Source organism: Psychrobacter frigidicola, assembly GCF_007997305.1.
Lineage (GTDB): Bacteria > Pseudomonadota > Gammaproteobacteria > Pseudomonadales > Moraxellaceae > Psychrobacter > Psychrobacter frigidicola.
This window is the reverse complement of the sequence record NZ_VORZ01000001.1, coordinates 807,400-865,070: the sequence shown is the minus strand read 5'-3', so window position 1 is coordinate 865,070 and position 57,671 is coordinate 807,400. Positions and strand designations below refer to the sequence as shown.

Annotated in this window: 53 protein-coding genes and 1 pseudogene (1 of these 54 running past the window's edge); 32 read left to right on the top strand and 22 right to left on the bottom strand. The window is 41.7% G+C overall.

What is annotated here, in order from left to right; all coding sequences use genetic code 11:
• Positions 1–50: 50 nt before the first annotated feature.
• From ES754_RS03545 to ES754_RS03515, 7 genes are all read left to right on the top strand, one after another.
• Positions 51–1,301 carry a carboxynorspermidine decarboxylase gene (locus ES754_RS03545; RefSeq protein WP_147222109.1) on the top strand — a complete coding sequence of 417 codons (1,251 nt, stop codon included), beginning with the start codon at positions 51–53 and terminating at the stop codon, positions 1,299–1,301.
• A 263-nt stretch (positions 1,302–1,564) separates the two neighbouring features.
• Complete coding sequence (locus ES754_RS03540; protein WP_147222107.1) at positions 1,565–2,839, top strand: saccharopine dehydrogenase family protein; 1,275 nt, start codon at positions 1,565–1,567, stop codon at positions 2,837–2,839.
• A 114-nt stretch (positions 2,840–2,953) separates the two neighbouring features.
• Positions 2,954–3,613, top strand: a complete 660-nt coding sequence (locus tag ES754_RS03535; RefSeq protein WP_147222105.1) for a hypothetical protein — start codon at positions 2,954–2,956, stop codon at positions 3,611–3,613.
• A 21-nt stretch (positions 3,614–3,634) separates the two neighbouring features.
• Complete coding sequence (locus tag ES754_RS03530; protein ID WP_147222103.1) at positions 3,635–4,435, top strand: hypothetical protein; 801 nt, start codon at positions 3,635–3,637, stop codon at positions 4,433–4,435.
• A 237-nt stretch (positions 4,436–4,672) separates the two neighbouring features.
• Positions 4,673–6,946 carry a choline BCCT transporter BetT gene (betT, locus tag ES754_RS03525; RefSeq protein WP_147222101.1) on the top strand — a complete coding sequence of 758 codons (2,274 nt, stop codon included), beginning with the start codon at positions 4,673–4,675 and terminating at the stop codon, positions 6,944–6,946.
• A gap of 371 nt (positions 6,947–7,317) precedes the next feature.
• On the top strand, positions 7,318–7,908 hold the full coding sequence (locus ES754_RS03520; protein WP_147222099.1) for a hypothetical protein: 591 nt from the start codon (positions 7,318–7,320) through the stop codon (positions 7,906–7,908).
• Positions 7,895–8,971: a GmrSD restriction endonuclease domain-containing protein gene (locus ES754_RS03515; RefSeq protein WP_147222097.1), complete on the top strand. Its 1,077-nt coding sequence runs from the start codon at positions 7,895–7,897 to the stop codon at positions 8,969–8,971. Before ES754_RS03520 ends, ES754_RS03515 begins: the two co-directional genes overlap by 14 nt.
• A gap of 59 nt (positions 8,972–9,030) precedes the next feature.
• Here ES754_RS03515 and ES754_RS03510 read toward each other — a convergent pair whose 3' ends face one another.
• Together ES754_RS03510 and ES754_RS03505 are read right to left on the bottom strand one after the other, a co-directional pair.
• Entirely contained in the window at positions 9,031–9,495 is a 465-nt protein-coding gene (locus tag ES754_RS03510; protein ID WP_170231072.1) for a DMT family transporter, read from the bottom strand.
• 13 nt (positions 9,496–9,508) lie between these two features.
• Positions 9,509–9,940, bottom strand: coding sequence for a DMT family transporter (locus ES754_RS03505; RefSeq protein WP_147222093.1), 432 nt, complete (start codon positions 9,938–9,940; stop codon positions 9,509–9,511).
• 261 nt (positions 9,941–10,201) lie between these two features.
• Between ES754_RS03505 and ES754_RS03500 the strand changes: the two genes are divergently transcribed.
• The 3 genes from ES754_RS03500 to ES754_RS03490 all read left to right on the top strand — a co-directional run bounded on the left by ES754_RS03500 (position 10,202) and on the right by ES754_RS03490 (position 11,872).
• Positions 10,202–10,624 (top strand): cysteine peptidase family C39 domain-containing protein, encoded by a 423-nt coding sequence (locus ES754_RS03500; protein WP_228267756.1) that lies wholly within the window; start codon positions 10,202–10,204, stop codon positions 10,622–10,624.
• Between the two features lie 124 nt (positions 10,625–10,748).
• Positions 10,749–11,333, top strand: a complete 585-nt coding sequence (locus ES754_RS03495; protein ID WP_227677717.1) for an HD domain-containing protein — start codon at positions 10,749–10,751, stop codon at positions 11,331–11,333.
• A gap of 230 nt (positions 11,334–11,563) precedes the next feature.
• Positions 11,564–11,872 (top strand): tetratricopeptide repeat protein, encoded by a 309-nt coding sequence (locus ES754_RS03490; protein ID WP_147222090.1) that lies wholly within the window; start codon positions 11,564–11,566, stop codon positions 11,870–11,872.
• A gap of 256 nt (positions 11,873–12,128) precedes the next feature.
• On the opposite strand, the gene ES754_RS03485 is transcribed toward ES754_RS03490, so the two are convergent.
• The 5 genes from ES754_RS03485 to ES754_RS03465 form a co-directional block, all read right to left on the bottom strand.
• Positions 12,129–13,523: a serpin family protein gene (locus ES754_RS03485; protein ID WP_147222088.1), complete on the bottom strand. Its 1,395-nt coding sequence runs from the start codon at positions 13,521–13,523 to the stop codon at positions 12,129–12,131.
• Positions 13,524–13,997: 474 nt separating this feature from the next.
• Positions 13,998–15,119 carry a leucine-rich repeat domain-containing protein gene (locus tag ES754_RS03480; protein WP_147222086.1) on the bottom strand — a complete coding sequence of 374 codons (1,122 nt, stop codon included), beginning with the start codon at positions 15,117–15,119 and terminating at the stop codon, positions 13,998–14,000.
• A gap of 11 nt (positions 15,120–15,130) precedes the next feature.
• Positions 15,131–15,841, bottom strand: a complete 711-nt coding sequence (locus tag ES754_RS03475; RefSeq protein WP_147222084.1) for a succinate dehydrogenase iron-sulfur subunit — start codon at positions 15,839–15,841, stop codon at positions 15,131–15,133.
• 48 nt (positions 15,842–15,889) lie between these two features.
• Entirely contained in the window at positions 15,890–17,413 is a 1,524-nt protein-coding gene (nirK, locus tag ES754_RS03470; protein WP_147222082.1) for a copper-containing nitrite reductase, read from the bottom strand.
• Positions 17,414–17,746: 333 nt separating this feature from the next.
• Entirely contained in the window at positions 17,747–20,272 is a 2,526-nt protein-coding gene (locus ES754_RS03465; RefSeq protein WP_147222080.1) for a penicillin acylase family protein, read from the bottom strand.
• Between the two features lie 402 nt (positions 20,273–20,674).
• On the opposite strand from ES754_RS03465, the gene ES754_RS03460 reads away from it, so the two are divergent.
• From ES754_RS03460 to ES754_RS03450, 3 genes and pseudogenes are all read left to right on the top strand, one after another.
• Positions 20,675–21,136 (top strand): methyltransferase family protein, encoded by a 462-nt coding sequence (locus ES754_RS03460; RefSeq protein WP_147222078.1) that lies wholly within the window; start codon positions 20,675–20,677, stop codon positions 21,134–21,136.
• A gap of 78 nt (positions 21,137–21,214) precedes the next feature.
• Positions 21,215–21,993, top strand: a pseudogene (locus ES754_RS03455) (PhzF family phenazine biosynthesis protein).
• Between the two features lie 71 nt (positions 21,994–22,064).
• Positions 22,065–22,397: a YnfA family protein gene (locus ES754_RS03450; RefSeq protein ID WP_147222076.1), complete on the top strand. Its 333-nt coding sequence runs from the start codon at positions 22,065–22,067 to the stop codon at positions 22,395–22,397.
• 118 nt (positions 22,398–22,515) lie between these two features.
• Here ES754_RS03450 and ES754_RS12325 read toward each other — a convergent pair whose 3' ends face one another.
• Complete coding sequence (locus ES754_RS12325; protein ID WP_265090706.1) at positions 22,516–22,638, bottom strand: hypothetical protein; 123 nt, start codon at positions 22,636–22,638, stop codon at positions 22,516–22,518.
• Between the two features lie 270 nt (positions 22,639–22,908).
• Here ES754_RS12325 and ES754_RS03445 point away from each other — a divergent pair, with 270 nt between their 5' ends.
• The 11 genes from ES754_RS03445 to radA all read left to right on the top strand — a co-directional run bounded on the left by ES754_RS03445 (position 22,909) and on the right by radA (position 33,961).
• Positions 22,909–23,523, top strand: a complete 615-nt coding sequence (locus ES754_RS03445; RefSeq protein WP_147222074.1) for a 6-pyruvoyl trahydropterin synthase family protein — start codon at positions 22,909–22,911, stop codon at positions 23,521–23,523.
• Complete coding sequence (gene tsaE / locus ES754_RS03440) at positions 23,523–24,083, top strand: tRNA (adenosine(37)-N6)-threonylcarbamoyltransferase complex ATPase subunit type 1 TsaE (protein ID WP_227677719.1); 561 nt, start codon at positions 23,523–23,525, stop codon at positions 24,081–24,083. The genes ES754_RS03445 and tsaE overlap by 1 nt, the downstream gene beginning before the upstream one ends.
• Positions 24,084–24,172: 89 nt before the next feature.
• The gene (gene mutL / locus ES754_RS03435; protein ID WP_147222072.1) at positions 24,173–25,897 is read left to right on the top strand and encodes a DNA mismatch repair endonuclease MutL; all 1,725 of its coding nucleotides are present in this window, start codon (positions 24,173–24,175) and stop codon (positions 25,895–25,897) included.
• 52 nt (positions 25,898–25,949) lie between these two features.
• Entirely contained in the window at positions 25,950–27,110 is a 1,161-nt protein-coding gene (gene miaA / locus ES754_RS03430) for a tRNA (adenosine(37)-N6)-dimethylallyltransferase MiaA (RefSeq protein WP_147222070.1), read from the top strand.
• A gap of 408 nt (positions 27,111–27,518) precedes the next feature.
• Complete coding sequence (hfq, locus tag ES754_RS03425) at positions 27,519–28,088, top strand: RNA chaperone Hfq (protein ID WP_147222068.1); 570 nt, start codon at positions 27,519–27,521, stop codon at positions 28,086–28,088.
• A 207-nt stretch (positions 28,089–28,295) separates the two neighbouring features.
• Positions 28,296–29,288, top strand: coding sequence for a KpsF/GutQ family sugar-phosphate isomerase (locus ES754_RS03420; RefSeq protein WP_147222066.1), 993 nt, complete (start codon positions 28,296–28,298; stop codon positions 29,286–29,288).
• Positions 29,289–29,373: 85 nt separating this feature from the next.
• Entirely contained in the window at positions 29,374–29,931 is a 558-nt protein-coding gene (locus ES754_RS03415) for a KdsC family phosphatase (protein WP_147222064.1), read from the top strand.
• Entirely contained in the window at positions 29,928–30,512 is a 585-nt protein-coding gene (gene lptC, locus ES754_RS03410; RefSeq protein ID WP_147222062.1) for an LPS export ABC transporter periplasmic protein LptC, read from the top strand. The genes ES754_RS03415 and lptC overlap by 4 nt, the downstream gene beginning before the upstream one ends.
• A 193-nt stretch (positions 30,513–30,705) precedes the next feature.
• Positions 30,706–31,275 carry a lipopolysaccharide transport periplasmic protein LptA gene (gene lptA, locus ES754_RS03405; RefSeq protein WP_147222060.1) on the top strand — a complete coding sequence of 190 codons (570 nt, stop codon included), beginning with the start codon at positions 30,706–30,708 and terminating at the stop codon, positions 31,273–31,275.
• Positions 31,276–31,504: 229 nt separating this feature from the next.
• Positions 31,505–32,215: an LPS export ABC transporter ATP-binding protein gene (lptB, locus tag ES754_RS03400; protein ID WP_147223250.1), complete on the top strand. Its 711-nt coding sequence runs from the start codon at positions 31,505–31,507 to the stop codon at positions 32,213–32,215.
• Positions 32,216–32,518: 303 nt separating this feature from the next.
• The gene (gene radA / locus ES754_RS03395) at positions 32,519–33,961 is read left to right on the top strand and encodes a DNA repair protein RadA (protein ID WP_147222058.1); all 1,443 of its coding nucleotides are present in this window, start codon (positions 32,519–32,521) and stop codon (positions 33,959–33,961) included.
• Between the two features lie 117 nt (positions 33,962–34,078).
• Here the strand turns inward: radA and ES754_RS03390 are convergent, their stop codons facing one another.
• On the bottom strand, positions 34,079–34,699 hold the full coding sequence (locus ES754_RS03390) for a septal ring lytic transglycosylase RlpA family protein (RefSeq protein ID WP_147222056.1): 621 nt from the start codon (positions 34,697–34,699) through the stop codon (positions 34,079–34,081).
• Between the two features lie 965 nt (positions 34,700–35,664).
• A complete protein-coding gene (rodA, locus tag ES754_RS03385) occupies positions 35,665–36,807 on the bottom strand; it encodes a rod shape-determining protein RodA (protein WP_147222054.1) in 1,143 nt (380 codons plus the stop codon).
• A 454-nt stretch (positions 36,808–37,261) separates the two neighbouring features.
• Between rodA and ES754_RS03380 the strand changes: the two genes are divergently transcribed.
• Positions 37,262–38,143: a D-Ala-D-Ala carboxypeptidase family metallohydrolase gene (locus ES754_RS03380; RefSeq protein WP_147222052.1), complete on the top strand. Its 882-nt coding sequence runs from the start codon at positions 37,262–37,264 to the stop codon at positions 38,141–38,143.
• Between the two features lie 421 nt (positions 38,144–38,564).
• On the top strand, positions 38,565–38,999 hold the full coding sequence (locus ES754_RS03375) for a hypothetical protein (RefSeq protein ID WP_147222050.1): 435 nt from the start codon (positions 38,565–38,567) through the stop codon (positions 38,997–38,999).
• Between the two features lie 88 nt (positions 39,000–39,087).
• Here ES754_RS03375 and ES754_RS03370 read toward each other — a convergent pair whose 3' ends face one another.
• From ES754_RS03370 to ES754_RS12080, 4 genes are all read right to left on the bottom strand, one after another.
• Positions 39,088–40,566: a M16 family metallopeptidase gene (locus ES754_RS03370; protein ID WP_227677721.1), complete on the bottom strand. Its 1,479-nt coding sequence runs from the start codon at positions 40,564–40,566 to the stop codon at positions 39,088–39,090.
• A gap of 201 nt (positions 40,567–40,767) precedes the next feature.
• The gene (locus ES754_RS03365) at positions 40,768–42,237 is read right to left on the bottom strand and encodes a M16 family metallopeptidase (protein ID WP_147222046.1); all 1,470 of its coding nucleotides are present in this window, start codon (positions 42,235–42,237) and stop codon (positions 40,768–40,770) included.
• 99 nt (positions 42,238–42,336) lie between these two features.
• Positions 42,337–42,576, bottom strand: a complete 240-nt coding sequence (locus tag ES754_RS03360) for a hypothetical protein (RefSeq protein ID WP_147222044.1) — start codon at positions 42,574–42,576, stop codon at positions 42,337–42,339.
• A 68-nt stretch (positions 42,577–42,644) separates the two neighbouring features.
• On the bottom strand, positions 42,645–42,797 hold the full coding sequence (locus ES754_RS12080; RefSeq protein ID WP_170231071.1) for a hypothetical protein: 153 nt from the start codon (positions 42,795–42,797) through the stop codon (positions 42,645–42,647).
• 344 nt (positions 42,798–43,141) lie between these two features.
• Here ES754_RS12080 and ftsY point away from each other — a divergent pair, with 344 nt between their 5' ends.
• From ftsY to bilR, 3 genes are all read left to right on the top strand, one after another.
• Positions 43,142–44,569 (top strand): signal recognition particle-docking protein FtsY, encoded by a 1,428-nt coding sequence (gene ftsY, locus ES754_RS12410; protein WP_338106134.1) that lies wholly within the window; start codon positions 43,142–43,144, stop codon positions 44,567–44,569.
• A gap of 21 nt (positions 44,570–44,590) precedes the next feature.
• Positions 44,591–45,205 carry a methylated-DNA--[protein]-cysteine S-methyltransferase gene (locus tag ES754_RS03350; protein WP_147222042.1) on the top strand — a complete coding sequence of 205 codons (615 nt, stop codon included), beginning with the start codon at positions 44,591–44,593 and terminating at the stop codon, positions 45,203–45,205.
• 111 nt (positions 45,206–45,316) lie between these two features.
• A complete protein-coding gene (gene bilR / locus ES754_RS03345) occupies positions 45,317–47,263 on the top strand; it encodes a bilirubin reductase, long form (protein ID WP_228267755.1) in 1,947 nt (648 codons plus the stop codon).
• Positions 47,264–47,417: 154 nt separating this feature from the next.
• Here bilR and ES754_RS03340 read toward each other — a convergent pair whose 3' ends face one another.
• The gene (locus tag ES754_RS03340; protein WP_147222040.1) at positions 47,418–48,167 is read right to left on the bottom strand and encodes a YebC/PmpR family DNA-binding transcriptional regulator; all 750 of its coding nucleotides are present in this window, start codon (positions 48,165–48,167) and stop codon (positions 47,418–47,420) included.
• A 322-nt stretch (positions 48,168–48,489) separates the two neighbouring features.
• On the opposite strand from ES754_RS03340, the gene ES754_RS03335 reads away from it, so the two are divergent.
• On the top strand, positions 48,490–49,320 hold the full coding sequence (locus ES754_RS03335; RefSeq protein WP_147222039.1) for an ion transporter: 831 nt from the start codon (positions 48,490–48,492) through the stop codon (positions 49,318–49,320).
• Positions 49,321–49,397: 77 nt separating this feature from the next.
• On the opposite strand, the gene ES754_RS03330 is transcribed toward ES754_RS03335, so the two are convergent.
• A complete protein-coding gene (locus ES754_RS03330) occupies positions 49,398–50,705 on the bottom strand; it encodes an ABC1 kinase family protein (protein ID WP_147222037.1) in 1,308 nt (435 codons plus the stop codon).
• A 210-nt stretch (positions 50,706–50,915) separates the two neighbouring features.
• Positions 50,916–51,452: a type II 3-dehydroquinate dehydratase gene (gene aroQ, locus ES754_RS03325; RefSeq protein WP_147222035.1), complete on the bottom strand. Its 537-nt coding sequence runs from the start codon at positions 51,450–51,452 to the stop codon at positions 50,916–50,918.
• A gap of 610 nt (positions 51,453–52,062) precedes the next feature.
• On the opposite strand from aroQ, the gene ES754_RS03320 reads away from it, so the two are divergent.
• Positions 52,063–52,278, top strand: coding sequence for a cold-shock protein (locus tag ES754_RS03320; protein ID WP_147222033.1), 216 nt, complete (start codon positions 52,063–52,065; stop codon positions 52,276–52,278).
• A gap of 195 nt (positions 52,279–52,473) precedes the next feature.
• On the top strand, positions 52,474–53,628 hold the full coding sequence (locus tag ES754_RS03315; protein WP_147222031.1) for a DEAD/DEAH box helicase: 1,155 nt from the start codon (positions 52,474–52,476) through the stop codon (positions 53,626–53,628).
• Between the two features lie 117 nt (positions 53,629–53,745).
• Here the strand turns inward: ES754_RS03315 and ES754_RS03310 are convergent, their stop codons facing one another.
• From ES754_RS03310 to ES754_RS03290, 5 genes are all read right to left on the bottom strand, one after another.
• The gene (locus ES754_RS03310; protein WP_147222029.1) at positions 53,746–54,612 is read right to left on the bottom strand and encodes a sulfite exporter TauE/SafE family protein; all 867 of its coding nucleotides are present in this window, start codon (positions 54,610–54,612) and stop codon (positions 53,746–53,748) included.
• Between the two features lie 55 nt (positions 54,613–54,667).
• The gene (gene ccoS / locus ES754_RS12195; protein WP_227677723.1) at positions 54,668–54,997 is read right to left on the bottom strand and encodes a cbb3-type cytochrome oxidase assembly protein CcoS; all 330 of its coding nucleotides are present in this window, start codon (positions 54,995–54,997) and stop codon (positions 54,668–54,670) included.
• 136 nt (positions 54,998–55,133) lie between these two features.
• Positions 55,134–55,904: a YdcF family protein gene (locus tag ES754_RS03300; protein WP_147222027.1), complete on the bottom strand. Its 771-nt coding sequence runs from the start codon at positions 55,902–55,904 to the stop codon at positions 55,134–55,136.
• Positions 55,894–57,018, bottom strand: coding sequence for a UDP-N-acetylmuramate dehydrogenase (murB, locus tag ES754_RS03295; protein ID WP_147223245.1), 1,125 nt, complete (start codon positions 57,016–57,018; stop codon positions 55,894–55,896). Before murB ends, ES754_RS03300 begins: the two co-directional genes overlap by 11 nt.
• A gap of 199 nt (positions 57,019–57,217) precedes the next feature.
• Positions 57,218–57,671, bottom strand: partial view of a low molecular weight protein-tyrosine-phosphatase gene (locus ES754_RS03290; RefSeq protein WP_147222025.1) — the 3' portion only. Its footprint extends 44 nt past the window's final position; only the last 454 of its 498 coding nucleotides appear in the window; its start codon lies off the right edge, out of view — the gene reads right to left on this strand; the stop codon is at positions 57,218–57,220.

Genomic DNA, 57,671 nt, shown 5'->3' with positions numbered 1-57,671 from the left:
TTATTACTCACAAACATCCCCTGCTATTAAACGCTATTAGGCGACCAATTATGAACTCATCAGCTACTTCACAACCAACACAACCCATAAACGTGCCAACCCCTTATTACTTGCTTGATGAGGCGTTAATCGTTGCCAATATGCAGATTATCGCGCGTCTATGTGAATTGTCCGGTGCTAAGGCTTTATTAGCGTTGAAATGCTTTGCAACGTGGGGCGTGTTTGATGCAATGGCACCTTATTTGCATGGTACGACCTCATCTTCACTCAATGAAGTGCGTTTGGGGTCTGAGACTTTTAACAAAGGTAAAAGCAGTGACAATAAAAAAGAAACGCATGGCTATAGCGTGGCATATAGCGCAGATGAGATTCCAGAAGTGCTTAAATATGCCGATAAAATCATCTTTAACTCGTTCTCGCAACTCAGCGCTTTTAAAGACCAAGCCCATGCGCAAAATATTCCAGTCGGCTTACGTCTCAATCCAAAAACCAGTAACTCATCCTTTATTATTGCTGATCCTGCCCGTCCGTTTAGTCGCTTAGGTGAGTATGATAAAGCACGTATTGCAGCGGTACTTGATGATATCACTGGGGTGATGATTCATAATAATTGTGAAAACGACAGTTTTGAGGCTTTTAGCGCAAGCTTGGCTGATATCGAAGTGCGGTTTGGTGATATCTTACAGCAGCTCGAGTGGGTCAGCTTAGGCGGTGGCATTCACTTTATCGCCCCTGATTATCCACTGGAAAAATTAGCCGAGCGCCTAAAAACCTTTAGTGAAAAATATGGCGTACAAGTTTATCTTGAGCCGGGTGAGGCGAGTATTCATGGCGCGGGCACGTTAGTCACCACCGTGTTAGATATCATGCACAACGAGAAAAACCTAGTCGTGGTCGACTCATCTATCGAAGCGCATATGCTCGACTTACTGATTTATCGTGAGTCAGCGCCGATAGCAGCTGTTAATGGTGAACTCCTTAATATTGCGCCTCTTGATACGGCGCTGAATAATGATACTGCTAATAGTGCACCAATAGCGGAAAATGTTGAATCAGCGGACAACACCATTATCTACGGTCGCTCTTGTTTAGCGGGTGATATCTTTGGTGAATACACTTTGCCACGCAATTTACAGATAGGCGATACGGTTACTTTTGGTAATGCAGCCGGTTATACCATGGTCAAAAAGAACTGGTTTAATGGGGTTAATATGCCCGCAATTGTTATTCGTCGCCTTGATGGTACGATTGATATTCAGCGTGAGTTTGATTACCAAGAATATAAGGCGAGCCTGTCTTAACATAGCGATTGCTATAAGTATCATTTGATGGACGTAATAAACAGATATGATGACCTTTTCGGTAATAATTACCAAAAATAATTATTACCGAAAAGGTCATGAAAATTGTTATAATCGTCACGGGCAAAATCAATCGTTTTGTCCATCGGGTGCGTGGGTTTTCCTCGGTCTTCCTTTTTAATTCACGCATATCATTCACTCGTTTCTGTTTTGCATAGCCATTATTAATGGCACTGACAGGGACACAAAGGAGGATTGTTGCCTTGAAACCAACTCCAAATACCAAACAAGCTAAAAAAGATGTACTCATTATCGGTGCTGGCGGCGTGGCACAAGTTGTCGCGCATAAATGTGCGATGCATAATGACGTGCTTGGCGAGCTTCATATCGCTTCACGTACCTTGGATAAATGTGATGCTATCGCCCAAAGCGTCATCGAAAAAGGCAGCTTTAAGCAGCCAGCAACCTTACATACGCATGAGCTTGACGCGCTTGATATTCCAGCAGTGATTGCCTTGATTAAAAAAACGGGCATCCAAATCGTCATTAATGTGGGCTCACCCTTCCTTAACATGAGCGTACTAGAAGCGTGTATTGAAACTGGTGTTGCTTATATTGATACCGCCATTCATGAAGATCCGCGCAAGATTTGTGAGACGCCGCCATGGTATGACAACTATGAATGGAAACGTAAACAACGCTGTGCCGATAACAACATCACCGCTATTTTAGGCGCAGGCTTCGATCCCGGAATGGTTAATGCCTATGCCAGACTTGGCTATGACATGATGGATAAAGGCTCGGTCACGGATATTGATATCATTGATATTAATGCTGGCAGCCATGGCAAATACTTTGCCACTAACTTCGACCCTGAGATTAACTTCCGTGAATTCACGGGTACGGTTTATTCATGGCAAGACAGTAAGTGGCAGTCGAATAAAATGTTTGAAGTAAAGCGTACTGATGACTTGCCAGTGGTTGGCGTACAAAACAGCTACCTAAGTGGTCATGACGAAATTCATTCGTTATCTGCCAATTTAGACGTGCCAAATATCCGTTTTTGGATGGGTTTTGGTGAGCATTACATCAACGTCTTTACCGTGCTCCAAAGCCTAGGTCTATTATCTGAGCAACCAGTAATAACCGCTGAAGGCTTAGAAGTTATTCCGCTAAAAGTAGTTAAAGCAGTACTGCCTGATCCAAGCTCGCTTGCGCCAAACTATACGGGTAAAACTTGTATTGGCGATAAAGTTAAAGGCAAAAAAGATGGCGTTGATAGCGAGGTATTTATCTATAATATCTCTGACCATAAAGAAGCTTTTGCGGCCATGGGTAGCCAAGGTATCTCTTATACCGCAGGCGTACCACCGGTTGCTGCTGCCATGCTTATCGCCACGGGTGAGTGGGATGCAGGCAAGATGGTCAACGTAGAAGAGCTCGATGCCAAGCCGTTTATCAATCTATTAAACGAGATTGGCTTACCGACTCGTATTAAAGATGCGGATGGTGACAGAGTGTTAGAGTTTGATATCTAAAGTATTTTGTTGAATATTTATTTTTAAATAAAAAGCACCCTATTGAGTGATAACTCGATAAGGTGCTTTTTTAATGATGCATTCTCATTATTAAATTACCATAAGGAAAAAAACGTGTCCCTAGATCAATATAAAGTATTCAACTTGATTGAAGACGTTAAAGAATTAAAGGTCTTACTCATTTTGGAATCCCCTCACATCAACGAATATATCCATCAGCATCCGGCAGCAGGGGAGTCTGCGCTTGAGTTGACCCAGTTTTTAAAGTCACAAGGATATTGTCATGATTTTGACAATCAGCTGCCTATAGGTTGCAATATTAAAACGCTGCACTATAAGTCGCTTGGTATTCTAAATTGCTCTACGTTACCGATGAATAAAGCGTTTTATCCTTGTGTCTTATCAGTTGATGACTTGTCGCAAGTGCATCATTTGACCAGTATTAAACAGGATTTAAATCAAAGCTTAAATCAACATTTAAATCAAAACCATCAGCAAAAACAATATATAAATTTAGCGGAAGAGGTGGTTTTTAAAGATTTTGCGAACCGATTAACCCAAGTGCTTGAGCAATCATCATCTGACATTATTATCGTACCTTGTGGCGACACGGCTACAGGTTTTATAACGACATTTAAAACTATTTATCATCAGCCGTTGATGATATTAGATAGTCTGCCGCATCCTACCGAGTCAGATTGGACTGATAAAATAAATACTATTAGGCTTAATAATACTCTTAACAATGCTATCCCAAAGCAAATGTTGCCTTAATGGGCTAAGTAAGAGCCTGCCATGACGAATGATGAGAAAAAAGCGACGGTGACTAGTGAGACTAAGATAAATATAGATACTATTAGAGAGTGGCTCATTCGAACCACTCGAATGTTTGCGCGGTTTGCCCTTATATTAGCCGTGTTAGGCACAGCTTTAGTCTCGAGCATACGCTTGCATTTACCATTTTATCTGTCTTATGCAATTGTGCTAATTATCTCTGCTGTTTTATTCATCATGTTGGTCATCATCTCTATTGAGAATATTGTCTATAAGTACCTTAAAAAAAGTATTTGGGGTCAAATCGTTATTTATTTATTAGTGGCTTTGATCAGTGCTCTGTCCTATCTATGGGCGATAGGTGAAATCAATAGAATTTTCTTAGTAGATGCTAGCAATCTAGCATTGACGTCAACGTTATTGACCGCCATTCAGTTTTTTAAGTATGCGGTAATGGCATTGTTAAGCAGTTATTTTATCGCTATTGGCTTGTATTTTTTCTATAGAAAATCTGACAGCAAAGTTATAAACAGTGCCTCTACAAGCGATAGTAAGCAACTAAATAAAAAGATAATTCCAGGCGTACTTTTTGTTGTGACTGTAGTAGCATGTTTGCTATCGGTAGGGAAAATCTCTAAATATAGCGACACTATGATTCAAGCATTTGCCCTAAAAGTTGATTTTTACAGTTATCACACTTGCACAGGAGCGGATTTTAAAGACATTGAAGGGGTTCTATTTTTATCGGCCAGTGATATCTTAGTAGCAAAAAAGGTTGAGCCTATGACGTGGGAGTTTAAAAAGGTTAAGTGTGAGCCTTGATTGTTAAATTTAAATTATCATCAAATACCAAGCCAGCTATTCTCCACGTGCTATCAACAAATGACTAATTTTCAAAGTAACTTTTGTGCCTTTAAGCCAGCAGTCTCATTATTGTTGCCTCAAACTTTTTAGCTCGCAAGTTATGCTACTATGCGCCCATCATTTTCCCAAAATTATTACAATACCTAATAAGCCTACTTACTTGTTAGGTGTCAGTAGCATGCAAGGAATGCACTCATGACCAACGACCCATCAGATAACAAATCGGCCGAAGCGCCTGAACAAGACTCCCATTTGCCAAATGAGCAGATTGAAAAAACGCAAACTCCATTTGAGCGCAGTCAATTTGGTGGCACGCAACGTCAGCCTAAAAATAGTGATGATGAACCACCCATATCAAGTAGTGACCTGAAAAAAGGCGCACAAGAATTATCAAAAAATGCGGTCGCTCATATTAACTGGAGCGTGTTGATTATTTCATCGTTGGTGATTGTTGCCTTTTCCATTTGGGCAATCGTGATGCCTGCTGGTGCCAGCACGACCATGAAGACGCTCGTTGATTGGATTGCGACTAACCTCGGTTGGTATTACGTCATTACGATGGTGCTGGTCATTGGCTTTGTGCTTTGGGTGGCGTTATCTAAAGCGGGTAGCATCCGCCTTGGGCCTGATGAGTCGCGCCCGCAGTATAAGCTGGGGACTTGGGTGGCGATGTTATTCGCCGCGGGTGTCGGAATTGATTTGCTGTTTTTCTCGGTAACTGGGCCTGTGGTGCAGTATTTGACCCCGCCTTCAGGGGATGGTGCGAGCGCTGATGCCATGCAAAATGCGGTCGTTTGGACGATGTTTCACTATGGTATTGCAGGCTGGGCGGTATATGCGTTGCTGGGTATGGCCATGGGCTATTTTGCTTATCGCTGGGATATGCCATTATCCATTCGGGCGGCGCTTTATCCTCTATTTGGTAAACGCGTTAATGGCCCTATCGGTCATGGCATTAGCATCTTAGCGTTAGTCGGCACCGTTTTCGGCGTGGCAACCACGATGGGTATCGGGGTGGTCTTACTAAACGTGGGTTTCTCCAAGATTTTTGGTTTAGAGGAAGGGCTGACGTTACAGATTGCTTTGGTTATCGGTGCGGTCATCCTAACCATTGCCGCGACCACTTCAGGGGTTGACCGTGGTATTCGCTGGATATCTGAGCTGAATCTGTGGAGCGCAGTGGCGATGATGGCTTTTATTCTCATCGCTGGCGAGACCGCATTTTTATTAAATGCACTGGTCGAAAACTTAGGTCAGTTCTTTGTCACTTTGCCTGCCCGTATGTTTAAGACCTTTGCCTATGTGCCCGGTAGTAGCGAATGGATGGGCGGTTGGACGCTGTTCTTTTGGGCATTCTGGCTGGCATGGGGACCATTTGTTGGCGTCTTCCTTGCACGCATTTCTCGTGGACGCACGTTACGTGAGTTTGTTATCGCGGCGATTACTGTACCGGTTTTATGTGATTTTATTATTGTTTCTTTCTTTGGCAACTCAGCCCTTTATGAGGTTTTGCAAGGTAACACGGCCTTTGCCGAGCTTGCTATTGAAAGCCCAGAGCGTGGTTGGTATGCACTGCTTGAGATGTTCCCTGGAGCGACTTTTTTAGTTATCCTAGCAACTTTTTCAGGATTGCTATTTTATATCACCAGTGCCAATTCAGGTGCCATGGTGATGTCGAATTTCTCCGCCTCTATTCCTGATCCAAGCGAGGATGGCCCGAAGTGGCTGCGTATCTTTTGGGCAGTATTGACGGCAGTATTGACCATATCGATGCTGATAGCCGGTGGCGTTATCACTATGGAATATGCGACGCTTATCTTTGCGCTACCGGTGACCATTATCGTCTATCTGGTGATGTTCTCTTTTTATAAAGCCTTAAAGATAGAGCAGGCAGAGCGTGAAGGTACTGTATTGCGCCGTCCTTCAATTGCTCCCAGTGGCGGTTATATACCCGAGCGTTCATGGACGCAGCGCTTGGGGCAGATGCTTACTTATCCCTCCAAGCGTGAGTCGATCAAGTTCCTCGAGCGTACCGTACGCCCAGCGCTTGATGATGTTGCCACTGAGTTCCGCCGTCAAGGCTATGATGTTGAGCGTATTAATGCCGATCACGATAGCAATGCAGCTAGTGCGACTGCTTTCGTTGGGAATACGAATATCATCGCCGCCTCAGGGCCGTTACTACGGTTATCGACGGCTGCTATGAATGACTTTTATTATCAAGTCGCTATGGTCAAAACTCCAGCGCCTACTTTTAGTGGCAAAATGGCAGCTGATACTGATATTTATTATCGACTTGAGGTGACCACGCAAACAGGTTCAGGCGGTTATGATTTGACAGGATTAACCAAGCAGCAGGTGATTGACGATGTCCTTGAGCAATATCAAGCTTATCTGACTTTTTTGACTGCTCCTACGGAAACCGATACAGCGTTGACTACTGCAACGCCTATATTGGGCAGTGATTAATATAGTTGTGTAGGTGATGTGAGGATTATGCTAACCGCTACTGTTTGGGCTGAAGAGCAATATTGTATTGAGTGGGGGTTATTTTTGAATTTTTTCTCCGCAGATTCATATTTAAATTTTGCTATATTTATGTTACCCTTTGCGATACTCAACTAATATTGATTTTTTTTGTTAAAGACCTTGTAGTTTATATACAATAGTACGATGCTAATATTTTTTTGTTAGAGTTCTTATAAAAGAATAGTCAGTATCTAGTCAAGAGTCCATGTAATAGATTTATTACGAATATAAAAATCAATAATCCAATACAATAATATAAAATTTAAAACTATTAAAGGCTTACCTTTATAAAATATGAGTGTGAATTATTTATGGATAAACAGGAGATAATGGACTACATCATTAACAATGATGAAATTGATATTTACTATCAATACTTAATTGGTCAGAATGTTTGGTATTTTAAAAATTTTAGCGATGACTCAAGCACAGATTATGATGAATTTAAAAAATTTATTTCAAGAAATTTAGGTGTTCCTTTTAATAACATATCAATTGTTGGTAGTGCTAAGACCAAGTATAGTTTTTCTCCAAAGAAAAAATTTAAGACTTTTGACGATAATTCTGATTTTGATCTGATTATTGTATCAAACGAAATTTTTATGAATATATGGAAGGCTTATAGGCAAGTTGCGCAAGGTCAATACTTAACAGGACATAAGTCTAAATGTAGTAATATTTTTAATGGGTTTATCAGCTTAAATGACAGTGACCCTACGTATGGTAATAATGTTCTTGAAAATTGGCAAAGAAAAGTTTTAACTTTCAAAGCTGAGCTGCAATTAAGATTTAATATTCGTCATGAAGTGAACTATAGAATTTATTCTGATTGGGAATCAGTTCAAGATTACCATATGAAAGGAATAGAGAAACTAAAGGAAGATTTGAATGAAGTTGATTGAATATATAGATATACAACCTCAAAATACTAAATGGCTCTATGATTTACGTCAGAAAGGGTTACTGATAGTTGATAACTCATTTCAAAGAAATTATGTTTGGACACCTAGTATCCAAATAAAGTTAATAGAATCTATCTTAATTGGTTATCCTGTCCCTGAGATTTATTTATGGAATATTGGAACTGATGAGGATAATGGAGATACTAAATACTCTATTATCGATGGCCAACAGAGGTGTGGAGCAATTTTCGATTATATTTCTAACCTCTATATGTTGAAAGCTAATTCACTTGATATAAAAGGCTTAAAATTCGATGAAATAAAAAATAAATTTTTCAAAGACTTAAATACTGAAGATAAAAAAGCGATATGGTCATATATTTTTTCTATTCGACTTGTAAGAAATAATATTGAAAGACCTGATATTGTAAATATGTTTTTAAGATTGAATAGTAATAACCTAACTTTAAATCCTCAAGAGCTTAGGAATGCTGAGTTTCAGGGAGAGTTCATGAATGTGGCATCTCAATTATCAGAAATATCGTTTTGGGATAAGAATTCAATTTTTGGAGTAGCTGATAGAAGAAGAATGAAAGATATTACCTTTATCAGTATTCTATTAATTTTCTTAAAACAAGGTATTCAAGAAGATATTATAAATACAAATATTAATAAAATGTATGACCTCTATAATGAAGTTTATCCATCTAAATTAGACGACATCACGAAATTTGAATTAGTGATTTCATTTGTTGACTCTATAATAGATGGTAATGTTGAAAGAAGAAAGTTTCTAAAAAGTTCGGTACACTTTTATACATTATTTACTACTACTTTTGAATTAACAATGGATACTAAGTTACTTACCAACCAGCAAATAAATAACTATCGTACTTTCATAGATAACTATCACAGTGATGAAGAGTTAATAAGTTGTTTTTCAAACATTGATAGCGTTATATATAAGTATAAAGCTTTAGCAAAAGAAGGAACAAGTAAGAAGAACAACAGAATGGAGCGTCATAACGCCATTAAACAAGTAATGAATTATCCAATTTTGTAACATTTTATAAGGCTAGAAAGAAAAGTTAGATGTTTTACCTAGCTTTCTAGCTCTCAGATTTAATAAGTATAACCAATGCTGCCACGCACATTACTCAAATAAATCAAATACAACGCGCCAGCGAGTAGAGCGATAGCCGCCATGCGCTTATAGTCCAGCGTCAGTTGCGTATTACCAAACCAGCCAAAGTGATCAATCATCAATCCCATAAATAGCTGACCAGCTATGATAGCGACATTAGTCGCAGCAGTACCAATACGCGGCACGGCAAAGACAATAGTAATTAATGCAAAAGTACCAAAAAACGCACCTAATAGCTGCCATTTAGGGACAGTAAACATAGTAAATTCTTGCCGTGGTTCAAAGAAAAGAACCAGTAGCAAACCTACCGTAGCACCGATGATATTGGTGAGCCAAGCGCTGGTCAATACATCAGTTCGCGCACCTAACGCCCCATTAACTGAGGATTGAGCAGCGAGAGCGATACCGCCAAGTAATAACAGTGGAAATAATATCGATAACAATATCTTATCCTCCTTAATAAATAAGCCAAAGCGCGATTAAAATTAGCATTAGAGCGGAGACTCGGTAGATATCAATGGCGCGGCGTTCGCTCCCTAAGAGTCCGAAATGATCAATGAGTAAACTGGCGAATATCTGACCGCTAAGGATGCCCACTATCGTAATGCCAACCCCAACCAGCGGTGTGGCTATTGTCAGTACGATGACATAAGCAGGACCCAAAACACCGCCCATAAATAACCAGCGCGGCTGCTTTAATAACGTAGCAAAAGAGTTACGTTTAAGCACGATCAACGCCAGCGTAGATAACAAACTACCAATAAGAAATATAGAAAAGGTCGCAGAAAAGTGACCAATCTTTTCTCCCAATGGCCCTACGAACGCTGCTTCCATCGCCAAGCTCGTGCCAGCGACTACTACCAATAACAGCATCATGACTTGCTTCATAGCTATCCTTTCTGGTTTTCCCTTCCATTAAAGCCAACATTGTATGGCGATGCTTACGGGTAAGCAACTTGGTAGATTAATAAAGTATAAGCCTTACTTCAGCGCGTCCATATATCAACGAGCACAGTTTAGTGCGTAAGTATATTTAAGCCGCGGGTAATTCTATTTTCTATTAAATCGATGCTATGCTAAAAGCGGTGTGGCCAAGTACCACTATTGCGAATATGCTGAGACAGATGTGAATATACTGGGGATTTATCGGTGCTAAAAATTAAGTCAGTAATACAAGAAGAAGTGACTGGATGTGGCATTGCAGCAGTTGCCAATATTTTAGGCAAAACTTATCCGGAGATTCGAGCTATAGCAAATGCGATGGGCATTTATGCCGATGATACATCGCTGTGGGCAGATACTGAATACGTCAGAAAACTGCTATCGCGCGCTGGGATTACAGTGTCCAAATATGAGACACCTTTCACATCTTGGGATGAGCTACCAGATGTCGCTCTATTAGCTATTAAATATCATTGCGAGAAGGGTATGAACTATTGGCACTGGGTGGTATTTAAGCGTATCGAAGGTCAGTCTGTGGTTTTGGATTCTGTCAGCTATCTGTCCAGTAATATTCGTACAGACTTTGATGCGATGCAGCCCAAGTGGTTTATTGAAGTTAATCCTTGTTAATTCATAGACATGATTAGCAGCATCAAAAATGTATTAACCAAAGTATAAGATCATACAAAGAACTATGGTAGGATTCACAAAAATAATTCTAAAACCTAAATATTTTTATTATAAGGAGCTTACCTTGTCGAATGATTTAACAGCGATTACAGCGTATTTTCTTGAGCTTGATGCTTTAAAGCTGGTTAACCGTCGCACCTATATCGATGGTGGTGCTCGTCTTGAAAACTCTGCCGAACATTCGTGGCATTTGGCGATGGCTTGCTGGTCAATTTCAAGAAGTTTTAATCTTGATATTTCTGAAGAAAAGCTATTAAAACTGGCACTCATCCATGACTTAGGTGAAATCGATGCCGGCGATACTTTTCTTTATGCCAGCGATAGAAGTACCGCGCATACCGCTGAACGTGAAGGGGTCAAGCGTTTAAAAAATCATACAGGTAATGGCGTTGCTGAGCTCTCTGAGTTATGGGAAGAGCAAGAAACAGGCGCTAGCTTAGAAACTAAGTTATTAAAAGTAGTAGATAGAATGTTACCTTTTTTACATAATATTTCTAGCCAAGGTAAAACTTGGCGAGAGCTCGGCATAAAGAAATCTCAAGTATTAGCCGCACATGCATTTATCGCTGAAGACTTCCCTGAAATTCACTCATGGATGCTGGGTAATATTGAAGTGGCAGTAAGTGAGGGCTGGCTGCTTGATCCTTAATAGTTACATGAAACGAAGCTATGAAATGAGGCAATGCAAGGCAGAAGATAAAGTCAATAATGCTTGGCTGAAGTGTTTTTATTGCCAGCTAAAATGTTGTGTATCGAATAGCTACAGAAGAATAGTGTATACCTAATAAGACTATCTAATAATGTATTTAAGATCATCACGATAGGCATGAAAACTATAAATTGTAATGTTACCTTGATTAACTAACAGGACAAGCAGCTATGAAAAAAAGATTAACAACATTTTTAGTTACTGGCATTATGCTGACAGGGTGTACTAAAGCCATTGATACTCAGATGAATAGTATTCACAACAAAGTTCCAACCGTAAAATCAGCTGTTGAAAAAGAATTTGCAGACCTTACAGTACAAGCCAATCAAGGAGATACTAGATCTCAATATAACCTTGGTATGATGTACTTATTTAGCCACGGTATACGTCAAAATACAGTTATAGCGAAAAAGTATTTTATTAAAGCTTGTGACAATGGATATCAATTGGGCTGTAAAAACACAAATGTAACAGACTAGGTATCTAGGTACATAGCTGTCTGTTTAATTCCTAATGTATCGTCCACACTCAAAATACTCCCTAATAACTTATTCAAAGTATTACAAAGCTAAGCTTATCAAGTACACTCAGATGTACACTAATTAAATCCAATAGCCTATACCTATTGAAATCGCTTGGCTACAGCCGAATGTTCAAGTCCTCACTAGGGAACTATATCCTTAGACTTTGCTGAACCTGTTTTTTTTGGGTATGCCTTAGTGAGGTAGTTTCTAATTAAGGCTTATTAACCTGACCCAAAAACAATAACGTATCCGTTTTGTTGTCTTTAATCATAAAAATAAACGGATGATCGGCTTTAAACTCCACCGTCTGATCTATAGGAGCAGAAGCTTCTATTGCTACAATGGCTGTTGCTGCTGCCGCTTCTGTCCCCTTTTCATCGACAATAATTACCGCCTGATGATAAATATCATCAATTTTTATAGGCAGAGGCTGATCAAATAATTTAAAGATAGCTTTGTCTTGAAAGACGCTTGGCATGCCCATATCTGACAGCAAACCTTTCATATCGTAGCGCTCTGCAAGCTTAAATTTTGGTAAGGAAAGATTCACTTCTTGAGTGACTAAGTCTTTAGTCCATTGCTTAATCTTATCAGCACTCAAATCCTGCACCAGCTGTTGCGTCGCGGCTTTGCCTTTTGATTTGGGTAATATCACCAGCATGGATAAGTCATCGCCCTTGTAGGGCAATTGCACGACCTGTACTTGCTTGTCCTCTTTATAGCCGAAATCAGCTTGCATATTCATCATTTTAACATCAGAGGGTGTGCCCATAAGGGGGTGGAAAGGCTGCTTGGATGTACTATTAGCCTCAAAAGGCATTTTCCAATCGCCCTTAAAGTAAACCGCGTTGGTTAATACTGCGATAACACTAGATGGAATACTACCCTTTGGTAGCAACTCAGGAATCAGCTGATTGGTATGCTGAGCAATTTTTTTATTAATGATTAGGCGCGAGGGATCAGGACTGCCTTTAAAATTAAGGTTGGTTACTTGACCACCGTAATAACGTTGTACGGTGTCTACGTATGCCTTGTTAGGCGTTAGCCCTTGTTGCATCCATAAATCATTGACCGTGGCGAGCTTATAATCAGGATTGGGTTTATTAAATTGATTATATAGCGCGGCACTATTGGGGTTGAGAATATCCATTGAAGGATAGTAAAAAGTCTTCTGAATCTGCTGCTTTGTTTCCCCTTCCGCTGCGGCATAAAGCATTGCCATTGCCGTAGACAAACTATAAGGCGAGAAAAATACGTTGTTATCTGATTGATCAGGTTGACCATTTATCTGCTGATACATATCAACGGCGAACTGGTTGCTGGCAGTAGTGACTTTTTCGATGCCATCTGGGGTTGAAGCGGAATCATCAGCAGCAATAAAGCCGTCTTTACTAACGGCTTTATAATCGGAGTTATTTTTATTCTTATCTGACAAAGACGCATTGTTTGGGTTTGATGCGGTATTGGTTATCGTGTCAGTAGGCTTAGACTCTTTCATAGTGCTATCGCAGCCACTGACAATCAATAACAGGCTGCTGATCGCCAATGCACTCATAACACGGTTACCGTATACTTCTTTAAGATAACAATACTGATTATTCTTCATATTTGCTTCACTAATAATGTAGAGTTAAGATGATGCCATTCTAGTATCATCTCTATACAATCGTTTAGCCTAGTTTGGTAAGCGTACTATATTCTTAATGCTAATTAGTGAGTTTAACAGCCTACAGTTCGATGCCTGCATAGCGCACCGAACTTATTCAATGAGTTGATAATTGCTAAACTCATTGGATAAGTTCAATACCCTAGTAAGGATTTGAATATTAGGTTATACGCTATATACTAGTAAGTTGAGCTATTGAAATAATGACAGTGTACTTCGCAGTGTACACTAAGTGAGCTTTTCGAGAGGGATGCACTGTAAAAATAAGGATCATTTATATTGCGTCTTTAAAATAGCTCTTTCGTTAACTAACGCTGGTAATCTAGTATGAGCTGATAACGAGCAGAGAAACTTGCTTAAATGAGAAATGACTATCAGTCATTCGATAGTGATTCCTTATCATCAACGACATAACTATCTTCCCAAACCATATACTGTATTTATGGCAAGTAAATAATCTAGTATAGGCGTAGAAAGATTGTCGAGTGGGTTTCCGTTAAAATTAACCCATTCTAGAGTAGTGAGCTGTAAAAAACTCTCAGGTAGCTCTCTAAGTCCACAATCCGTAAAATTAAGCTTGGTTAGGCTAGTGAGCTGATGAATACTATCTGGAAAAGATTCGAGATGACAGTGAATAAGATTAAGCTCAGTAAGGTTGGTGAGTTGCCCAATGCTATCAGGTAGGCCTTTAAGGTTACAATTAATAAGATCCAGTTTATTTAGGTTTAAGAGCTGTCCAATGTTAGTAGGGAGCTGCTGAAGAGGGCAGTGACTAATAAAAAACTCAGTTAAATTATGAAGTTGCCCAATGCTATCAGGCAGATGTCTAAACGCACAGTGAATCAGATCGAGCTGAGTCAGGTTACTGAGTTGACCAATACTATCAGGCAGATTTTTAAACTTACCATTATTAAGAAAAAGCTTAGTAAGTTTAGTGAGTTGCCCAATGCTGTAAGGCAATGCTGTCAACTCACAGTCAATCAGATCAAGTTCCGTAAGATTAGAGAGCTGACCAAAGCTATCCGGTAAGCATCTAAGCTTGCACCGACTAATAAAAAGTTTATTAAGGTTAGTAAGTTGGCCGATACTATCAGGTAGCTTCTCAAGCTTACTTTCATCAATAAAGAGCTCAGTAAGGTTAGTGAGCTGTCCGATACTATCAGGTAATGCGACGAGGTTAGAGTGCCTAATAGACAGTTTGGTTAGGTTAGAGAGTACTCCTATATTTTGCGGTAAACGACTTGCTTTAATACCACTAATATTTATTTCTGTGAGATTTGTAAGATTAGTGAGTTCGTCAGGAATATAGTCCATTCTATAAACGTTTCTAGAATGTTGTTGATCCCCTTCAGGCTCTAGAATCTCTAGTTTTTTTATTGCTAGTAATGCCTCTTTATGACGAGGAACCTCAGAGTCGAGCAATTCAAATTCGTCTGCCCATGCCCATATTTTCTTAACCCAATTATCGTCAGTATCTAACGTTTTGTTAGCAGTATTAGAGATTTCCTGATGATAGTTAGTATTATCTTGAAACATAGCCTTGCTCCTTAGCCCGCTTGATTGATCAGCATGTTACGCAAATTACCAATGGCTTTAGTGGGGTTTAATCCCTTTGGGCAATACAACACGCAATTCATAATGCCTCGGCAACGGAATAAACTGAACGGATCTTCTAAACGTCGCAAACGTGCCCGAGTATCCGTATCTCGGCTATCAACAGCAAAGCGGTTAGCGTTTAATAGCGCTGCTGGACCTAAGAACTTATCAGGATTCCACCAAAATGATGGGCAAGCAGTTGAACAGCAAGCGCATAAAATGCACTCGTAGAGACCATTCAACTTTTCACGCTGCTCAGGTGATTGCAGACGCTCGGTTGGCGGTGGGGGCTGATCATTGATTAAGTAAGGATGAATCTTTTCATATTGCTCATAAAATTGGTTCATGTCGATGACCAAATCACGAACAACTGGTAGACCGGGCAGCGGACGAATAGTCACCTTCTCAGGCAAGTCATTCATGTTAGTTAAACATGCCAAGACGTTTTTACCATTGATGTTCATACCATCAGAGCCGCAAATGCCTTCACGGCAGGAACGACGAAAAGTGATGGTTTCGTCTTGTTGTTTAAGGCGTATTAATAAATCAAGCAACATACGATCTGAATCTAACAATTCAATCGTATAGCTCTGCATGCGCGGCGCTGTGTCCTTATCAGGGTCATAGCGATAGATTTCGATGGTGCGAGTACCTCGGCTCATAATGCTAAACTCCAGATGTAGGTGATGGTTTTATAGAAAACAATAGCTCTACTTACGAGCGGCTTTCACTTGCGTAGGCGTTACTTCACCACCATTATTTCCCCAAGTATTGAGGACATAAGTCACGACGTTCGCCACTCTTTCGTCATCCAACGCAACGGCTGGCATAACGCTATCATAAACTTCACCATTAACGGTAATCTTGCCATTGAGGCCATGTATGATCGCACTGATGGCACGGTTCGGGTCTTTGAGTAGGTAGTCAGAATTAGCCAATGGTGGAAAGGCTTTAGGGATACCTAGCCCTGTGGGCTGATGGCAGGCGGCGCAGTTATTATCATAAACCGATTTACCCATCTCAATTCGCTGCTGCTTGTTCGCAGCAACTTTTTGCGGGGCAGGCTTAGTATTAGCAATACTTTGCGTGGCGGCGCCTTCTGGCAGATAGACACGATATTTAGTTTTGCCTGAATAGATGCGCTTGTTCTCTTTACCTTCGACTTGCAAAATTCCTAAAGCGCCTTTGTTAAAGGCACGAAAGATAGAGTGGTCAACTAAGATGTACTCACCAGGTACGTCTGTCTTAAATTCAGTAATTGCGGCACCGCCTGACGGTATGAGTGTCGTCTGCACGTTATGATTCTCTGTCGTGCCCCCATTAACATACACTTTATCAAAAATTTCACCAATGACATGGAAAGATGACACTAGATTTGGCCCTCCGTTTCCAACGAATAAACGTACTGTTTCGCCCACATTAGCTTTGAGCGCATTATCACCGGTCAGCGCGCCTACTGAGCCATTAAATAAGACATAGTCTGGGTTCTCTGAGATTGCTTTATCCATATCAAAGGGCTGAAGACCTTGCTGACCGTAGCTACCTTTGGTATAAAAATCGCCCTGCATCACATAGTACTCGCGATCAACTTTTGACAAGCCCTCTTTGGGCTCAACCAATATTAGCCCATACATGCCATTGGCGATATGCATGCCAACGGGAGCCGTTGCGCAGTGATACACATAGAGTCCTGGATTTAACGCTTTAAAATTAAACTCTGAGGTATGACCTGGGGTGGTAAACGACGATGTTGCGCCGCCACCTGGTCCCGTCACCGCATGTAAATCAATATTGTGCGGCATTTTTGAATCAGGGTGATTGGATAAGTGGAATTCGACCTCATCCCCTTCACGAATGCGAATAAACTGACCGGGCACTTGGCCGCCAAACGTCCAAAACTCGTAATCCACCCCATCCGCCAAGCGCATAACGGTTTCTACCGTTTCCATCTTCACTCTGACTTTTGCGGAATAGTCACGATCAATAGGTGGCGGCACTTCAGGGGCATACGTCAATACCGCATCAATAATCGGCAACTCGCCTTCTTCGCTGTTATCTTTACTCGTAGTTTTATCGATAGACGGTTCGGCGGCATTGGTTGCCGTTGTGTCTGTATTGGTTTTATCACAGCCAGTGATGATGGCCAAAGTCCCCAACGCTAACAAGCAAGCCAAGGTTAACTTCGAATAATTAATAACCTTGCTGTGATTAGAAGGGTGGTTGAATAAAAGCATAATAAGTTCCTTTTATTATGTAAGATGAGTCAGACGCTTTTAGTAGTGCATATAAACATCAGTGAAATCATATCCTTGATAAGAGTAAGCTCTTTAATGTTTATCCTAAATGAAAGCTGTTACTTATGCGACTTATATATTCTAAATAAAGTATATATATCTACTTAACAAACAAACTTTCTATAAATTTAAACAATACCCATTGAATAGTTTTTTTAGGTATGCTGTAACCATATAATAGTATGAAAGAATATAGCATTTTCTCATAAGATAAAAAGAGACTCCAAGATTCACCTGAAGTCTCTTTTTAATACGATCTAATTCCCGCTAAATTCACTCTCTTAGTTGAATCTTGTTACCAACGGCTTGCTTGGAGATTTCACCAGTGCTAAATGGCAGACGGATCCAGTCTTTCGCAGAATAACGGCGCGTTTGGTCACGATGATAAGGCCTAGTAGTATCCGCTGATTGTGAGTAGGCTAGTAGAGCTTCTACTACAGGTCCTTGCTCATCAAAAGTGACTGACTGCATGTAAGTTGGGCCATTAATAATTGGACCGTAAGTACCATCGACGTTTACAGTGGTTATAGATTTAACGCCATCCCTAACAATATCCCTATTCCGCGACTGTGCAACATTGAAGACACCTTCACGACCTAATCCGCCATGCATAGAGATTTTCTCATTATTTTTGCCAGCATCGATCACATATTGCAAATCAGCTAATGAGGCATCAAGAGCTATGTCTTTATCTTGAAAAAACTTGATGGCATCGCCTAGAGCGGTACGCGTATTATCACTGATAATGAGACCACTAGGTGTATTGACTGGGTTATTCACATCAAACTTAACCTTAAATAGCTTATCTGTAGTTTCATCAAATTTAACATTACTCCAAAACTCTCTGAAAACATGAGCCCCTTTGCTATCCAAGTTGTTACGACGATCCCAACTACTTAAAATATTGCAAGCTTGAGTACCATTGATAGTATCAGTACTATCACTCAAGGGTAGGTCTGGCTCAGCTAGACAATTTACTAAAACATCGTCAAGTACCAACTCAGCGACATAACTGCGGTTACCATAAACCACTTCTTGCATATTATCTAAATTGAATGTGTTTCCGCCTAAATCGTCCTTATTGCTTAATCGATCGGCTATCTGAGTAAGTCCCATCCGCGAACGCATCAGTAACGGTACACCATCTACTGCATTAGGCCCTAGGAAAGGTACTAAGCGACGGCGTAGTAATGGAGAAAACTCAGTTAATGGTTGTTGAGGATTGCTTAGCCAATAGCTATCGTTGGAGTTGGCAACATAGTCATCACGGATCAAGGACGGTAAGTTGCTGCCTCCAAAAATACCAGCTTGTGGTGAGTCGGCATCATCGCCCCATTCACAGTCTGCTGTACTGCCATTAAGCGCTGGCAGATCTACTGCAATCAATGCGCCAAGGACTGGACCAGCGTTGGTACTACAAGCTTCTAACTTATCTTTAGTAACATGCGGTACGGTTGAGATGTCAGCATAGAGTGCTTTACCGTAACGGTCGGTCGCTATCGTATTAACAAAACCAAGCCCAAGCGTACTTTTCATTCTTGTAACCAAGTCTTCTACGTTTTTAGCCTTATTCATGCTACGCCATTGATTCAATGCACGTGGATTCTCTGAGGCGGCATCGCGGATAGTAAAAGCTAGATTGCTAGTGCCCCAAGCTGGCAAGGCACCATTAACCTTATCGACTGCTAGCATAGGACCATATTGCGATAGATAGATAGGTCGTACCAGTGTTTGATCATTTGGTAGTTTAATAGTAATAGGAACCGCTTCGATATCACGTTGCTCAAACACACCAGCGCTGTTTTTATAGTTATACTTCATTGGATTGCCATTCACCAGACTAAGCTGATAAAGGGTAAAGCGCTTAGCAGTCGATACGGTATGGCTCCAAGCAACGTCTTTGTTAAAGCCAATATTAATGAAGGGTTGACCTTGTTGCGCGGCACCCATCACATCAAGCTCACCTGGCATGGTCAAGTGAAACTCATAAAAACGTTGCACCCCCTCCCATGGCTCATGCGGGTTGCCATACATGACACCACTGTTTGTACCAGTTGCTTCGCTACCGAATGCATAAGCGTTACTACCACCATTCATAATGTTGATTGTGTTCATATCAAATGCAGGTGCTGAGTCTACTACGGGATCTGAAGCCTCAACACTACGCATTCTTGAACTGCCTATCACACTATTCTGTACAGGCGGCGCTGCTGCAACGATTGGACCGACGAAGTTAGAGAGTCCACCGCGCAAGTTGGCTTTGCCATAAACGATCAATAAATCATCAATGGTGATCTCACGTACCCACTCAGCATTAGCACAAGCAGGGTCAATATTGGCAACCCCTTTATCACGCAGATAACGGCTGTAGCCTGCGGCATAGCCTGTTATCGCATCAATCACTTCAGGGTCTTGTGCCGCCAGAAATTCAGCTCGCCTAGCTGGAGAGTTATACCAAGTATAGAAAACATCGCTAGCCATATTACCCTCAGTACCTAGATACAGCATACTCTCACCGCTGGCTACAACCAACTCACGAGCTAGCGAGCAGATATTATCCTCGGCAAAAGCATAACCCACACCGTAGCCCAGTCCTTTATAATCTCTTGCAGTGATATGTGGTATGCCGAACTCAGTACGTTGAATATCTGCTGAATAAGTTGTAGCGGTGTCAGTATCAGTAGGTGGAAAAAATGCGTCATTGTTGTCTCGGTCTGAACAACCGGACAATACAAGAGAGACCGCCACTGTCAGTAGCGTTAGTATTGGCACATGCCGATGAAGAATATTGGTGCTCATAAGCTTATCCATCCATGGTTAAGAGTTGTTATTTAAAGCCGCAATGCAAGATTATCCATCAGACCTTAAGCTATCAATAAATTCCTTTTTATTGCTAGTGATTTTGCTGCTTCATATTTGGGTTGATATTTTCAAAAACCCTTATGCCAGTGTTAGCAGGCGTAAGACATTCTGAATAAACCCACAGTATAACGAGATACATTGTAGAAACACTTGTCCATCATATAACACTTCCACTGGTAATAATATTGCTACTTATGGGCTAATATATAAACGACCAGGGTGTAATAGCTATGATGGCATAGTAATAGCTAGATTTAAAATCAGGGATAATATTATCTCTAAGTAATTATTAGCGTATAGTTTAGGTTCAATAGTGATAAATATTTATAGGGTGATGTTATGAATGCTCTAGAGCTAAAAGTTCCTACTGTGCTGCAAGTTCTGGCTACAGGCGCTGCGATGTATGGCGTATCCAAAACGTTGCCAGCGTTGCAGTTTTCTATTTCTGACTCAAAGTGGCTGGGCGGTGGTTTAGCTATCATAGGTTTGGGCATTGGCGTAATGGGTGTCACTGAATTTAAGAAAGCCCAAACCACGGTTAACCCGCACACGCCTGAAAGGTCTGAGCACTTAGTAACCAGCGGAATCTATCAATATAGTCGCAACCCCATGTATGTAGGCTTGGTATTTATTTTGCTAGGCTGGGCACTATATTTGTCTCACTTAATAGCGTTTGCTTTAATCATCATTTTTATCAAATATATGAGTCGCTTTCAGATTCAGGCAGAAGAGAAGATCATGACTGAAAAGTTTGGCGATAAGTATAAGGCTTATTTAGTGCGGGTACGGCGTTGGATTTAATGGTGAACAAGGCTATTTGGATATCAAAGTTGTTTAAATGTTGACTATTGTTAGAGAGTAAATATTAGAGGATAAAAGATGCAACTTGAAATCAACTTCATTGACGCTTTTACTGACACGCTTTTTAAAGGCAATTCAGCAGCCGTTATTATTACCGATAACTGGTTAAATGATGATTTAATGCAGTCTATTGCGCTGGAAAATAACCTATCTGAGACTGCTTTTTTAGTAGCTGATAAAGCAGATACGTTAGAGGAAAAAGATCAGTCCGATAAAATAGCCAGTTATCATATCCGCTGGTTCTCACCACTGACAGAAATTGATTTTTGTGGTCACGCAACTTTAGCTTCTGCCTTTGTTCTATTCAAAAAGCAGCCTAGTTTGATCACTATTAAGTTCTTGGCAAAAGCAGTGGGAATATTGACGGTTATACAGGCAGACTCTGGTAAAATTCAAATGGATTTTCCTAATAATAAACCTGAAAAGCTTGATAGCGATAGTATTCATGAGAGTTTATTAGCGGGTTTATCCATCGCGCCAGTAGAGGTCTATCGTAATGCGCAAGCTTATTTCGTCTAGATGTAGTGGTGACTTGCCAAGCCCAATCAGAGATTTTTGCTAAATACGATTTCATTTCTAGATACTTTTGGCCTGCGAATGGTAGCGGCGAAGACCCAGTGACTGGTTCCGCGCATACAGGGCTTGCGCCGCTTTGGGCAGAGCGTTTGGGTAGCAATAAATTAATGGCCTATCAAGCATCAAGTCGCGGCGGAATAATTGAGTGTGTGGTAGAAAAGGATAGAGTGCTTATCTCTGGTAATGCAGTGCACTATTTAACCGGATTTATTACGGTTTAAAATTATAAATACCTATTTTTTACGAATGGCGGTTATTTGTTATTAAAGCTTTACTGAAGGAGTGAGTTGTTTTGCCTGAATTAAAAACGGTCGGCCTTTTTATTCTCACAGCACTGGCGGAGATTGTTGGTTGTTACTTGCCATATCTGTGGCTGCGTGAGGGCAAAACCATTTGGCTTCTGGTTCCAGGTATATTTAGCTTAATTGCTTTTGTATGGTTGTTGACACTGCATCCTACTGCGGTAGGGAGAGTTTATGCGGCTTATGGCGGGGTATATATTGCGATGGCCATTCTCTGGTTATGGACGGTCAATGGCATTCGGCCAACCCTGTGGGATATAGTAGGGTCTGCGGTGGCGCTATTAGGCATGGCGATTATTATGTTTGCGCCGCGCAGTAGCTAGGTTATGGTGCTCAGCTTGTTAAGCCCAGCTCATTGCTCATTGCTCATTAGCTGAAAGCTACCAATTAAAAAAGGCCAATCGAACCATTAGGTTCGATTGGCCTTTTTTACACTTAATATTAATGCTTGCCTAAAATACTATTATTATCTTCTTTCTTCGATTGTTTAGCCGCTTTTTTCTCTTTTGCGGTTAATAACGGCTTCTTTTTTACATTCTTTTTACTATCTTGACCTTTACTCATGATGTTATCCTTTTGTATGAGAGGCTAATACCTATTAAAATCAGTATAGCCCTAAGGCTGAGCAATAGATAGCTACTGCTTGCTAAATTGACTACAGCGTTGATACAGCATACTTACCGATACACCGTTACGGCTAGGACAGCGATTTGCTATAATGAGCGCAATGAGCTGAACGCTATGTTTGGCTAGTACTATTATTCCTTGTAATCTCTTCCGCTATTCAGTGCCATATTGCACAATGATGCTCACTATCTTGGTTAATTAATTATTATGCGTATCCGTAAACTTTTTAAATTTGAAAACGCTCATATCGTCCGCAACTGCAGCTCTGAGCGCTGCAAACATTCTATTCATGGTCACAGCTATCAGATTGAGCTGATTCTTGAGGCACAGCGCCTCGACCATGGGCAGATGGTTTATGATTTTGGGCTGTTAAAATCTTCGATTAAAGACATTATTGACAGCTTTGATCATGCCATCTGCTTTTGGAATCAAGACGACCCCGAGTATATTGCCGCTTGTAAGAAATTCAGTGCACGCTGGATAAGCTTGCCAGTGTCACCCTCTGCTGAGCAATTTTCTCGAGTGATTTTCTTTTGGGCGCAAGAGATTCTACAGCAAACCAAAATGCAAAATGGCGAAGCTGATGTAAGTGTGTATTCAGTGATTGCGCATGAGACTGCTACCGGTTACGCGCAGTGCTTTGCTGAGGACGTAGCCAATGAGCAAATGGGCAAGCTAGAGCTTGATGCTTTTGAATTCAGTTCGCAAGTCAGTAGTGAGTGGACTGACCCCGAACTCTATACCAAGTTGATTCGCGGTGAGCGCTTTATCAATCCAACCGTAACCATGCAAGTGACTGCTAGTGATATAGGTACAGTCTAATGTCCAACTTCATGTCTAGTAGTGATAAGGTTCAGGTTGATGATGGAATACCTAGTGAGGTTTCCAAAGTTAACCAGCAGTCGGTGACAATAACACTGCATTCTGAAGCAGACACTCAAGCCTTAGCTGAGCGGTTGGCTAAGTTGCCGCTATCTGGTAGCGTGTGGCTGGCAGGTGACTTAGGTGCTGGTAAAACTACTTTAACCCGCTATTGGCTACAAGCGCTTGGTCATATTGGCGCGGTGAAGAGTCCGACTTATACTTTGGTTGAGCCTTATAGTATCCAGCAAAGTGATGGGACAGTTAAGCCCGTTTATCACGCGGACTTATACCGTTTGCAAGATCCAGAAGAGCTGTCTTTTATTGGCTTCGATGAATATTTGGATGAGCCTGATGCGCTGGTGATTATTGAATGGGCGAGTCGTGCTGACAGTTATTTACCGCCGCCAACCTTATTTATTGATATGACTCAAGGTAAAGATGAAGCAAGGCAAGTTGAGATACGACTATCAAAAGTAGGGCAAGCGCAAGGTTTAAACCTAGCAGCGTTAACGATTTAGGTTTTTGCTAGGTTTTATGACTAACTAGGTTCTATACCTAAAACTATCAGCTTCTTAAAATATATGACTCTATACCATGCCAGATAACCATGTTAGATAAAACTACCCATACTCGTATCACCAAACTATCACCGCTGCTAATCAATCAATTGGCAGCAGGTGAGGTGGTAACGCGTCCATCAGCTGTGGTAAAAGAGCTGCTGGAGAATGCCATTGATGCTGGCGCGACCAGTATTGAGGTGCATATTACCCAAGGCGGTATGGGTATGATTGAGGTGGTGGATAATGGGGTAGGCATTCATCCTGACGATATGGTGATGGCCATTACTCGTCATGCAACCAGTAAAGTGGCTGATATTGCTAATTTGCAAGGCATCAGTACTTTAGGGTTTCGCGGTGAAGCACTGGCAGCAACGGCAGCCGTGGCGCGTTTGACCCTTATTAGTAGTCAGGATGACAGTGGTATTGGTCGTCAGCTGCAAGTTGCTGGCATATTAGCCGATACGCCAAAGCTGACGCCTATTGTGCATAATCGCGGTACTACCGTTACGGTAAAAGACCTCTATTTTAACGTGCCTGCGCGTCGCGGTAATCTGAAGTCTATTGCCACCGAGTTTAATCATATTGAAACTATCGTCCGTGAAGTAGCACTTGCACGTGCCGATGTGACACTCGGTCTTTTTCATGATCGTAAAAGACGTTTATTATTATCAGCAATCTCAAATGAGAGCAGCTCAGCTAATAACAACAGCAGTCGCTTACCCTTATCACGGCTTGAACAAGCGCTTGGGTCATCATTGTCTGATAATGCTATTGAAATAACGGTGGATTTATCGAGTCTATTACAGCCATCAGCGATGACAGCGACGGCTGGCGGGAATGAAAATCTTGGTGAGCAAATAATAGATAAGCAGGCAAATATCAACGGTTGGTTGTGGCCTATATATAATGATCAGCAGCAAGCGTTGCCAAAGCTATTGTATGTTAATGGACGTCTGGTTAAAGAGCTTATAATTAGTAATCAGCTGCGGCAACTGGCAACCACTGCTCAGCTTAGTGGTTTTGGTTATGCGCTATATTTTGATTTGCCCAGTTCTTGGCTAAATATTAATGTCCATCCGACCAAACAGCGTATTAAAATTAGCCCGTTAAACAATATCATGGCGCATTTGAGTCATACTATTGCTCTTAAGCTGAAGAATGTATCTATTCCGAAAGCTCTGCTAGATAAAGAGCCCAATACCGACACACTGCTCAGAAACAATCCATCTGCACGCAGACCATTAATCACCCAAGCTACTAATACTTCACAGCAACAAGTACAATCAACGCGGCAGCAATATAAGTTATCAACATCACAACAGCCTTCACGAAAAATATCAGATTATAGTGTAAAAAGTACAGCGCAAAACCAGCAATTAGACTCACCTAATTTAACGGCTGCTTGTTTACCACAGTGCTTGGAAGTTATTAAACATTCATCCAAAATAATCACAGCTGTTACAAGTCCTAAGTTACCAGCACTACCATGGTTATTATTTTATTTTAAAAGTAATTACCTACTAATAAGTGCCCAAGCATACCAACAAGGCTTGCAAGATATTAATGATAACCAAGTGAGTATACCGTCTCTAATTGTAGATAAAGGGAATGCCAGTACTGCCTCCATCAATCAGAAATTAGTCATACTTAGCGCGCAGTTATCTGCATCAGACTCAGCAGAGTTTACACTGGCTTTTACTGAGATGTTAACTAAAGGTGCCTTTAGAATAATAACTACTGAGCAATTAATAACACTAATGCTGGCTTCTTAGCTCATAAGCGTCACTCCCCATATATTATTTATATCACTAGTAAGAGAAAATTATGTCCCTGTCGACCAACTCATTAACTGATAATAGTGTGGTGTGCTTGATGGCGCCAACCGCTAGTGGCAAAACTGCGCTGGCTTATGAGCTTTATGATACTGGGCGCTATGAGCTGATTTCGGTAGATTCAGCACTGATTTATCGCGATATGAATATTGGTACTGCTAAGCCAACGGCCACTGAGCTTGAGCGTTATCCGCATCATCTGGTCGATATTATTGACCCCACTCAAAGCTATAGCGTTGCTGAGTTTGTCTGTGATGTATCACCGCTTATCGATAGTTGCCATCAAAATGGCAAAATACCATTACTAGTTGGCGGCACTATGATGTATTACATGGCACTACTCGATGGTTTGTCGCCAGTACCTGATAGCAATGATAAAGTACGCTTGCAAGTTGAAGAATGGCGACTATCTGAGGGTATTAGTGCGCTGTATGATTATCTTGGCAAGGTAGACCCTATTGGCCATCAACGACTCAAGCCAACAGACCTCCAGCGCATTACCCGTGCGCTGGAGGTCTATATACAAACCGATAAGGCACTGAGTACTTGGCAGCGCGAACCTAAGCAAGCATTGGCACATAATCCAGCTCAGCGCTGGCATGCACTAGCCGTGATGCCGGATCGTCCATGGCTACACGAGCGTATTGCCCAGCGTTTGGATATTATGTGGAATGAGGGGCTGGTTACTGAAGTGCTTGACCTACTTACGCGTTATCCATTAACCCCCAATATGCCCGCTATGCGCTGCGTTGGCTATCGGCAAGTACTGGAATACTTAGTTCACATTCAGCATCCGATATTTGAGATGTCGCATTTGGATAAAGAATCATTTTATACCGTCTTTGCTCAATCTAGTGATACCAATACGTATCAAACCAGCCAAAATAATATGTCACAAAAGGCAGTATCTACATTTAAGCCTAACAGTAAGACCAACACCGAGCATCAGACACTTTCTTGTCATCAAATGCAAAATAAGGCATTATATGCCACAAGGCAGCTGGCAAAACGTCAATATACTTGGCTGCGTAAGCTGACTCAGTTATCAAGCGACCGGTCAGATAGCTCAATTGAGTTACCCAGCCATACGAACAATAAGACAACGCTACAGTCATTTACTACGATGGCGCAGGCAAGGGACTCTTTAGGCTAACAGTTCTTTAGTGCTAATGATGAGTAGTGCATTATTGGGTGGTTGTATAAAGGTTTTTTTATGTTTAAAGAAAATGCTCCTTTAGGGTAAGTAAAAAGTCAACTGACAATAAGTTTCAAAGCATAATTATGATAGCTGTTATAATAATATATTCACATAAGAGGTGACTCGAAGGCATTATGCGTTGTAATAAAACTGATAATCGTTGTTAAAAATAATTGTAGAAACAACTGTTTACTTAATAAATTACAATAATATTATAATAACGATAAAGTAGAACCACTTAAGAAGAGTTGATGCTTATTTAGATACGTTTTATTAATAAAAATTATTATTGTATCTGACTTTAATCATTATAATTGAATAAGCACTCATACTATAATTATTATATTAATTAGGAGAGATTTCATGTCAAAAGGACAAACCCTACAAGATCCGTTCTTGAACTCGCTGCGTAAAGATCGCATTCCTGTGTCTATTTTCTTAGTTAACGGTATTAAATTACAAGGTCAGATTGAATCTTTCGACCAGTACGTAGTATTACTCAAAAATACCGTCAGTCAGATGGTTTATAAACATGCCATCTCTACGGTTGTGCCAGCCCGTAATCCTCGTGCTAGTGGTACAACGGTGGCACCAGGCCAAACGACTCAAGGCGCTACGGGTACTTCAGGGTATCAAGGTGGAAGTGTCAGTGGTGGCTTTGAGCGTAGCAGTAGCAATCCTAGCAGTACGACAGGTAGTGGCTTTGAGGAGCGCGGCTTTGCCTCTAATCGTAGTAGTTTCAATCGCGGCGGTTTCGGTCAAGGTCAAGAACGTCCCTTTGAGCGTGGTAGTTTTGGTCAAAACCAGAGCCAAAATCAAGAACGCGGCTTTGAGCGTGGTGGCTTTGGTCAAGATCGTGGTTTTGAAACGCCGTCTGAGAATACAGATTATGAAGATAAGCCTAATGACGATACTGACAACAGTAACGAATAATTGTTCTAGGTAGTGTATATTGTTTAGGTGTTACCTACTAAAAGAGACCTGCTATGAGTAGGTCTTTTTTATGCAAATATACGTATAGTTATTGCCTACTGCCCCGATGCTATATTTTGAGTGCTCTATTATCAATATTAATCAAAATATAGTAAAATAAGCCTAACAAAATATCTCAGTCATTAATATTAAATATCGAGCGTGCCTATGAGTAATAACCCGCGTAGTCTAACCCATGAACAATTTATAATTAATGCTATTGATGCTATCAATACAGAAAAAGCAGCATTGGCATTATTGACTGAGCAGATAGATGATCGGTTTGCACAGGCTTGTGACGTTATTTTGGCATGTAAGGGTCGGGTTGTGGTAACGGGAATGGGCAAATCGGGTCTGATTGGACGTAAGATAGCGGCGACCTTTGCTTCTACAGGTACGCCAGCTTTTTTTATGCACCCAGGTGAGGCAGGCCATGGTGATTTAGGCATGGTCGTAAAAGGCGATGTACTGCTTGCGATTTCCAACTCTGGTGAGTCTGACGAGATAAAGACGCTGTTGCCCGTGGTCAAACGCTTAGGAATTCCGCTGATTAGTATTAGCCGTGATAAACGCGGGATGCTACCGCATGCTGCTGATATTGTACTAACGCTCGGTAAGTCCCAAGAAGCCTGTCCATTAAATCTTGCGCCAACATCGAGTACTACTGCCACTTTAGCATTAGGAGATGCGCTGGCTGTCGCTCTAGTGCATGCACGCAACTTTACGTCAGAAGACTTTGCCTTATCGCATCCGGCGGGCGCGCTTGGACGTCAGCTGTTGACACGGGTTGAAGATTTAATGCATACCGCATCGGAGAACCTACCACTGGTAAATCAGCAATCACCGCTACATAAAGCATTATTTACCATGTCCAATGGGCGTTTGGGTATGACTGTAGTCGTTGATGACGAACAAAAAGTAGTTGGCGTCTTTACCGATGGCGATTTGCGGCGTGGTTTAGAAAAAGGCATTGATCTGGCAACACCGATGGCTGAGGTTATGACCACCAGTCCGCGTCACGTTAGCAAAACCATGCGTGCCTCAGATGCGCTCAGCGTGATGAATGAAAACGCCATCAGTCAGCTGCTGGTGATGGATGAGAATGAACATTTGGAAGCTATTATTACGGTGCATGATTTATTAAAAGCAGGGGTTAAATAATCCTCTATATTTTCATCTAGTACTATTTTTAAACCCTAACAAAATCATATTCTAATACTTTATTATATTTAATAAGAGACACATAATGCAGGACTTAATAAAAAAAGCTGGTCAAGTACAGCTCCTAGTGTTGGATGTTGATGGTATTTTGTCCAACGGTCAGATTATTTATGATGCCAATGGTATTGAGACCAAAGCCTTTTCGGTACAAGACGGCGTGGGTATAAAATCACTGGCGCGTTATGGTATCTCAACCGCTATTATCACTGGTCGCAGTAGCCCTATGGTCAATAAACGTGCCGCTGAGATGGGTATTGATTATGTGATACAAGGCCGTGATGATAAGCTAATTGCATTGAATGAGCTGCTATCTACCCTTACGATTACTGCGGCTGATTGCGCTTATATGGGTGATGATTTGCCCGATATTAAAGCCATGCAGACGGTAGGTTTTGCTGCTACGGTACCCAATGCGCATTCAGAGGTTATTAATCGTAGCGATATGGTAACGACTCGGGCAGGCGGTTATGGCGCGGTGCGCGAAGTATGTGATCTTATTCTAAAAGGCCACGGTCATTATAAAGACTTTATTGCTCACTATACGTTAGACTCGCTAGATGATAATCAGGATGATTTGTCGTGAATACCCGTGTTTTAATCGTCTTAGCATTAATTATTGCCGCTATTGCTGGCTGGTTTTTTCAGCAGCAAGGCGAGATAGCGCCGCCTGTGAGTATAGGCGCATCAGACGTTGACTATGAAGCGACAGATATCAAGGCCGTTCAGACCAATGAGCAAGGGGATACTGAGTATGAGCTTAACGCCGAGTCGCTCACTCACAACCCAGTTACCAACCAAGATGAGATGTCAGGCATCACTATGAATTGGGAGCCATCAGATGAGCAGCGCTATAGAATTCAAGCTGGCAGTGCCGCTATCAATCAGCAAACGGGCGAGTTGCGTCTGTCAGGTGGCTTTACCTTAGCTAGTGAAGAGAAAACGGCTGCCACGGATATAGAACCGATTAAAGTGACTGGTCAAACGCTCAAAGGCAATACCAAGTCACGGCAAGTCTACAGTGATGAGCCGGTCAAAGTCGAACAAGGTATGAACCGCTTTCAAGCGTCCAGTATGAAAGCCAACTTAGAGACTGGCGAGTATGAGTTTGGGCAAGTGGCTGTTAGCTTTACACCTGCTGAGCGCAAAGATAAAGCATTATTTTAGTCGTTATGGTTTAAGGTACTATAAGTTAAATAACTGTGAATTAAATTGTCATAAGTTAATTTATAATAACTGTCGTTTTAAATTAATGTTTATATTCTGTGCTCATTAATAAGTCGTCACATTCACATTATATTTTGCCTAACCCTTTTGCTTAACCCCTATTATCTATTAATGATTAGAAGAGTAATTATTTATGAAATTCGACTTTTTGCCGGTTATGCACTTATCATTCACGCGTTGCATTCAAGTGCCGCATTATTTGCGTACTGTGTCGACGGTCATGCTGTTGGCGCTACCGTTATATAGCCATGCGCTGCCATCAGATGCCAATCAGCCTATAAAACTATTAGCAGACAAGGCGACCTATAGTGAGCGTACGGGCGTGACCAGCTATTCTGGTAGTGTCATTATTACCCAAGGCTCGCTAAAGATGACGGCTGATAATATAACCGTAAATCTGTCCCAAGGGCGTAGTATCAACTCTGCAGTCGCAACCGGTCGTCCAGCGACGATGCAACAGATTGTTACCCAAGAAAAAGGGGTAGCGAAAGGACAGGCCAACACTATCGATTATAACGCAGTGACCGGAATTATTACCTTAACGGGTAACGCTAGATTGGTACAAAACGGTGCAAGCTTTGCCGGTAACGTGATTCGTTATAGTCTAAAAGCTGGCGATGTGGAAGCCACTGCGGGCGGTAATCAGCGCGTTGAATTGGTATTCCCACCGAATAATAGTGGCAGTCAGCGCGGTATACGCTAGACAACGTCTTAATTTTATCAGCCCATTACGTTTTTCAATTGGGTTTTTAAGTCAAAATCAAATTTTGTAATAGTATGAGTATGGTATGAGCGATAAGAATCTCAATAATGTTAGTAGTAATAATTCTACCAATCATGACACTCAGCGGTCAGTGCAGGTCTCTAGCGAGTCGAGACATGTCACGTTTAAAAAGGAACCCGCTGCTGAGCCAGCAGTCGCTAAACTAATCATGCAAAATTTGGGTAAACGTTATGGTAAGCGTTGGGTTGTCAAAGACGTGTCTTTCTCTGTTGAGCAAGGACAAGTAGTTGGGTTATTAGGGCCTAACGGCGCTGGTAAAACCACTAGCTTCTATATGGTAGTAGGTTTAGTCAATATGGATAAAGGCCGTGTTACTTTAGGAAAAATGGACTTATCAAAGTATGCTATGCATGAACGCGCACGTGCGGGTATTGGCTATTTACCACAAGAAGCCTCTATTTTTCGTAAGTTAACTATTGAAGATAATATCTTAGCTATTCTGCAAACTCGTAAAGAATTATCTGCTAGCGAACAGCGCCAAGAGCTTGAAAAACTAATCAGTGAGTTCCATTTAGAACATGTACGCCAATCGCTAGGTATGAGTGTGTCAGGTGGTGAGCGGCGTCGTTGTGAGATTGCTCGTGCTTTAGCAGCTAACCCCAAGTTTATTTTATTAGACGAGCCCTTTGCTGGCGTTGATCCCATCTCTGTTGGCGATATTAAAGAGGTCATCTTAAACTTAAAAAATCGTGGTATTGGCGTGTTAATCACGGATCATAACGTTCGCGATACGTTAGCCATCTGCGAAAAAGCTTACATTGTCTCAGAAGGCGCTATTATCGCTGAAGGCACTCCTCAAGATATCTTAGATAACGAATTGGTGAAAAGTGTCTATCTTGGCAAGGATTTTCAGGTATAGAGTGTTAATCTGTTTTTAACGTCACTCTATTATTCTATACTTCCACAATGTTTATCTCTTTAATACTGCTAATTTATTATCTCTCGCTTAGCACCAGTGCACACAGCTCAACATATACGCTAGAGTGAGTTATCGTCTTTCATAATTGCAAAATCCCAAATCAAATCACAAGCTCAATTATTGTCTATAAGGCAGTGGTAGAAGTGTCTAAAAAATTCGTATTACTAAATACCTTATCGCTAATATTTCGTATTAATTATCATTAATCTTTTTGATCTATAACCTGAGTAAGGCTCGTATTTCATGGCAAAAAATAAAAGTAGCTATGTCTGTCAACATTGTGGCGCTCATTTTGGTAAGTGGGCAGGACAATGCACAGACTGTGGTGAATGGAACAGTTTAATTGAAGCGCCAAACGTCAGTATGCCACATCATAATAAGAGTGCTGCTAAACCTCATGCCAGTCGAGCCACACCGCGTAGTGCAGGTGGCGGCGCGCCAGCAGGAAACTATTCAGGGACGCACAGCGCAGTTATGCCGCTCAACGCGGTCAGTGTAACTTTAGATGCACGTATGCCAACTGGTATTGGTGAGTTTGACCGAGTATTAGGTGGCGGATTGGTTGCCGGTTCCGTGGTTTTAATTGGTGGTGATCCTGGTATTGGTAAATCAACTATTTTGCTACAAACCGCGACGAATATGGCGCGTGCTGACTCATTAGCTGGTAGTGCGCTGTATGTGACTGGTGAAGAGTCGCTTGCGCAGGTTGCTATGCGTGCTAGACGTTTAGATTTACCTACTGACCGTCTGCGAGTACTTGCGGAGACCAATGTTGAGACCATTTGTGCTGCATTGACGCAAGAGCAGCCTGCTATCGCTATTATTGACTCTATTCAAACCATTTATACCGATGCTATTAATTCTGCGCCGGGTGGCGTTAGTCAAATTCGTGAATCAGCGGCTATTTTGACGCGTTATGCTAAGCAAACAGGAACTGCGCTATTTTTGGTCGGTCATGTGACAAAAGAAGGTACGCTAGCAGGGCCACGTGTGCTTGAGCACATGGTTGATACGGTTCTATATTTTGAAGGCCAGTCTGATTCGCGTTTTCGGATGATTCGGGCAGTTAAAAATCGATTTGGCGCGGTCAATGAGCTGGGTATTTTTGGTATGACGGATATGGGGCTAAAAGAGGTAGCGAATCCATCCGCTATATTTTTAAGCCGCTATGATAAGCCAGTAGCAGGGTCAGTGGTGATGGTCAGCCGCGAAGGTACACGTCCTTTATTGGTTGAAGTGCAGGCATTAGTTGATGACTCGCAAGGGCAGCCAAGACGCATGGCACTCGGGCTTGATTTTCAGCGTTTATCTATGCTGCTTGCCGTCATGCATCGTCATGGTGGTATTCATACCAGCGGTCAGGACGTTTACGTCAACGTCGTTGGCGGTGTAAAAGTAATTGAGACAGGTTCAGATTTGGCCGTTTTATTGGCCTGCGCTTCTAGTATTAAAGAAAAGGCCCTCCCATCCTCGTTAGCCGTATTTGGCGAAGTGGGATTGTCAGGAGAGATTCGACCCGTACCTAACGGTCAAGAGCGTTTGAAAGAGGCTATGAAGCATGGATTCACGCATGCAATTGTGCCCAAATCTAATGCACCTACCACTAATAGTGCTCAATTTAAAGGTATTACCATTATTGCCGTAGAACGATTGGATGATGCAATCCAAAAAGCGTTTGAATTATAGTTGTTGGTTATACTGACTAAAAAGATTCGCAACAAAAAGCGCCTTACTAAATATTAGTAAGGCGCTTTTTTATATTCTTAGTTGATGGCTTTAAGAGGTTTTTAAGTCGAATAAGTTTTACGACTGCGGCCCTGCAACGCGCTCAATAGAGACTTTACCCACACCTTTATTAGTAATGTCTAGTCTTTTAGCAGCACCATAAGATAAATCTAATACCCGATTACCTGAGAAAGGACCACGATCATTCACCTTTACAACGACACTTTTGCCATTGGTATTATTAGTCACTCTAACATAGCAGTTCAAAGGTAGTGAACGATGCGCAGCAGTCAAACCGTTCATATCAAAGGTATCACCACTGGCAGTTTTACGACCGTGGAACTGACGACCGTACCAAGAAGCGAGACCCGTCTGTTTAAATTTGCTGACAGAGTTAGAGGCCACCGCAGTTAAGCGCTCTAGTACATCATCGTCGTTAGACAATTGGCTGGTATTACTGGCAAGTAATGAGCTGCTAAGCGCCAAAGACGTTGGCTGCCGCGCAGACTTAACTAAGCTTGGGGCGTTATCATGTTGACGAGTGAGCTCGCCGAGCACACGGTCAATATGGGAGGCGTTCTCTTGAGACAAAGGCGCAAAATTAGTTTTTGCAGCAGCTGCTTGTGCGCTAGTGGCTATTGTAGAGCCTGCAAACAAACACATTGACATTGTAAGTAGACCAGATAAACGCTTGTTCATAAATACCTCTATAACTTATACCTTAAAACCTAATCTTAAAAAATTACAGATTGAGCATAATGTTATTAGACCACTCTAACAACATTACAGACTCTAAAGCTTTCAATCTTACTTTGTTAGATAAACAGTAAGCAACATAAAAAGAAGCTTTAATAGGTTTTAAGGTATGAATAATTTTTTATTTCATTATGATGAATTTGTAGACAGGAATAAAAATCGCTACAACTTATAATATATTTCCGTAGCAGTTAATAATGTTTCTTTAAGCTTATTTATTGAGTAACCAGATAAGTATAGTCATATAAGCATAGTGTAGTGCTTTGTTCGTAAAACGTTAACTAAGTACTATCTTTGAAAATATAGTTGCTCACTATACTACTAAGCTATAACTCAAATATAATCAAATGCTAATTTTATTAGTAGCTGTGTACGGATTGTGTATCAAAAATGCATTAAAAAGAGAGTAACGCAATTTTTTGTAAAAAACAAGCTTTAAAATTGGTTAGAAAATATGAATAATACAAAGTTTAAGAGCATACGAATTCGTAAATATCTGACATAATATAGTAACATTAGTAAGATTTGCAGCAAAAAAAAATCAAAAATATATATATTATTATTAAGATATATTTAATAATGGGCTAGCAATCATAAGGTTTGATAAGTTATTTATTAGCCTAATAAAGTCTATTATATTTATAACTATTTTATATCTAGTGACCTGATAGAGTCAGAGATAGTACGGTTTATATCCATTTATTTTAAATAAATAAGAGGTTTTATAAGCTTTTTTATTTTGAGTTGTTTTATCTGTGTGTGGGTTTTACTTATTTCAAGACTTGGATACAATTAATATTGCAATAAAATTCAGTTTTACAATTGGCTGTTTTTATCTAAACGAAAAACTATACGTAATTACATAATAGGTTTTTTAAAGTCAAAAAGTTATTAATATCACATATAGATTATTGAGGTTTATGAGTATGAATAGACATCAGTAAGCCAAATCCGGCCATTAAAGTGACAATCGCAGTACCGCCATAACTGATAAAGGGAAGAGGGACGCCAACGATTGGCAAAATTCCACTGACCATCCCCACATTGACAAACACGTAAATGAAAAACGACATAGCAATAGCGCCAGCCAATAGACGGCTATAGATATCAGGATGAGTGAAGGCAATATATAGGGAGCGGCTTAATAAGCAGGTATAAATAACCAACAGTAATATCACACCTAGTAGACCAAACTCTTCAGAGAAAGCGGCAATAATAAAGTCAGTATGACCTTCTGGTAGAAAGTCTAGCTGTGATTGAGTACCCTCTAAATAGCCTTTACCTGTCAGACCGCCTGCACCAATAGCTGTTTGAGATTGAATAATATTCCAACCGGCGCCTTGAGCGTCAACGTCAGGATTGAATAACGTTAATACCCGCATACGCTGGTAGTTATGTAATAAGAAATACCATGTGAAAGCGGCAATGGGTATCGATAACGCTAGCGTGCTTACAATCATCCACCACGACAATCCTGCCAAAAACAGTACAAATAGGCCACTCGCTGCTACCAATAGAGAGGTACCAAGGTCAGGCTCTTTAGCAATTAGTAATACGGGCACAATAATCAGACCTAACGTGACTGTAATGCTGGACAGTGACGGTGGCAAGTTGCGCTTAGACAAAAACCAGGCACACATCATCGGCATAATAAGTTTCATAAACTCTGATGGCTGTACACTGCCAAATCCAGGCAAATCAATCCAGCGTTGGGCTCCCATCCGCACCTCACCGATGACTCCCACCAGTACGAGTAGTACCAACCCTAAAATGTATAATATAGGTGTAAAGGCACGATAAATGCTAGGCGGTATTTGCGCCATTACAACCATCACCACCAATGCAATCCCATAACTTATCAGCTGACGGATGATCATATCGCTGTCTTGACCTGAAGCGCTATATAAAATAGTCAAACCAATACAGCAAATGGTCAGCAGTAGTAGGGTTAACCACGGATCGATATGAATACGCTGCCATAGCGTAGGGTCATAACGTTGACTGGAATGTTGGCTTTGGCGTGAAAAGCGATACTGTGAGCTCGAAGACATAGGCTAAATTTGACTATAAAAGTGATTATAAAGGAAGAATAGATAAAAAAAGACAGACAATAAAACTAAGGTTTACTCTATTGCTCATCATCTGTCTTTTACAACTTGTCTTTAGAGCCAAATGAGATAAAGTAACATAATAGCAATTAAGTCACGTGATTATAAAAACCTATGAGGATAAGTGTTAACAACAAACGCCTAAGCACTGAATGAGGTGCGATAGTTTAGCTAGCCTAGCAGAAATTTGATAGTATCGTTAAAATGTTTTTAGTGGTAATTACCAGAAATGAACAAACTAAATAATTGTGCGAATGAACATGATGACACTTCTTTTAATAGTATTAAACATTCATACGCCTATCAAAGCAAATCAGAAAATATGACAGTCTTAACTTTTTTAACGTCTATTTCCGTCAAGTCGATGCTAACTTTACTTATTATCTGTACGAGTAGTATGAGTGTTCATGCCGCTATATTAAGTGACAGTAGTGAACGCCGTGTTCAAGTTCGGACAAATAGTAACAATGCATATGTCAATCGCGCCCCGATACCTATAGTAAATAACAGTACGGGTATTACTATTGTCAGAGGAGATAGATTTACTAGCGATAGCATGCAAGGACTTATTCAACAGAAGCAACGCGAATTTGATTTTGATGCTAAGCTGTCTATAGAAGAAAGCAAACGTGTCAATGTTAATAAAAGTCCGCCAGCCTATAATACTATCTACAATACTACTTATGATCCTGTCTACAGCACAGGTAATAACGGTTATGGTAGCGCGTCCAGTATGGATTTTAATAGCTGGTTGAACAGTAATCGATACCGGGCTCAACAGATTGCCAGCTATCAACGCTATTTAAGTGCTCAAGTGGGCGCTCAAAACGTCCCTCCAATGGAGCAACTGCTCACCACTGCTCGTAGCTGGGATAAATGTGGCTACGAGCCCTATCAGTTGCCTCCGCAAGAGTTGTGGTCAAATATTGTGCCCACTTTACGTCTCTATACTAACTTGAAAAGCCAAGGTATTTTGCCAGCAAGTGCTGAGATACGTTCGGTCTATCGTAGTCCAGGGTTGAATGACTGTGCAGGCGGTGCCAGTAGTAGCAAACATATGACTGCCGGCGCGATAGATATTTGGGTGCCTGAATATGAGAATAATCAGTGGCGGCTCAATAATATGCAAGACGGCTTGTGCCAGTTTTGGCAGTATCAAGGAGGAACTTATGACTTTGGGCTTGGACTTTATGCAACCGGAGCAATTCATTTAGACACCCAAGGGTTTCGTAAATGGGGCTTTAATAATGCCAGTAGCAGCTCATCATGTCGTTCTTAACTGAATATCTTAAGTAAACTATATCAATAAAAACCACTCAATAAAGCAATTATAGTTGACTAAAAACTCATAGAAAGCAAACTATTACATCATCTATGATACCGATAAACGGTCGAAATCGCAGACCAATAGACGCATAGGTCATAAAAATATGTCTAACTTTTCAAGAAGTATGGTTTAATAGCCACAAATTAATGTTCATTCTTATAACTGACAATCATTTCAACGCTATCACTCCAAAAATGCGCTCAACTTTAAGAAGGGGCAAAAAGGCGATGAATGGGTATAAGTGAGATTTATGAAAAATTTGTGGTCAATAATAACAAAGACGCAGTATTTTCATGTCAATCAATACGTAGTGATTACCTTAAATAAGGCCTACATACTTCTCTTTACAGCTGCTGCTTCAACGCTGTTGCTCATGAATGCATGCAGCCCAAAAGAGCCTATCGAAGGCGTAGCCGACGCAAAAGCTGCACTAAAACAACAAAATATTGCTAACATTGAGGAAAATATCAAGAATTCATATGCGCGGTTGGCCGCTAAACGTGCAGATGTTTGTCCAAAGTTGATCCAAAAGAATAGGCATGAAAATACCATTGAGCGCACCGCAGAAGTTATGGTTGATGAGCATTGTGACTATTTCTTATATCCGCATGCTGGTCAGCGTATTACAGTCAGCGTCAACAATGATCAAATTGAGGCGCTATTGATTGTGCCTATTTTGCATAATTTCGCTGATGGTCAGTATCCGGTTACCTCTTATGATAAGCATGTGATTCGCCTGTCTTATAATGGGGCAACCTATAGGCCTGAACGGCTAAATTATGATGTTGCTATTAGCATCAGTGATTAAATTCTTATCATGTAGCACTTAATTTTCAAGTACTACATGTCCAAGCCGTTGTTCTTTAATATCTTAATTTTCAAGTATTCTATAAAGACTAGCGGCTGCTTTTTTTAGGCTTAACCGTTTTGTTATCCCATGGATTGTCCTGTCCTACGGTCACGATCAAAAAATTATCTGGCTGTAAGGTATCACGCAAGGTTTGATTGACTGATGCAAGATTCACGTTATCGATACGGCTCATATAATCGGCAAGATAACTGTCAGGCAATTGATAGAAATTCATCATGCCTAGTAGACCATTAATTCCTGCATTACTGGCAAACCCCATCGGGAAACTATTCTTTAAATTATCCGTCGTTAATTGCATCTCAGCGTTAGTGATTCCTTTATCCAAAGTATTCTCTATTACTGTCACGCTAGCATCAATTGCTGCACGTGCTTTGTCATTACGGGTCGCAAAACCAATTTGATAAGGGCCACGCGCTAGCATCGGACTCATAGAGCCAGAAATACCATAGGTGTAGCCAAGATTCTGGCGAATCTCAGTCATTAACCGCGCATTAAAGTCACCGCCCGCTAATACATCATTACCGACTGCAAAGTTAGTTTGCTGCTGTTGGGCTTTTGGATCAGTGGCACGCTTCTCACCGAGTTGTCCCATTAATACGGTAGTTTGGGTGCTGGGGAAGGGGATATGAATATGCTCTCCTTTAGTTAGCGCTTTCGGCTCTGGTAGCACAGCCGCCGCTTTGCCGATTGCTAAATCAGCGGTAAGGTTATCTGCCAGTTTTTTTGCTTGAGTAAGCGTTAAGTTACCCGTCATTGCCAGCGAAGCATTAGCGGTCACTAAATAGCGTTTTTGGAAATTTGTTAGGTCTTTTTGCTCAATACTAGGTACGGTCTCAAGGGTACCAGAAGAAGGATGGGCGTAAGGGTGGCTACCATATAAGGCTTTACTAAAAGCTAAGCTTGCAAGGCTACCAGGGTCTTGTTTTTGCTGCTGCAATCCCACTAATAACCGTGCTTTATTACGCGCTAAAATTTGGGTGTCAAAGCTTGGTTCGATAAGCATTTGGGTCATCAAATCAACAGCGGGTAATAGATGCTCATCATCAGATAAACTACGCAGTGATATGATAAACATATCTTTATAAACATTGCTATTTAAATTAATACCTAAAGTTTCAACCGCTCGGGTAAAGTTATCTTCATCTAGTTTTTTAGTGCCTTGGGTAAGCATGGTCGCTGTCATATTAGCAATGCCAAAACCATTCGCACGTATATCGCCATCGCGCGCACTGCCCGCATTGAAGCGTAAGTCAATATCGACAATAGGCAAAGCTTCAGCCCGTACAAACGATACCGGTACCCCAGATTTGGTTTCAAAATGTTGGATATTTGGTACGGTGACTTGTAAGGGCTTGACGTTATCAAGGCTGCGCAGTGTCGAGAGCGCTTTGATGGGTGCATTGGCATCAATGCTGGCTGCCGACGCACGGTTTTCCGACATGCCGGCATCGGCGTAAGCAGGAACAGTCAATGTTACTAATCCTGTGGTCAATCCAATAGCCATACTCACGCTTAAATATAATAGCCGTATCGATTTAGGCTTGGTAGATTGTGTTAACTTTGTTGTGCTGACAGCTGAGTGTGTAGAGGTGATTGCTAAATTTGGTATAGAAATCTTATGCGTCATGATGGTCTTCTTAATAAAGGGTTACTTAATAAAATCGTTAAGTGCCAACTAGATAAAGTATTTAACTCATGCTTTTTTTTATTTATTCTGCTTCGGCGCTTTAGTTTTATTCGTTTTATCTGCAGGCGGTACGATATACATGACCGTTAAATTATCTTTAACCAGATATTTTTTGCTAGCAGCTTTTATGTCAGTAACGGTCACGCTGTCAAGTTTGGCAGGTAAGGTCGCAAGTAACCTATCATCAAGACCGATAGATTGTAGCGAGCCAATCATTTGCGCTTGTCCCTCCATGCTGTCTTGCGCATAGATGAGACTGGTGACGGTATTGGTCTTGGCACGACTGATTTCATCAGCGGCAATCGGGTCAGTAGCAAGCTTATCAATTTCAGTAATGATAGCTTGTTGTGCTTGCTCTAAGCTTACGCCCTCACGCGGTGTCGCTTGAATTAAAAACAGCCCATCGCCGCGATCTAATAAGTCATAAGAGGTGCCGACGGTGGTTAATAAACCTTGTTCACGAATCAACCTTTTTTCTAGACGGGCAGACAGGCCGCCATCTAATACATCTTGTGCTAATGATAAGGCGTAAGCTTGTTTTTCATCGTTCTTTGGGGACGTTAATAGACTAGGCACGTTATAACCCATCAATAATACCGGCACTTCTACGGCTTGCTCGGAGCTAACTTGTTTATAACCACGAAAACCTTGTTGACGGACGGCAGGACGGGTAGGCAGTTTGCTAGTCGGCAATTTGCCAAAGTAGCGTTTTACTTGCGCTAAGATGTCTTGCGGCTCAACGTCGCCGACGATGACTAAAGTGGCATTATTAGGCGCATACCAAGTGTTATACCAGTCTTTTAATTCCGGCAGGGTAATAGACTCAAGCTCGGTCATTGGCCCGATGACCGATTCACCTTTGGGGCTATCAGGTAGGGCTAGCAAACGAAACGACTCATAAGCCTTGGCCAGTGGGTTGTCATCGGTACGTTGACGGCGTTCCTCCATGACGACTTGATGCTCTTTAGCAAACTCTTTGGCATCAAATCGTAAGTTTTTCATCCGGTCTGCTTCTAACTCCAGCGCTAATGGCAAGCGATTGGCTGGGAACAGCTCGTAATAGCCAGTGTAGTCGTAGCTGGTAAAGGCATTATTGACCCCGCCGAACTTCGCAATCAAGCGCTCAAAGTCTGCACTTGAGACGTTAGACGTACCCTTAAACATCATGTGCTCAAGCAGGTGTGAGATACCACCTTTATCAAGCGGTTCGTCCGTTGAGCCTACCCGATACCAAATTTGGGTCATCACTACCGGTGCGCGGTGGTCTTCTTTAACGATAATTTTTAGACCATTATCCAGTTGATATTCATGGCGACCTGACAAATCTATTGCCAGTTCTGATGACTTATCAGTTGTTGTTTTATAAGCTTCTGTTAAAGATGGCAGAGGTTTTGCTACTTTTTGCTCAGCAGGACTGGTCTGACAAGCAGCAACAGTCGTGGCAAACGCTAAGAGACAGGCTGCGCGCAGCACTAGTGATGATGACATAGAGTTTTCTACTTATGAAAATGGCGACTAAATACAGTAATTTTAAAGATAAAAGTTATCTAAATATAAAAAAGCAGCTAAATAGAGTAATAGCTAAAGTTATATGACATTTTTTATATTAGAAATTAAAATTGCGGTTGGTTCAAGCGCTTGCAGCGTGTTACAACCTACGGCTGAAAAAGAGAAAGCCGCAATAATGAGTGTAAAGACTATCTTAGTAGCTTTTTCATGTTTGACTTTTCTATGCCAAGCTTTCTTATAATTGCCATTGCTTGATTGATGTTTGAGATTCAATAAATGCTGAGATTTTAAGCAGCGTGATTGTGTTGTGAAAGACATAATAGAGCCTACTTATATGAAATAATGAATGAATATATTGCTGTTAGTTCTTGCCATAAAAGTTAAGATTACAAAGATTTATGTGCGCCAACCATGACGCTAGCCGTCGGTTTAAACTCGTGAGTGGTACTACAGCCTGTAGCTGATATGGCCATTGTTGCCACCAAAATAGTCAAGGTGATGCTGGCGAGTTTTTTACTACAAGTAGAAATTGATAACATAGATTTTCCCAATAGAAAGTTACTGGACAAGGTTCAAATATTTTGAATAAAAGATATTTGAATAAGAATAAGCGAAGTTTAGCATGTTCGAGGTCATATATTTGTGTCTAAACCTTAAGCTAAGCTTTCTTCAGCTCTTGCTTCTTAGCGTTCATATGAACGCTAAGAAGGATTGTCATGCCTACCTATCAGGTAACTGAGTGGCCGTTAAATTATGTTAAACTAGGCTAAAAATGAGTGCCAAGACCGATGTCACTAGTTAGACGGTTATAGGTTGATATAAATGGCACCATCCTTATTTTACTTTCAGCTTTTACTTTCAGTGCTAACTTTTAGGCGAACTTATGAATAATCCAAATAATAGCAATCGCGTGGTCATCAATTTAGATGGTGGTCTTGATGATTTAGATGACGATGATATTACTTTACCCAGCATGCCGGCGCAATCGGTGCTTATTATTGACGAGCATGAAACTGAAGCGTCTGACCAACAAAAAGCTCCAGATAATAAAGAGGATAATACAACCAATAAAGAAGTGTCTAGCGCCAATGCTGCAGAGAGTATTGCTTTAGGTTCGCCGATTGTATCACCGGAAGTCAAAAGTGAGACTAAGAATACCCCGCCTAGTGACGGTCAATTACAGCACTCTTCAAACAGTTCATCCCATAGCCAGCCAAATACTGAGTCTGCGCATGCGACTATACCAATAATGCCTTTACAGGCGCAGTTGGGTGATAGCCCAAGCGTAAGCTCTAAAAGCCATGCTGCTGAGCCATCTTTAGCAGTAGAAAAAGAGCAAGCAGAACAGCAAGAAGTTGAAGATGAGGTGCAAGGTCGTCAAAAAGGCAGCTGGTTTAACCGCATGAAAACCGGATTAACCAAGTCGCGCAAGAATCTAGCAGAAGGTATGGTCAGTATTCTAATAGGTGGCAAAGAGATAGACGATGAGCTGTTAGAGGAAGTGGAAGACCAGCTGTTGGTTGCTGACATTGGCGTCAACGCCACTAATCGCATTATTAAAAGCTTAACTGAGCAGACCACGCGTGGCGATTTGATTTACGCTCATTCATTATACAAAGCGTTGCAAACTGAGCTGGTTGATATTTTGACCCCAAAGGTTGCCCCGCTTATCATTGATACTACTAAAAAGCCTTTCGTCATCTTAGTTGTTGGGGTCAACGGCGTGGGCAAAACCACGACTATCGGTAAACTTGCCAAGCGCTTACAAGGTGAAGGTAAGTCCGTAATGCTGGCTGCGGGTGACACTTTCCGTGCTGCTGCCACTGAACAGCTGCAAATTTGGGGCGAGCGTAATGATATTCCAGTTATCGCCCAAGGTCATGGCTCAGATAGTGCTTCGGTTATCTTTGATGCGATGCAATCTGCTAAAGCCAAAAATGTTGACGTGTTAATTGCCGATACTGCGGGGCGCTTGCAAAATAAAACCCATCTGATGGCGGAGCTTGAAAAAGTGGTGCGCGTGATGCGTAAAGCCGACCCCACAGCACCGCATGAAGGCATGATTGTACTCGATGCAGGCACTGGTCAAAATGCCATTAATCAAGTGGAGCTATTTAATAAAGTCGTCCCATTAACCGGTATTACCATTACTAAACTAGATGGTACCGCTAAAGGCGGGGTGGTATTTAATATTGCTGAAACTACCGATGTTCCTATCCGTTATATTGGTGTTGGCGAGTCAATTGACGACTTACGTGCCTTTAGTCCGAAGCAGTTTGTTGCCGCTTTATTTGAGACCGACGATAAGTAACACTGTAATTGAGACTATATTATGATTGTGACCAAAGTAGCGCTATCTGATATAACCAATGATAATCCTCCGTTATCGTCCGATGCGGCCTTGGTGCTGGCGAGTCATACTGTAGGGGGCACAGCAAAGCTTATTTGGTGCAACTGGCTGGCAGCAGATGAGTGCTGGCAAGATAAGATTAAACTGAAGGCTCTAGCGAAACATTATAAGCTTGATGAGCCGCTTGATAGTAGCGGTTTGAAGTTTGTGCCATTAGAGCAGTTAGATGCTAATGATTCTGAGCAGCAGTTATTATTAACAGCAGTTGCGCAAATGCAGGAATATCTACAAGGAAGGCGTCAAGATTTTGATTTACCCCTTGATGTCTCACTAGGCACACCATTTCAACAACAAGTTTGGCAAGCTTTATTAGATATCAATCATGGCGAGACTATCAGTTATAAAACCCTAGCAGAGTGTGTTAATAACCCCAAAGGCTATCGTGCAGTTGCTAATGCCAACGGGAAAAACCCTCTCAGCATCATCATACCTTGTCATCGAGTAATTGCTAGTGACGGCAAGCTTGGTGGCTATACTGGTGGGTTGGATAAAAAAGAGCACTTACTGGCCCTTGAATGCATTAAAGTTAACCCTTAAGCCACTGCTAAAACTCGCTGTTCTTTGTGTAGTACTGAGATTTAATTGAATCGCTAGCCTTCAAGTAAATTGAAACTATTAGGTTAAAGATAGATTGAAAAGAGAATAGTTATGAACCTGCAGGTTATGAAAAGACAGGCTATTAAAATACTACAACCTATTACTGTTGGCGGAGTAACTTTTAAGAACAGCCTTATGCTGCCGCCGCTTACTACTGGCTATGAAGCTAAAGACGGCAGTATTAGTTCGCAAAGCCTTGCTTTTTATACCCGTCTGGCTAAAGGTGGCGTAGGTTATATTGTGCTTGGTGATGTCGCCCCTATCCGTAGCTTTGCGCCTACGCCTAAGCTGTTTGATGACAGTCAAATCGAAAGTTTCCGTTTACTTGCCGATAGTGTGCATGCGTATGGTGCCAAACTTGGTGTGCAAATTTTTTATCCAGAATATGACGTTGATGCTATTAATAAGATGTTTGCTAATGGTGAGCAGGACCAGATACGTACGCGGCTACACCATGATATGCAGCATTTCGTCAATGAGGTGACCGAAGACGCTTTAATGGCGATTATTGACACAATGTGTGCCTGTGCAGTGCGGGCGCAACAAGCGGGTATTGATGTTATTCAAGTGCATGGTGATCGATTAGTAGGCGTATTATGTAGCACCAAAATGAATCAGCGTACGGATAAATTCGGTGGCTCTCTTGAGAATCGTACCCGCTTTGCTTTAATGTTAGTACAGGCGTTAAAAACAGCCGTACCAACTATGATAATTGATTATAAATTATCGGTTGTTACGCCTGAGCGCGGTAAAGGCGGTGTTGATGAGAGGGAGGCGCCGCAGTTTGCAAAGTGGCTTGAGGATGCTGGCGTGGACATGCTGCATGTCGGGCAGGCAAATCATACTGTCAACTTAGCAGACACTATTCCGCCGATGGGCGTGCAGCCTTATTGTTTCTTTGCGGACATCGCAGGAAGCGTTAAACAAGCTGTCAATATTCCGGTCAGTACTTCAGGGCGTATCATTGACCCCAATATGGCTGAAGATATGCTACAAGCTGGTAAGGCGGATATGATCGGCATTGGCCGCGCTCTATTAGCCGATCCTGACTGGCCAAACAAAGCAGCTTCGGGGAACACTAAGAACATTCGCCGCTGTATCAGTTGCAACGTCTGCGTCGATGCAATCATGAACCGCTCTTTTGTCATCTGCACCGTCAACCCTGAGAATGGCTTTGAAGAGACTAGAGTTATCACCCCAGCTAAGGTAAAGAAAAATATTGTAGTCATTGGTGGTGGCCCAGCGGGACTTAAAGCCGCTCGCGTCGCTGCTAAAAAAGGCCATAGCGTGACACTCTTTGAAAAAGCAATGCACCTAGGTGGACAGTTAAATATAGCCGATGTACCACCGCGTAAGAGCGAGCTGTATCGTGCTGTAGAAGACTTAGCAAGTGCAGTTTACTCTGAGGGCGTAACGGTACGTTTAGGGGAGATAGCCACTAGCCAAAACGTATTAGCACTAAAACCTGCTGCTGTCATTGTGGCAGTCGGAGCTGCTAGCTTTATGCCGCCCATTCTAGGTATCGATGGGTCAAACGTCTGCGATTCGTGGAAAGTGCTGGCAGGCGAGCAAAAAGTATCTGGTCGTGTCATTATTATTGGTGGCGGGGTAGTCGGTTGCGAGACCGCTGAATATCTTGCTGAGTTAGGCTGCGAAGTATCCATAATAGAGATGTCCGACAAGATTACCAGCGCCATAAGTGCTACGATTCTACCCTCAATGCTTGAGGTTTATAGTAAATATGAGGTCGAACTATACACTGGGCATAAAGTTACGAGTATCGCTATTGATGCATTAAACTGCGAAGATAAGAATGGCAATAACATGCGGCTTCCTTGCGATTATGTGGTTATCGCTAGCGGCGCGCGTTCTGTTATATTTGATACAACAGCATTAATTGCTGAAGGTATTGAGGTGGTAGAGGTAGGTGACTGTCTTGAGGTTGCTGATATTTCATACGCCACTAAAACTGCGTATGATGCAGCCAATGCGCTTTAAGGATTAATGCTTTAATGTTAGATGCTAAATATATAGCAACAGCTGTTTTTAAAATCAGTATATGTAGTTTTAGGATAAGCTAATAAAAAAGCCAAACATCATATGATGTTTGGCTTTTTTATTAGCTTATGGGTTCATGGCGAATAATAAATAACTATTGTTCAAGCTCTGCCATAATGTCATCTGAGAAATTCACATTAGTATAGACCTCTTGCACATCATCGATGTCCTCTAACATATCAATCATTTTCATGACTTTTTCGGCATCATCAAGATTATTAATCTCAGCCATAGTTGCCGGTGCCATAGTCACTTCCGCATTGTCGGAAACCAAGCCTGCGGCATTAAGCGCATCTTTAACTTTACCGAAGCTCTCAACCTCAGTAATGACTAGTAGCGTCTCACCATCATTTTCAATATCTAGTGCGCCAGCATCCAACGCTGCGAGCATCACTTCGTCTTCCAAGCTGATATTATTAAAGCTAATTTCGCCGCGCTTATTAAAAAGGTAAGCGACTGAGCCTGAGGTACCAAGATTGCCTTCGTGCTTAGTAAAAGCATGGCGCACTTCACTCACGGTACGATTGACATTGTCAGTCATGGTTTCAACCAATACGGCTACACCGCCAATGCCATAGCCCTCGTAGCTGATTTCTTCCATATTGTCATTATCACCGCCGCCCGTACCGCGAGCAACCGCACGATTGATCGTATCGCGGGTCATATTAACTGACAATGCCTTTTCAATAACGGCACGCAGACGTGGATTTTTATCGGGATCGGGATCACCTTGCTTGGCAGCTGAGACAATTTCACGGATAATTTTAGTAAATACCTTGCCTTTTACCGCATCCTGACGGGCTTTGCGATGTTTGATATTTGCCCACTTCGAATGACCTGCCATGTTATATCCTTAAGTTTGTTGCGGTTTACCACACTCATAAAACGGCTGCTAATCACAACCCTCTATATCTCTCTTATTTTGCATACAGCAGACTTGTTCGCTGTAATAAGCTTACGTGCAAATTAGCGATTAGTATGTCGTTAAGAGCAGTTTTTTGCTACACTATCACAACTTAAATGTTGTCGTAATTCCCATAAGTGCCTGATGTTAGTAATTGCTATTATAAACCACTTCTGCGTGATTTGACTAATCGTCACCAGTCTATCCCACTTTTAATCATTTGAATCCATGCATCCATTGATTTTACGAACCTACTAATTTTATGAAGCAACCGTCCGTTGAAGCCATTACCCACCTGCGTAACCGCATTCATATCGCTATTGAAGGCACAGATACCCGATTGGGTCGGCTATTTGATATTATATTATTGATTGCAATCTTGGCCAGTGTGGGCGTGGTAATGCTCGATAGTGTGCTATATATGCGTTTGCAGTTCGGTACTGTATTCTTTTACGCTGAATGGTTTTTCACTATTCTATTTACTATTGAATATATTTTAAGACTGTTTTCAGCCCCTAACCGTCTGCGGTATATTTTTAGCTTTTTTGGGGTGGTGGATTTATTATCTGTATTACCCAGTTATTTAAGCTTAATGTTTGTGGGCGTACAATATCTATTGGTCGTTCGGATTTTACGAATATTAAGGGTGTTTCGGGTACTTGGGCTTAAAGGTTACATGCAGCAAGCGGGATTTTTGGCATCAGCACTAAAGACCAGCCAGCAAAAAATTATTGTGTTTTTCTTGTCGTTGGTGCTGTTAGTCACAATTTTTGGCGCGGTTATCTATGTGGTTGAAGGACCAGAAAATGGCTTTACCAGCATACCAGTGTCTATTTATTGGGCGGTTGTGACGGTAACTACTACCGGCTATGGCGATATGTCACCTAAAACCCCAATCGGGCAAGCGATTGCATCTATGGTAATGATAGCTGGTTACTCTATTATTGCCGTACCAACAGGTATTTTTACCGCTGAGCTGGCGCGTAATATGCGCCCACAGCTGAACCCTATAGCCTGTCCAAACTGTGGTAAATTTGGCCACGCAGTAAACGCCACGTTTTGCGACCGTTGCGGTCATGCGCTCCACATCTAATCTGTACTCTTAACCCATAGTGAGTCCACATGTTAGTGGTGTACTTAGAATAAATAGCAATATCCAAGCGTGTAGATCTAGGCAGGCATGTCTAAATACTGATGAACCAGCGATGATAAATCAATCTCGACGCCTAAGTTTACCAAGTTCCAATATTGTCCAGAGACCGTACGATCAAGCATCATTGTAGTCGCTGAAGGCTGAAATTGACCAAAGTGCTTTAAAGAGATGCGCATTTGGGCAATGGCTTCATGATGTACTTGACTGGTCGCAAAGTTAAATGCGCCTTCTTGGTAAGGTGGGATAGACAATGGCTTAAGACCGATTGCCAGCCACTTTTGATAAAACTCTCCCGAGATAACAGTGTCGTCATCACGGCGCACACCAAGGGCGATTAAATCTTGTTCGAGCGCAGTCACATCGCCTCTAATGGCATGCTGAGCAAAGCGGCGGAACAGCTGCACCTCACTGTCGCTATAGCTGCGAACCCCACCAAAGTCATAGGCAATTACGCTGCCATCTGGTCGAAAGGCAAAATTACCTGGATGGGGATCACAGTGCATTCTATATAAGCCAAACAGCTGGCCGGCACTAAAATGGAATAACTGCTTAGCGATTTTTTGCTTGACATCATTGTCCCACGTTGCCGCGACGTTCAATGTTTCGCCGAGCTCTTCAGTCAAACTTAAAACGCGCTTTGATGAATGGCTGCTGATGACCCTTGGGATAATAAGACCATCATCTCTAGAATGAAATGCGCCGAACACCCGCAAGTTCTGTGCCTCTTTCGTGTAATCAAGCTCATCATGTAGGCTTTGGCGGATCTCATTAAACAGCTGGTCTTGTAGCGCGCGGCTCATATTCAGTACGCCCGCTATTTTTAGGGCCATACGTACTTGTTTTAAATCGCTATCACAGTTCTCATCAACATCTGGATATTGGACTTTGACCACTACCTTTTGTCCAGAAGGTAGAGTCGCTTTGTGGACTTGACCAATGGAGGCCGCAGCAAATGGCACTTCTTCAAACTCAGCGAAAAGCTCGTTAATAGGGGCTTTTAGCTCACGCTCAACTTGTGCTCGTATCTGTGCATAAGGCATTGGCGGCGCGTCTTTTTGTAGTTTCTCTAACGCAATTGCTACCTCAGGTGGAAACACATCTTTATACTGGGAGGCAATTTGTCCCACTTTCATCACCGCGCCTTTCATCTCACCCAAGGTACCAGCGATTTGAATACCCACATCTTGCATCATCTCTGAGCGCGCTTGTAGACGTTTTTCTTCGTCACTAGAGAGATGCTTTAATGAGTTTTTCGCCGCCTTGCCCGCAATACTCGCCGTCATGCCTGCCAATTTCATAAAGCGTTTTCCGGACGATTTTGCCATTCATATCACCGTATCTAGTTGTTAAAGTATTGAGTTGTCGAAGTATTGATCATTACTATATTAGTTTATATTTACGCTTATGAGCTATAATTATTTGACGATTTTAATAAGGTGATTATATTTTAATCAGTCCCTACCTATGTAGCCAATACGCTTAATTTACCAAAATTATAAGCCGTTTCAAATTATGAGAATATGAATTTTTGACATTTAATCTTTGAAATTTGTCTGGTAGGTATTCACCAGCCAATAATCCAGTGCCATCTGATAACCTAAATGACCCAAACCAGTAATTACCCCAACGGCCACATCACTTAAATAAGAGAGATGCCGGAACGGCTCACGTGTATGAACATTGGATAAATGCACTTCGATAAACGGCTTTTGAGTGGCAAGCAGTGCATCACGTAGCGCAACTGATGTATGTGTAAAAGCAGCAGGATTAATAATGATAGCATCAACTTGCTCAGCGGCATCTACCAATAAGCCATAATGCTGAATGTCATCAATCAATTTGCCTTCGTGGTTAGACTGAGTACAGATAAGCTTAATGCCATAATCAGCCGCACGTGCAGTTAATTTTTCCTCAATATCAGCAAGGGTAGTGTGACCGTATATTTCAGGTTCTCGCTTACCCAGTAAATTGAGATTGACTCCATTCACTAATAGGAGTTTACGCGTCAGAGAAGGGGTATCAGTTGTCAATATTGACGGCTTTTGTAATGAGGGTTGAGAAGGGGTGCTCATAGTTTTCTCTGTCGATATAAGGGGTAGAAGCAATACGCTAAAATAATTTTCTAGAATCACTTAATTAGAAGTAGCTAATAAAAAACAGCCTATGAAAAATGACAGTGTTAATGGTCTCAGATTACTATTGCAGTCATTCTAATCACATACTTATAATCCGTTTCCGTAAATTATAAGTAGATCCTACAAGGCGCCAGCTTATTAATATTAAGTTATAGCTATACTATATTGTAGTTTTAATACCCAATACAAGTGCAGCTGATTCAGCTCTAAGCCTTTATAATAGCAGCTTGACCAAAAATTTATAAAAAAATGTCAAAAAAGGCTATATAGTCGTTAAAAATCGTGTTAAAAGCCTTTATGTTACTAAAAACCCGTGCTATGATGTTTTATAGGCAGCTAATGTTGCAAGCCTGTTACTGAACTTGTTATTGACGTGCTTGCAAACGGCTCATATTTAAATCACTTTGATACCAATAAGGTTTGTGTAAGTAACTTTTATTTAGCTAAGTGATATTAAATTTAGATTTCATAACTTTACTTAGATCCCGTTTATATGCCATATAGCAAAGGAATTCGGGACTAAGTATACTTTTTAGGAAATAATACTATGTCAGCTCGTGAACAAGGTACTGTTAAGTGGTTTAATGACTCAAAGGGCTTTGGTTTCATTCAACGTGATAGCGGCGAAGATATTTTTGTCCATTTCCGTGCAATCCAAGGTGATGGTTATCGCTCATTGCAAGATGGCGAAAAAGTCGAGTTTATCGTCACTGAAGGGGAAAAAGGCCTTCAAGCTGAAGAAGTTAGAAAAGTAGACGAGTAAAACATTCAGTATTGCACTTTAGCTCTAAAGACTGAGTAAACTACTGATATACTGTTGGGTCAAGCCTGTCTTATATTACTGATGCAGATATTATCATAATATCTCAGGTAGAATATAGACGTTAGGCTTGGCTTTTTTGTGTCTATTGGCTTTTTATATTTAATTGCCAAGCTGCTATTATATAAGGATGATTTTTTGAGTAACTTCACAACATTTACCGATTTACCACTTTCAGAGCCGACATTGAGAGCCATTAGCGATTTAGGCTTTACTGAACTTACTGCTATTCAAGCGCAAATACTGCCGCACACATTAGCGCATCAAGACGCTATCGGACAGGCCCAGACGGGTACAGGAAAGACCGCCACATTTTTGCTAACGATTATGGAAACACTGCTTAACCGTCCTTTTGCTGCTGACGAGGAACGTTATTTAGCGGAGCCACGTGCCGTTGTGATGGCGCCCACCCGTGAGCTTGCGCAGCAGATATTCGATGATTGTATTGTATTAACTAAATACACCTCGCTGCATAGTGTCTGTATCATGGGTGGTACGAATTATGAGACTCAGCAGCACGAGCTTGAGCGTCAATATGTGGATATTCTAATTGCGACGCCAGGACGTCTGATTGACTTGATGAATAAAGGAATGGTATATCTTGATCGTGTTGAAGTGCTGGTATTAGATGAAGCCGATCGTATGCTAGATATGGGCTTTATTCCTGATATTAAGCGCTTGGTTGGGCGCATGCCACCGAATACTGATCGCCAAAGCTTATTGTTTTCGGCGACCTTTAATCAAGATGTGATGAATTTGGCCTATCGCTGGTTACATGAGCCGCAGTTTGTTGAGATTGAACCAGAACATAAAACCAGCGATTTGGTAGACCAGCATTTTTACTTACTCACAGAGAGCCAAAAATTAGAAGCGTTAGAGCGTATTATCACTGACACTGGGGTGGATAAAGTCATTGTCTTTGCCAATCGCAAAGATCAGGTTAAGCGTCTTTACCATAAATTGCGCCAAGCGCATAAAGTTGTGATGTTATCAGGAGACGTGATTCAACAAAAACGCGAAAAGTATTTGCAGCGTTTCAAAGAGGGTCACGCTTCAATATTGGTGGCAACTGATGTGGCAGGGCGCGGCATTCATGTTGATGATATCAGTCATGTGATTAATTATACCTTACCAGAACAACCCGATGATTATGTCCATCGTATCGGTCGTACAGGTCGCGCTGGACAAACTGGTATTAGCATTAGTTTTGTGAGTGAAGACGATGCCTTTAACTTACCGGATTTAGAAAAACACTTAGATACTAAGTTCACCCTTGAGCAGTGGCAACAGTAAGCGTGTAACTTAAATACCCTGTTTAAAAAAAGCCCTCAACATTAATAGTGTTGAGGGCTTTTTTAATTTTTATCAGTTATATATTTCTAATAAAATACCATTGATCGGTCGTTGTTACTATTTAGCTTGTTCCGCAGCAGCGTCGTTGTTATCGCCCATGTTGTGCATGCTATGGTCTACTGGCATATTGTTCATTTCGTGATTCATTTGGCTCATGTCATGACTGGTGGACGTATCATCTTCAGACATCATCGCTGAATGGCTGCTATGATCCATCTGCATATCACCGCCATGTCCACTATGACCACCATGCAGGCTGGTCATAGCAATAGGGACTATAATCACAGCAAGTCCAGATAGCATCATGATGGCACCATTCATTTGCCGCAAGCGTAAGCGTCCGATTTGATTGCGTAGCCAGTTGACGGTTCCATGGGTTGCGACCAACATGGGCACTGTACCCAAACCAAAGGCAAACATTAGTACCGCGCCGGTTAAAGGATCATGACCAACAACAGCGATAAGTAGCGCCCCATAAACCAGACCACACGGTAAAAATCCCCATAATAAACCTGCGGTTAACGCACGCGGGAAAGTAGTGAGCGGAAACACCTTTTTGCGTAGTGGGGCTAATGCTTGCCAAAAGCGCATGCCTAAACGTTCAAGTTTGGTTAAAAACGGCGCACCTAACATTGTCATACCCACGAAGACCAAGACCAAGCCCAGTAAAATACGCGGGATATTATTACCTACCATGACCGGTGCTAGAACGGTGGTACCGATTAAGCCAGCAACCAACCCTAAAGACGCATAACTAAGCAAGCGCCCAAGATGATAGGTTGCAATCAGACCACGACGTTTAGCAGGGCTCACGTCTTTCATTGATAGACCAAAAGCGGCAACCAGACCGCCGCACATACCCAAGCAATGCGGCGAACCGAAAAATCCCATCAGTAACGCCGCAACGAGTAAGGCTGTGGTCATCGGGTATATCTCCTAGAAAAAATGATACTGTGATCTGATATTGCGATCTATAAACTTACTTATCGTTAAGTTTCTTACTGTTACTATCAGCGCTATTAATCTCAGCTATATCTGTAATCTGAGCATCTGTAGTGATATCTACTACATTTTTTGATGTGCTTTGTGAGGGGTTTGGAGATGAGGGCTTGCTGGTCTGAGGTTGGGTGTAATTAGGATCATGCTCTTGAATTGTTTGGCGCCGTTCTTGACGGTCATCTAAGATAATACGCTGCGAAGCATTGTCTAAATCCTCGAACTGATTGGATTTCACTGCGTAACGTACTGCCCAAATAGCGACCACAAACAGCATTAAACTCAATGGGATTAATAAAAATATGCTGAGCATGATAGACCTCTTGGCAGCGATTTTTGGATAGGCAACCTGTTTATTATACGCTGTTTATTCGTATAATAAACGAATGGTCTTCATAGCAATCACGAGCCAGACTAAAAGTGGGGTTAGACTGCTTTAATAAAAGCCTTTAATCAAATGTCTTTACTGCCTTGCCTCTTGGTGTTAGTAGTTGCTCTTGGCTGACTTCGTTGGCATGGCGACAATTGGACTGGGGGCGCAAAACATCGCGCAGATAAGCGGCAATTTCGTATACCGCACGGCGAGAATGGCTTAAGTTTTGTGCAGGTTCTAGCCAATCACGCTTGACGGGTAATTCTGCATCAATAGGGGTGGTGTTGATGTTGTTTAACGCAAACTGTCGCCGAGCCCGTGTCATATGATAGCTGTCGGTAATGAGGTAAACATGATGTAAAGGAATGCGTTTGGCAGTAAAGCGCGCATTCTCACACGTATTCATGCTCGCATTTTCGCTGATAATTCCATCGATACCATGCTCAATAAGCCACTGTCCAAGCCACGGTGCTTCAGCCCCGCTTAATACAACAGGTAGGGGTAAGTCGTGATATGCCGCCGCTGCCGTGCGTACTCGGTTGAGACTATAGTCATTTAAAATAGTATGATTGTCGTTATCATTGGTAAGACCGCCGCCAAGTATCACATAAGCGGTGGGAGGCGAGCTCACCGCTGCGCCAGTCATTGTGGGCAGAGGCAGATGTTGAAAGATGTAAATAACAGCACGGGAAAATAACGGGGTAAATAAGCTGACCAATACCACAATGATAAGGGTTGAACCGACTACAAAAATAATGTTTATAATCCGAAATACTTTAATCGTACGCTCAGCTGATCGTAGATAATATCGCCACAGCCGCTTAGACAACAGACGTTTAGACCCCATACTTGGACTGTCCAATCGTGGCATCAGCATTAACCCAAACCGGTTCACGCGCCAAATTTATCGCAAATTTATCATGGACGCAGGCGGCAATATGGCTTTGAGCATTAGCCACATCTTCTTGGGTGGCAAGATACGGACTGTGATTGGTCAGGACGAGTGCCTGTTGGTTATGAGTAAAAATGGGAGCGATACCACCACCTTTTAAGCCTGCCTGTTCAATGAGCCATCCAGCTGCCACTTTAACCATCGAATCCGGCATAGGATAGCCGACAATATCTGGATAATTCGCTTGCAATGCACTAAATTGCGCTTGACTGATAATAGGGTTTTGAAAAAAACTACCACAATTGGGCAATTGCTGAGGGTCAGGTAGTTTTTGCTGACGAATATCGATAATCGCCTGCATCACATCAGCAGGAGTTAGCTGTGTGCGTCCCTGCTGCGTAGCATAGTTTTGCGCTACTGTTCGTACGTCGCCATAACTTGCCAGGATCCGCGTGGCGTCAGTATGCAAACGAAAGCCCACACAGCTGATGAGCCACGTGTTTGGCGCTCTTTTAAAAAGGCTATCACGATACCCAAACTGACAATCGGCAGCTGATAATTGCTGCCACGTTTTACTTGGTAAATGATAAGCGCGGACATGTTGCACGTAGTCTTCCAACTGCACACCATAAGCACCGATATTTTGTACAGGAGCTGCACCCGTCAATCCGGGTATTAATGCTAAGTTTTCTAGCCCGTACCAGCCTTGAGCCACTGTATGCAGAACCAAATCGTGCCAGTTTTCTCCTGCCATCACTTCAATATCAACATAGTCTTGCGTCTGTGCGATAATATGAATCCCGCGCATCTGTGGACACAATACAGTAGCATGTAGCTTAATTGGTAGGAGCACATTACTGCCACCTGACAATACGAATAGTGGCTTACACTCATCATTATCAGCTAGATAACCTGTCATAAAATTATCTAGCTGGGTCTCATTCGTTAATGTCACGACAGTGTCTGCCATACAGGCCAATGCCATCGTATTAGCATGGGATAGGTCATGCGACAGTTTATGCGATAAGCCATGTTGAACGCTGAGAGTAGGGCATAAAGCTGAGATCATAACATGGCCTATTTGGCGAATAGATGAGGGTGCAATACTTATTAAATCGTAATGAATCGAATGACGCTTGATGGTTGAACAATAAGCAGTACGCAAAGTAGTATAAGCGATACGCATGATAAGTAGTTAAGGTTTCGAAGCTTTAATAACGTATTGTTTTTGACTTTAGGTTAGCAAATAATAGTTAAAAGGCTACTATCTAATTGGTTTTCCAACTCTCAATCCAAGCTTGCGAGCTTGATTCAATACGCTCAATCACCTCTTCAAACGCGTCACTATCCCCTTGATAAGGGTCAGGGACATCATCACCGCCATAGGTAGGGTCTTCTTCGCTAAACAAAGCCAATTTAGCAAGTTTAGCCTGTGTGTCGGCAATGTTGTTTTTAATAACTTGCAAATCGGCCAGATTTTGAGTATCCATGGCTAAAATCAAATCAAAATTGTGAAAATCATTTTCAGTCACTTGGCGCGCTTTTAGTTTACTGATGTTATAGCCATGAGCTTTTGCATGGCGCTGGGCGCGCTCATCAGGTGCGTGACCAATATGCCAGTCTCCTGTACCCGCTGAGTCTACTTTCATCGCCAGCCCTGCAACAGCGACTTGTTGACGGAAAATCTCTTCTGCAGTGGGTGATCTGCAAATATTGCCCAAA

Excerpts from the sequence above, each read along its gene's own strand:
- ES754_RS03545 (WP_147222109.1), top strand. The coding sequence starts at position 51 with ATGAACTCATCAGCTACTTCACAACCAACACAACCCATAAACGTGCCA.
- ES754_RS03530 (WP_147222103.1), top strand. The coding sequence starts at position 3,635 with ATGACGAATGATGAGAAAAAAGCGACGGTGACTAGTGAGACTAAGATA.
- betT (WP_147222101.1), top strand. The coding sequence starts at position 4,673 with ATGACCAACGACCCATCAGATAACAAATCGGCCGAAGCGCCTGAACAA.
- ES754_RS03520 (WP_147222099.1), top strand. The coding sequence starts at position 7,318 with ATGGATAAACAGGAGATAATGGACTACATCATTAACAATGATGAAATT.
- ES754_RS03515 (WP_147222097.1), top strand. The coding sequence starts at position 7,895 with ATGAAGTTGATTGAATATATAGATATACAACCTCAAAATACTAAATGG.
- ES754_RS03505 (WP_147222093.1), bottom strand. The coding sequence starts at position 9,940 with ATGAAGCAAGTCATGATGCTGTTATTGGTAGTAGTCGCTGGCACGAGC.
- ES754_RS03490 (WP_147222090.1), top strand. The coding sequence starts at position 11,564 with ATGAAAAAAAGATTAACAACATTTTTAGTTACTGGCATTATGCTGACA.
- ES754_RS03485 (WP_147222088.1), bottom strand. The coding sequence starts at position 13,523 with ATGAAGAATAATCAGTATTGTTATCTTAAAGAAGTATACGGTAACCGT.
- ES754_RS03480 (WP_147222086.1), bottom strand. The coding sequence starts at position 15,119 with ATGTTTCAAGATAATACTAACTATCATCAGGAAATCTCTAATACTGCT.
- ES754_RS03475 (WP_147222084.1), bottom strand. The coding sequence starts at position 15,841 with ATGAGCCGAGGTACTCGCACCATCGAAATCTATCGCTATGACCCTGAT.
- nirK (WP_147222082.1), bottom strand. The coding sequence starts at position 17,413 with ATGCTTTTATTCAACCACCCTTCTAATCACAGCAAGGTTATTAATTAT.
- ES754_RS03465 (WP_147222080.1), bottom strand. The coding sequence starts at position 20,272 with ATGAGCACCAATATTCTTCATCGGCATGTGCCAATACTAACGCTACTG.
- ES754_RS03460 (WP_147222078.1), top strand. The coding sequence starts at position 20,675 with ATGAATGCTCTAGAGCTAAAAGTTCCTACTGTGCTGCAAGTTCTGGCT.
- ES754_RS12325 (WP_265090706.1), bottom strand. The coding sequence starts at position 22,638 with ATGAGTAAAGGTCAAGATAGTAAAAAGAATGTAAAAAAGAAGCCGTTA.
- ES754_RS03445 (WP_147222074.1), top strand. The coding sequence starts at position 22,909 with ATGCGTATCCGTAAACTTTTTAAATTTGAAAACGCTCATATCGTCCGC.
- tsaE (WP_227677719.1), top strand. The coding sequence starts at position 23,523 with ATGTCCAACTTCATGTCTAGTAGTGATAAGGTTCAGGTTGATGATGGA.
- mutL (WP_147222072.1), top strand. The coding sequence starts at position 24,173 with ATGTTAGATAAAACTACCCATACTCGTATCACCAAACTATCACCGCTG.
- miaA (WP_147222070.1), top strand. The coding sequence starts at position 25,950 with ATGTCCCTGTCGACCAACTCATTAACTGATAATAGTGTGGTGTGCTTG.
- hfq (WP_147222068.1), top strand. The coding sequence starts at position 27,519 with ATGTCAAAAGGACAAACCCTACAAGATCCGTTCTTGAACTCGCTGCGT.
- ES754_RS03420 (WP_147222066.1), top strand. The coding sequence starts at position 28,296 with ATGAGTAATAACCCGCGTAGTCTAACCCATGAACAATTTATAATTAAT.
- ES754_RS03415 (WP_147222064.1), top strand. The coding sequence starts at position 29,374 with ATGCAGGACTTAATAAAAAAAGCTGGTCAAGTACAGCTCCTAGTGTTG.
- lptA (WP_147222060.1), top strand. The coding sequence starts at position 30,706 with ATGAAATTCGACTTTTTGCCGGTTATGCACTTATCATTCACGCGTTGC.
- lptB (WP_147223250.1), top strand. The coding sequence starts at position 31,505 with ATGCAAAATTTGGGTAAACGTTATGGTAAGCGTTGGGTTGTCAAAGAC.
- radA (WP_147222058.1), top strand. The coding sequence starts at position 32,519 with ATGGCAAAAAATAAAAGTAGCTATGTCTGTCAACATTGTGGCGCTCAT.
- ES754_RS03390 (WP_147222056.1), bottom strand. The coding sequence starts at position 34,699 with ATGAACAAGCGTTTATCTGGTCTACTTACAATGTCAATGTGTTTGTTT.
- rodA (WP_147222054.1), bottom strand. The coding sequence starts at position 36,807 with ATGTCTTCGAGCTCACAGTATCGCTTTTCACGCCAAAGCCAACATTCC.
- ES754_RS03380 (WP_147222052.1), top strand. The coding sequence starts at position 37,262 with ATGAGTGTTCATGCCGCTATATTAAGTGACAGTAGTGAACGCCGTGTT.
- ES754_RS03375 (WP_147222050.1), top strand. The coding sequence starts at position 38,565 with ATGAATGCATGCAGCCCAAAAGAGCCTATCGAAGGCGTAGCCGACGCA.
- ES754_RS03370 (WP_227677721.1), bottom strand. The coding sequence starts at position 40,566 with ATGGCTATTGGATTGACCACAGGATTAGTAACATTGACTGTTCCTGCT.
- ES754_RS03365 (WP_147222046.1), bottom strand. The coding sequence starts at position 42,237 with ATGTCATCATCACTAGTGCTGCGCGCAGCCTGTCTCTTAGCGTTTGCC.
- ES754_RS03360 (WP_147222044.1), bottom strand. The coding sequence starts at position 42,576 with ATGTCTTTCACAACACAATCACGCTGCTTAAAATCTCAGCATTTATTG.
- ES754_RS12080 (WP_170231071.1), bottom strand. The coding sequence starts at position 42,797 with ATGTTATCAATTTCTACTTGTAGTAAAAAACTCGCCAGCATCACCTTG.
- ftsY (WP_338106134.1), top strand. The coding sequence starts at position 43,142 with ATGAATAATCCAAATAATAGCAATCGCGTGGTCATCAATTTAGATGGT.
- ES754_RS03350 (WP_147222042.1), top strand. The coding sequence starts at position 44,591 with ATGATTGTGACCAAAGTAGCGCTATCTGATATAACCAATGATAATCCT.
- bilR (WP_228267755.1), top strand. The coding sequence starts at position 45,317 with ATGAACCTGCAGGTTATGAAAAGACAGGCTATTAAAATACTACAACCT.
- ES754_RS03340 (WP_147222040.1), bottom strand. The coding sequence starts at position 48,167 with ATGGCAGGTCATTCGAAGTGGGCAAATATCAAACATCGCAAAGCCCGT.
- ES754_RS03335 (WP_147222039.1), top strand. The coding sequence starts at position 48,490 with ATGAAGCAACCGTCCGTTGAAGCCATTACCCACCTGCGTAACCGCATT.
- ES754_RS03330 (WP_147222037.1), bottom strand. The coding sequence starts at position 50,705 with ATGGCAAAATCGTCCGGAAAACGCTTTATGAAATTGGCAGGCATGACG.
- aroQ (WP_147222035.1), bottom strand. The coding sequence starts at position 51,452 with ATGAGCACCCCTTCTCAACCCTCATTACAAAAGCCGTCAATATTGACA.
- ES754_RS03320 (WP_147222033.1), top strand. The coding sequence starts at position 52,063 with ATGTCAGCTCGTGAACAAGGTACTGTTAAGTGGTTTAATGACTCAAAG.
- ES754_RS03310 (WP_147222029.1), bottom strand. The coding sequence starts at position 54,612 with ATGACCACAGCCTTACTCGTTGCGGCGTTACTGATGGGATTTTTCGGT.
- ccoS (WP_227677723.1), bottom strand. The coding sequence starts at position 54,997 with ATGCTCAGCATATTTTTATTAATCCCATTGAGTTTAATGCTGTTTGTG.
- ES754_RS03300 (WP_147222027.1), bottom strand. The coding sequence starts at position 55,904 with ATGGGGTCTAAACGTCTGTTGTCTAAGCGGCTGTGGCGATATTATCTA.
- murB (WP_147223245.1), bottom strand. The coding sequence starts at position 57,018 with ATGATCTCAGCTTTATGCCCTACTCTCAGCGTTCAACATGGCTTATCG.